51 protein-coding genes, 3 pseudogenes and 1 riboswitch (1 of these 55 only partly in view) are annotated in these 57,516 nt (G+C 70.2%); of the genes and pseudogenes, 41 read left to right on the top strand and 13 right to left on the bottom strand.

Features of this window, described 5'->3' with window-relative positions; genetic code table 11:
* Nucleotides 1–142 precede the first annotated feature (142 nt).
* Together ABZ642_RS18980 and ABZ642_RS18985 are read right to left on the bottom strand one after the other, a co-directional pair.
* Nucleotides 143–1,114, bottom strand: coding sequence for an LLM class flavin-dependent oxidoreductase (locus tag ABZ642_RS18980; RefSeq protein WP_360484844.1), 972 nt, complete (start codon nt 1,112–1,114; stop codon nt 143–145).
* Nucleotides 1,115–1,171: 57 nt separating this feature from the next.
* Nucleotides 1,172–2,644 carry a cytosine permease gene (locus ABZ642_RS18985; RefSeq protein WP_360484847.1) on the bottom strand — a complete coding sequence of 491 codons (1,473 nt, stop codon included), beginning with the start codon at nt 2,642–2,644 and terminating at the stop codon, nt 1,172–1,174.
* A 128-nt stretch (nt 2,645–2,772) separates the two neighbouring features.
* Between ABZ642_RS18985 and ftsY the strand changes: the two genes are divergently transcribed.
* On the top strand, nt 2,773–3,966 hold the full coding sequence (gene ftsY, locus ABZ642_RS18990) for a signal recognition particle-docking protein FtsY (RefSeq protein WP_360484850.1): 1,194 nt from the start codon (nt 2,773–2,775) through the stop codon (nt 3,964–3,966).
* Between the two features lie 194 nt (nt 3,967–4,160).
* Here the strand turns inward: ftsY and ABZ642_RS18995 are convergent, their stop codons facing one another.
* Complete coding sequence (locus ABZ642_RS18995; protein ID WP_360484853.1) at nt 4,161–4,817, bottom strand: bifunctional DNA primase/polymerase; 657 nt, start codon at nt 4,815–4,817, stop codon at nt 4,161–4,163.
* Between the two features lie 456 nt (nt 4,818–5,273).
* Between ABZ642_RS18995 and ABZ642_RS19000 the strand changes: the two genes are divergently transcribed.
* From ABZ642_RS19000 to ftsH, 6 genes are all read left to right on the top strand, one after another.
* On the top strand, nt 5,274–6,758 hold the full coding sequence (locus ABZ642_RS19000) for a hypothetical protein (RefSeq protein WP_360484856.1): 1,485 nt from the start codon (nt 5,274–5,276) through the stop codon (nt 6,756–6,758).
* Between the two features lie 332 nt (nt 6,759–7,090).
* On the top strand, nt 7,091–8,428 hold the full coding sequence (locus tag ABZ642_RS19005; protein WP_360484859.1) for an ammonium transporter: 1,338 nt from the start codon (nt 7,091–7,093) through the stop codon (nt 8,426–8,428).
* Complete coding sequence (locus ABZ642_RS19010; protein WP_329414046.1) at nt 8,425–8,763, top strand: P-II family nitrogen regulator; 339 nt, start codon at nt 8,425–8,427, stop codon at nt 8,761–8,763. The genes ABZ642_RS19005 and ABZ642_RS19010 overlap by 4 nt, the downstream gene beginning before the upstream one ends.
* A gap of 35 nt (nt 8,764–8,798) precedes the next feature.
* Nucleotides 8,799–11,255: a [protein-PII] uridylyltransferase gene (locus tag ABZ642_RS19015; RefSeq protein WP_360484863.1), complete on the top strand. Its 2,457-nt coding sequence runs from the start codon at nt 8,799–8,801 to the stop codon at nt 11,253–11,255.
* Between the two features lie 93 nt (nt 11,256–11,348).
* The gene (gene ffh, locus ABZ642_RS19020) at nt 11,349–12,899 is read left to right on the top strand and encodes a signal recognition particle protein (protein WP_360484866.1); all 1,551 of its coding nucleotides are present in this window, start codon (nt 11,349–11,351) and stop codon (nt 12,897–12,899) included.
* A 103-nt stretch (nt 12,900–13,002) separates the two neighbouring features.
* A complete protein-coding gene (gene ftsH, locus ABZ642_RS19025) occupies nt 13,003–14,946 on the top strand; it encodes an ATP-dependent zinc metalloprotease FtsH (RefSeq protein ID WP_360484869.1) in 1,944 nt (647 codons plus the stop codon).
* 119 nt (nt 14,947–15,065) lie between these two features.
* Here ftsH and ABZ642_RS19030 read toward each other — a convergent pair whose 3' ends face one another.
* The gene (locus tag ABZ642_RS19030) at nt 15,066–15,935 is read right to left on the bottom strand and encodes a methyltransferase domain-containing protein (protein ID WP_360484872.1); all 870 of its coding nucleotides are present in this window, start codon (nt 15,933–15,935) and stop codon (nt 15,066–15,068) included.
* 588 nt (nt 15,936–16,523) lie between these two features.
* Here ABZ642_RS19030 and ABZ642_RS19035 point away from each other — a divergent pair.
* The 23 genes and pseudogenes from ABZ642_RS19035 to ABZ642_RS19145 all read left to right on the top strand — a co-directional run bounded on the left by ABZ642_RS19035 (nt 16,524) and on the right by ABZ642_RS19145 (nt 37,076).
* The gene (locus tag ABZ642_RS19035; RefSeq protein WP_360484875.1) at nt 16,524–17,126 is read left to right on the top strand and encodes a hypothetical protein; all 603 of its coding nucleotides are present in this window, start codon (nt 16,524–16,526) and stop codon (nt 17,124–17,126) included.
* Nucleotides 17,127–17,441: 315 nt separating this feature from the next.
* Entirely contained in the window at nt 17,442–17,861 is a 420-nt protein-coding gene (gene rpsP, locus ABZ642_RS19040; protein ID WP_360484878.1) for a 30S ribosomal protein S16, read from the top strand.
* Nucleotides 17,862–17,866: 5 nt separating this feature from the next.
* Entirely contained in the window at nt 17,867–18,106 is a 240-nt protein-coding gene (locus ABZ642_RS19045) for an RNA-binding protein (protein WP_003973401.1), read from the top strand.
* A 104-nt stretch (nt 18,107–18,210) separates the two neighbouring features.
* Nucleotides 18,211–18,753: a ribosome maturation factor RimM gene (rimM, locus tag ABZ642_RS19050; protein ID WP_360484881.1), complete on the top strand. Its 543-nt coding sequence runs from the start codon at nt 18,211–18,213 to the stop codon at nt 18,751–18,753.
* A complete protein-coding gene (gene trmD / locus ABZ642_RS19055) occupies nt 18,753–19,586 on the top strand; it encodes a tRNA (guanosine(37)-N1)-methyltransferase TrmD (RefSeq protein ID WP_360484884.1) in 834 nt (277 codons plus the stop codon). Before rimM ends, trmD begins: the two co-directional genes overlap by 1 nt.
* 142 nt (nt 19,587–19,728) lie before the next feature.
* Entirely contained in the window at nt 19,729–20,079 is a 351-nt protein-coding gene (gene rplS, locus ABZ642_RS19060; protein ID WP_360484887.1) for a 50S ribosomal protein L19, read from the top strand.
* An 81-nt stretch (nt 20,080–20,160) separates the two neighbouring features.
* The gene (lepB, locus tag ABZ642_RS19065; RefSeq protein WP_360484890.1) at nt 20,161–20,856 is read left to right on the top strand and encodes a signal peptidase I; all 696 of its coding nucleotides are present in this window, start codon (nt 20,161–20,163) and stop codon (nt 20,854–20,856) included.
* Nucleotides 20,849–21,937 (top strand): signal peptidase I, encoded by a 1,089-nt coding sequence (gene lepB / locus ABZ642_RS19070; protein WP_360484893.1) that lies wholly within the window; start codon nt 20,849–20,851, stop codon nt 21,935–21,937. The genes lepB (ABZ642_RS19065) and lepB (ABZ642_RS19070) overlap by 8 nt, the downstream gene beginning before the upstream one ends.
* Nucleotides 21,828–22,856, top strand: a complete 1,029-nt coding sequence (gene lepB / locus ABZ642_RS19075) for a signal peptidase I (protein WP_360484896.1) — start codon at nt 21,828–21,830, stop codon at nt 22,854–22,856. Before lepB (ABZ642_RS19070) ends, lepB (ABZ642_RS19075) begins: the two co-directional genes overlap by 110 nt.
* A gap of 124 nt (nt 22,857–22,980) precedes the next feature.
* A complete protein-coding gene (gene lepB / locus ABZ642_RS19080) occupies nt 22,981–23,766 on the top strand; it encodes a signal peptidase I (RefSeq protein ID WP_360484899.1) in 786 nt (261 codons plus the stop codon).
* Nucleotides 23,756–24,280 carry an NUDIX hydrolase gene (locus tag ABZ642_RS19085; RefSeq protein ID WP_360484902.1) on the top strand — a complete coding sequence of 175 codons (525 nt, stop codon included), beginning with the start codon at nt 23,756–23,758 and terminating at the stop codon, nt 24,278–24,280. The genes lepB (ABZ642_RS19080) and ABZ642_RS19085 overlap by 11 nt, the downstream gene beginning before the upstream one ends.
* 56 nt (nt 24,281–24,336) lie before the next feature.
* Nucleotides 24,337–24,645 carry a DUF2469 domain-containing protein gene (locus ABZ642_RS19090; RefSeq protein ID WP_008745401.1) on the top strand — a complete coding sequence of 103 codons (309 nt, stop codon included), beginning with the start codon at nt 24,337–24,339 and terminating at the stop codon, nt 24,643–24,645.
* A 128-nt stretch (nt 24,646–24,773) separates the two neighbouring features.
* The gene (locus ABZ642_RS19095) at nt 24,774–25,145 is read left to right on the top strand and encodes a YraN family protein (protein WP_360484905.1); all 372 of its coding nucleotides are present in this window, start codon (nt 24,774–24,776) and stop codon (nt 25,143–25,145) included.
* A 1-nt stretch (nt 25,146) separates the two neighbouring features.
* Nucleotides 25,147–26,247 (top strand): annotated as a pseudogene (locus ABZ642_RS19100) (ATP-binding protein); the annotation flags it as partial.
* A 37-nt stretch (nt 26,248–26,284) separates the two neighbouring features.
* Complete coding sequence (locus ABZ642_RS19105) at nt 26,285–27,763, top strand: integrase (RefSeq protein WP_360484908.1); 1,479 nt, start codon at nt 26,285–26,287, stop codon at nt 27,761–27,763.
* Nucleotides 27,753–29,684, top strand: coding sequence for a hypothetical protein (locus ABZ642_RS19110; RefSeq protein WP_360484911.1), 1,932 nt, complete (start codon nt 27,753–27,755; stop codon nt 29,682–29,684). Before ABZ642_RS19105 ends, ABZ642_RS19110 begins: the two co-directional genes overlap by 11 nt.
* Complete coding sequence (locus ABZ642_RS19115; RefSeq protein WP_360484914.1) at nt 29,681–31,819, top strand: hypothetical protein; 2,139 nt, start codon at nt 29,681–29,683, stop codon at nt 31,817–31,819. Before ABZ642_RS19110 ends, ABZ642_RS19115 begins: the two co-directional genes overlap by 4 nt.
* Nucleotides 31,816–32,223 (top strand): hypothetical protein, encoded by a 408-nt coding sequence (locus ABZ642_RS19120; protein WP_360484917.1) that lies wholly within the window; start codon nt 31,816–31,818, stop codon nt 32,221–32,223. The genes ABZ642_RS19115 and ABZ642_RS19120 overlap by 4 nt, the downstream gene beginning before the upstream one ends.
* 46 nt (nt 32,224–32,269) lie before the next feature.
* Nucleotides 32,270–33,493, top strand: coding sequence for a hypothetical protein (locus ABZ642_RS19125; protein ID WP_360484920.1), 1,224 nt, complete (start codon nt 32,270–32,272; stop codon nt 33,491–33,493).
* Nucleotides 33,494–33,556: 63 nt separating this feature from the next.
* Nucleotides 33,557–34,072, top strand: a pseudogene (locus ABZ642_RS19130) (ATP-binding protein); the annotation flags it as partial.
* A pseudogene (gene dprA / locus ABZ642_RS19135) lies at nt 34,069–35,217 on the top strand (DNA-processing protein DprA). The pseudogenes ABZ642_RS19130 and dprA, both read left to right, overlap by 4 nt.
* A 321-nt stretch (nt 35,218–35,538) precedes the next feature.
* Nucleotides 35,539–36,381, top strand: coding sequence for an RNA polymerase sigma factor WhiG (gene whiG, locus ABZ642_RS19140; protein WP_089098491.1), 843 nt, complete (start codon nt 35,539–35,541; stop codon nt 36,379–36,381).
* Between the two features lie 137 nt (nt 36,382–36,518).
* On the top strand, nt 36,519–37,076 hold the full coding sequence (locus tag ABZ642_RS19145; RefSeq protein WP_360485186.1) for a helix-turn-helix domain-containing protein: 558 nt from the start codon (nt 36,519–36,521) through the stop codon (nt 37,074–37,076).
* 112 nt (nt 37,077–37,188) lie between these two features.
* Here the strand turns inward: ABZ642_RS19145 and ABZ642_RS19150 are convergent, their stop codons facing one another.
* A complete protein-coding gene (locus ABZ642_RS19150) occupies nt 37,189–37,791 on the bottom strand; it encodes a M23 family metallopeptidase (protein WP_360484924.1) in 603 nt (200 codons plus the stop codon).
* Nucleotides 37,792–38,072: 281 nt separating this feature from the next.
* Between ABZ642_RS19150 and rpsB the strand changes: the two genes are divergently transcribed.
* The 4 genes from rpsB to frr all read left to right on the top strand — a co-directional run bounded on the left by rpsB (nt 38,073) and on the right by frr (nt 41,693).
* Nucleotides 38,073–39,053, top strand: a complete 981-nt coding sequence (gene rpsB / locus ABZ642_RS19155; protein WP_360484927.1) for a 30S ribosomal protein S2 — start codon at nt 38,073–38,075, stop codon at nt 39,051–39,053.
* Between the two features lie 133 nt (nt 39,054–39,186).
* Nucleotides 39,187–40,023 carry a translation elongation factor Ts gene (gene tsf, locus ABZ642_RS19160; RefSeq protein ID WP_360484930.1) on the top strand — a complete coding sequence of 279 codons (837 nt, stop codon included), beginning with the start codon at nt 39,187–39,189 and terminating at the stop codon, nt 40,021–40,023.
* A 208-nt stretch (nt 40,024–40,231) separates the two neighbouring features.
* Complete coding sequence (pyrH, locus tag ABZ642_RS19165) at nt 40,232–40,990, top strand: UMP kinase (RefSeq protein WP_360484933.1); 759 nt, start codon at nt 40,232–40,234, stop codon at nt 40,988–40,990.
* A 145-nt stretch (nt 40,991–41,135) separates the two neighbouring features.
* The gene (frr, locus tag ABZ642_RS19170; protein ID WP_351712500.1) at nt 41,136–41,693 is read left to right on the top strand and encodes a ribosome recycling factor; all 558 of its coding nucleotides are present in this window, start codon (nt 41,136–41,138) and stop codon (nt 41,691–41,693) included.
* 59 nt (nt 41,694–41,752) lie between these two features.
* Here the strand turns inward: frr and ABZ642_RS19175 are convergent, their stop codons facing one another.
* On the bottom strand, nt 41,753–42,028 hold the full coding sequence (locus tag ABZ642_RS19175) for a hypothetical protein (protein ID WP_360484936.1): 276 nt from the start codon (nt 42,026–42,028) through the stop codon (nt 41,753–41,755).
* 21 nt (nt 42,029–42,049) lie between these two features.
* On the opposite strand from ABZ642_RS19175, the gene ABZ642_RS19180 reads away from it, so the two are divergent.
* The 6 genes from ABZ642_RS19180 to ABZ642_RS19205 all read left to right on the top strand — a co-directional run bounded on the left by ABZ642_RS19180 (nt 42,050) and on the right by ABZ642_RS19205 (nt 50,097).
* Nucleotides 42,050–43,099, top strand: coding sequence for a phosphatidate cytidylyltransferase (locus ABZ642_RS19180; protein ID WP_360484939.1), 1,050 nt, complete (start codon nt 42,050–42,052; stop codon nt 43,097–43,099).
* 260 nt (nt 43,100–43,359) lie between these two features.
* Nucleotides 43,360–44,601 carry a cytochrome P450 gene (locus ABZ642_RS19185; RefSeq protein WP_360484942.1) on the top strand — a complete coding sequence of 414 codons (1,242 nt, stop codon included), beginning with the start codon at nt 43,360–43,362 and terminating at the stop codon, nt 44,599–44,601.
* Between the two features lie 339 nt (nt 44,602–44,940).
* On the top strand, nt 44,941–46,047 hold the full coding sequence (rlmN, locus tag ABZ642_RS19190; protein ID WP_360484945.1) for a 23S rRNA (adenine(2503)-C(2))-methyltransferase RlmN: 1,107 nt from the start codon (nt 44,941–44,943) through the stop codon (nt 46,045–46,047).
* Between the two features lie 88 nt (nt 46,048–46,135).
* Nucleotides 46,136–46,243, top strand: a riboswitch (TPP riboswitch).
* Between the two features lie 76 nt (nt 46,244–46,319).
* Complete coding sequence (locus ABZ642_RS19195; RefSeq protein WP_360484948.1) at nt 46,320–47,426, top strand: thiamine ABC transporter substrate-binding protein; 1,107 nt, start codon at nt 46,320–46,322, stop codon at nt 47,424–47,426.
* Between the two features lie 50 nt (nt 47,427–47,476).
* Nucleotides 47,477–49,075, top strand: coding sequence for an iron ABC transporter permease (locus ABZ642_RS19200; protein ID WP_360485189.1), 1,599 nt, complete (start codon nt 47,477–47,479; stop codon nt 49,073–49,075).
* A complete protein-coding gene (locus ABZ642_RS19205; RefSeq protein WP_360484951.1) occupies nt 49,075–50,097 on the top strand; it encodes an ABC transporter ATP-binding protein in 1,023 nt (340 codons plus the stop codon). The genes ABZ642_RS19200 and ABZ642_RS19205 overlap by 1 nt, the downstream gene beginning before the upstream one ends.
* Before the next feature lie 77 nt (nt 50,098–50,174).
* On the opposite strand, the gene ABZ642_RS19210 is transcribed toward ABZ642_RS19205, so the two are convergent.
* The 7 genes from ABZ642_RS19210 to ABZ642_RS19240 all read right to left on the bottom strand — a co-directional run bounded on the left by ABZ642_RS19210 (nt 50,175) and on the right by ABZ642_RS19240 (nt 57,007).
* Nucleotides 50,175–50,906, bottom strand: a complete 732-nt coding sequence (locus ABZ642_RS19210) for an LAETG motif-containing sortase-dependent surface protein (protein WP_360484954.1) — start codon at nt 50,904–50,906, stop codon at nt 50,175–50,177.
* A gap of 138 nt (nt 50,907–51,044) precedes the next feature.
* Nucleotides 51,045–52,175, bottom strand: coding sequence for an LOG family protein (locus tag ABZ642_RS19215; RefSeq protein WP_360484957.1), 1,131 nt, complete (start codon nt 52,173–52,175; stop codon nt 51,045–51,047).
* 94 nt (nt 52,176–52,269) lie between these two features.
* The gene (locus ABZ642_RS19220) at nt 52,270–52,677 is read right to left on the bottom strand and encodes a VOC family protein (RefSeq protein ID WP_360484960.1); all 408 of its coding nucleotides are present in this window, start codon (nt 52,675–52,677) and stop codon (nt 52,270–52,272) included.
* Between the two features lie 107 nt (nt 52,678–52,784).
* Nucleotides 52,785–54,209: a hypothetical protein gene (locus ABZ642_RS19225; protein ID WP_360484963.1), complete on the bottom strand. Its 1,425-nt coding sequence runs from the start codon at nt 54,207–54,209 to the stop codon at nt 52,785–52,787.
* Nucleotides 54,191–54,931: an ATP-binding cassette domain-containing protein gene (locus tag ABZ642_RS19230; protein ID WP_360484966.1), complete on the bottom strand. Its 741-nt coding sequence runs from the start codon at nt 54,929–54,931 to the stop codon at nt 54,191–54,193. The genes ABZ642_RS19225 and ABZ642_RS19230 overlap by 19 nt, the downstream gene beginning before the upstream one ends.
* Before the next feature lie 190 nt (nt 54,932–55,121).
* Nucleotides 55,122–56,504, bottom strand: a complete 1,383-nt coding sequence (locus ABZ642_RS19235; protein WP_360484969.1) for an aspartate aminotransferase family protein — start codon at nt 56,502–56,504, stop codon at nt 55,122–55,124.
* On the bottom strand, nt 56,489–57,007 hold the full coding sequence (locus tag ABZ642_RS19240) for an Lrp/AsnC family transcriptional regulator (RefSeq protein WP_360485192.1): 519 nt from the start codon (nt 57,005–57,007) through the stop codon (nt 56,489–56,491). The genes ABZ642_RS19235 and ABZ642_RS19240 overlap by 16 nt, the downstream gene beginning before the upstream one ends.
* 165 nt (nt 57,008–57,172) lie before the next feature.
* Between ABZ642_RS19240 and ABZ642_RS19245 the strand changes: the two genes are divergently transcribed.
* Nucleotides 57,173–57,516: the 5' portion of a gamma-aminobutyraldehyde dehydrogenase gene (locus ABZ642_RS19245; RefSeq protein ID WP_360484972.1), read on the top strand. The gene runs 1,096 nt beyond the window's last position; the window shows 344 of its 1,440 coding nt (coding positions 1–344); it begins with the start codon at nt 57,173–57,175; the stop codon falls past the right edge of the window.

Below are 57,516 nucleotides of genomic sequence, written 5' to 3' on the forward strand. Positions count from 1 at the left end.
CATGCCGCCGGTGCCCTTCTCCTCGTACCCGCGGGCGCCCGGCCCGCTCTCGGCCGGGGGGGGGCGACGGCCCATACCCACCCTCACCAACCCACTCCTCACCCGCTCTCCGGCGGGCAGCAGTGCGCGCACCCTCACCCCACTACGCCGGCAGCGCCGGAAGCACGGCTTCCGCGAAGAGGCGTAGGCTGCGCCAGCCCTCCTCCACCGGCATGCCGCCCGCAAGGGGGTGCAGGACCAGGTTGTCCAGGCCGGCCGCCACGCACTCCTCCGGCGTGAGGATGCGGTAGACGCCCTCCGCGCGGAGTTCCTCCACCGTCGTGGCCGACGACCGCACGGCCGAGTGGATGTCCCCGGACTGCCAGGACGCGTAGGTCCGGGCCTCGTGCAGGAAGTGCTCCCCGTACCGCGCCCACGCCCGGTCCGGGTCCTCGGCGATGTGCAGCAGCGGCGTCTCCGCCGTGGGCATCATCGTCCAGCCCTCCGTGCCGTACTCGGTGAGCTTCTCCTTGTAGTACGCCTCCAGCTCCGGCAGATGCGCGCTGGGGAAGAACGGCAGGCCGAGCCGGGCGGCGCGGCGGGCGGCGGCCTGGGAGGAGCCGCCGACCAGCAGCAGCGGGTGCGGATCGGTGAAGGGGCGCGGTGTGACCCGTACCGTACGGCCCCGGTAGACGAACTCCTCCCCGGTCCACGCCTTGAGCACCGTCTCCAGCACCTCGTCCTGCAGCCGCCCCCGCCGCTTCCACTCCACGTCGAACAGGGCGTACTCCTCCGGCCGGTAGCCGATCCCGGCCACCGTCACCAGCCGCCCCCCGCTGAGCAGGTCGAGGACCGCGATGTCCTCCGCCAGCCGCAGCGGGTCGTGCAGCGGGCCGATCACCGCCGACACGGTCACCGCGATGTTCCGCGTCGCCCCGAACACCGCGCCCGCGAAGGCGAACGGCGACGGCAGCCAGTTGTTGTCGACCCCGTGGTGTTCCTCGGTCTGGACCGTGGTGACCCCGTGCTCGTCGGCGTACCCGGCCATCTCCACGGCGGCCCGGTATCGGGCGCCCAGGGAGGCGGAGTCGGCCCCGGGCTCTACGAGGTTGAAGCGAACGACCGAGACGGACATGGGAGTTCCCCTTCACCTTGGCCGGGCGGGTGTGCGGGGACACTAGCTGACGGTACGTCAGACAGCCAGAGGTGCGCGCTCCCCGGCCGCCGCCGGTACCACCGTCGGCTTCGGCAGCACCGCGTACAGCAGGCCCGAGACCACGATCGTCGCGATCCAGCCCAGCCCGTACCGGCCGACGGGGTTGTTCGCGGCGAACGGGCCGGTGAACCAGTCGGACCTGGTGAACAGGGACCCGGCCAGCAGGCCGAGCGCCCAGGCGGTGACGGCGGCGGGGGAGAAGCCCGCCCGGTACCAGTAGGCACTGCTGCGGCTGGTGTCGAGGAGCGCCGTGGCGTCGTACTCCCGCCGCCGGAGCATGTCGACCCCGAACACGCCCACCCACGCCGAGAACGCCACCGCCAGCAGGGACAGGAAGGCGATGAACGAGCCCATGAACGAGGTCGCCGCCAGCATCAGCACCCCGCCGAGGACCAGCGAGATCACCGCGTTGACCGAGACCGCCCAGTGGCGGGGGAGCCGGAAGCCGAGCGTCTGCGCGGTGAAGCCCGCCGAGTACATCGACATCGCGTTGATCAGGAGCATGCCGACCAGGGCGATGAGCAGGTAGGGGACCGCGAGCCACAGCGGGAGGATCTCGCCGAGGAAGGAGACCGGGTCGCTCGCCTTGGCCAGGTCCGGCACGCCGGACGCCACCACCGCACCCATCAGGACCATGGGGAGGACGACGATCAGGGCGCCGCCGACCGTGTTGCGTACGATCGCCGCCGAGGACGCCGTGCCCGGCAGGTACCGCGTGAAGTCCGGCGAGGCCGGCGCCCAGCTCATCCCGCCCGCCGCGATCAGCCCGACTCCGGTGATCATCGCCGCCGTGGGACCGGCGGGCTGCCCGAGCACCCTGCTCCAGTCCGTCACCGCGATCAGACGGCCGAGCACCAGCAGGGTGAAGGCGCCGAACAGCCAGGTCGCCCACCGGTTGCAGCGTCGCACCGCCCTGATGCCCATGCCCGAGATCACGAACGTGGTGATCACGAAGAACAGCAGGGTGACGATGATCAGGGCGGTGTTGCTCCTGATCCCGAAGAGGATGTCCAGGACCGTCAGCAGCGCATAGGCGCCGGTCACCGCATTGATCGTCTCCCAGCCCCAGCGCGCCACCCAGATCAGCGCGCCGGGCAGCAGATTGCCGCGCTGTCCGAAGACCGCGCGGGACAGGGCCATGCCCGGTGCGCCACCCCGTTTGCCGGCGATGCCGACCAGCCCGACCAGGCCGTACGACACGATCGGCGCGGCGGTGCCGACCCCCAGGGCCTGCCAGAAGTTCAGTCCGAACGAGACCGCCAGGCTCGCGCCCACGGTGAGCAGCAGGACGCTGATGTTGGCGGCGATCCAGGTGGGGAGCAGCCCGCGGGGTGTCGCGGTGCGCTCGGAGTCGGGGACCGGTTCGAGGCCCCGGGTTTCGAGGCCGTGATGCTCCAGCGACTCTTCCAGATGTTCGAGGGCGCCATCGTGGTGGGCGGTGGTGCTCATGAGCAGTCATCGTACTTTAGTCTGACGAATACCCCTAAAGAGGGCATGCCGATTCGGAGGATCGTCCAGAAACTCCCTCGCGAGGGAACAAAGTCGTGCCCGGGGGAGGGATGGATACTGGACGGGTTATGGAAACCGTCATCCTTGCTGTAGTCATCGCCGTGGTCGTGCTCGGCGCGCTCGGCGGGCTGGTCATCGGCAGCCGGCGCAAGAAGTCGCTGCCCCCGCCGCCCCCCTCCGCGCCCGACATCACCGCACCCCCGGCCGAGCCGCACGTCGGCGACGAGGCCGAGACGCCGCGCGACGAACCGCGCCGGACGATAGAGGAGGTCGACCTTCCCGACGGCTCGGCTCCCGTCGTCGTCGAAGAGCCCCCGGCTCCCGAGATCGAGATCCCCGAGCCCACGGCCGGCCGTCTGGTCCGGCTGCGCGCCCGGCTCTCCCGATCCCAGAACGCGCTCGGCAAGGGGCTGCTCACGCTGCTCTCGCGCGAGCACCTCGACGAGGACACCTGGGAGGAGGTCGAGGACATCCTGCTCACCGCCGACGTCGGTGTGCAGCCCACCACCGAGCTGGTCGAACAGCTGCGCGAGCGTGTCAAGGTGCTCGGCACCCGTACCCCCGACGAGCTGCGCGGGCTGCTGCGCGAGGAGCTGCTCAAGCTGGTCGGCACCGAGGCCGACCGCGAGGTGAAGACCGAGCCCGCCGACCGCAAGCCCGGCATCGTGATGGTCGTCGGCGTGAACGGCACCGGCAAGACCACCACCACCGGCAAGCTCGCGCGCGTGCTCGTCGCCGACGGCCGTACGGTCGTCCTCGGCGCCGCCGACACCTTCCGGGCCGCCGCCGCCGACCAGCTCCAGACCTGGGGCGAGCGGGTCGGCGCCTACACCGTGCGCGGGCCGGAGGGCGGCGACCCCGCCTCCGTCGCCTTCGACGCGGTGAAGGAGGGCAAGGAGATGGGGGTGGATGTCGTGCTGATCGACACCGCCGGGCGTCTTCATACCAAGACCGGGCTCATGGACGAGCTCGGCAAGGTCAAGCGGGTCGTCGAGAAGCACGCCCCGTTGGACGAGGTGCTGCTCGTCCTGGACGCCACCACCGGCCAGAACGGCCTGGTCCAGGCCCGGGTGTTCGCCGAGGTCGTCGACATCACCGGCATCGTGCTCACCAAGCTGGACGGCACCGCCAAGGGTGGCATCGTGATCGCGGTCCAGCGCGAACTGGGCGTGCCCGTCAAGCTCATCGGTCTCGGAGAGGGCGCGGACGACCTGGCGCCGTTCGAGCCGGAGGCGTTCGTTGACGCCCTTATCGGGGAGTAGCGGGCGGGTGGACTCACCTCCCGCCGATGCGAGCGGCGCCCGTCCCCACGATGCAGTCGGGGACGGGCGCCGCTGCTTTTGCGCTCCTGGACCGGCGCCGCTCTCGGGCGGTGCTGCGATGGCCGGGCGGGAAAGGGAAGAGCCCCTGCATGGTGCGGATGCGAGGGGGCTCTCCGCTGTCGCCGGCCGGGCGGCTACGCCCGCGACCGGTGCGCCACGTACGCCAGGGTCCCCAGCAGCAGCCTCGCCGCCGGTGGCTTGGTCGCCGAGTCCAGGGCCGGCGGCCGTAGCCAGCGCACCGGGCCCAGGCCGCCCCGGTCGGACGGCGGCGCGGTGATGTGCGTACCCGGGCCGAGGCCGCGCAGGTCCAGGGAGGTCGGGTCGTCCCAGCCCATGCGGTAGAGCGCTTCGGGGAGTTCGGCGGCGGCGCCGGGGGCGACGAAGAAGTGCGCGCGGCCCTCGGGGGTGACGCTGACCGGACCGAGCGGCAGCCCCATGCGCTCCAGGCGGACCAGGGCGCGGCGCCCGGCGGGTTCGGCGACCTCGATCACGTCGAACGCGCGGCCGACCGGCAGCATCACCGCCGCGCCCGGGAGCTCGCCCCAGGCCTTGGTGACTTCGTCGAGCGTGGCCCCGGCGAGCACCTGGGGCGCGAAGTCCAGCGGATGCGCTCCCGGCGCGGGGCAGTCGGTGTGCCCGCACGAGCACGCGCCGGCCGCGGCCCGGGCCCCCGGGACCACGTCCCAGCCCCACAGACCGGTGAACTCGGCGACGGCGGTGCAATCCGATGAACGACCGCGCCGGCGCGTGCCGGAGCGGATCTCGCGAATGCCGCCGATCGTGAAGCCCATGCCCCCTCCAACGGGTCCGGCGCGCCGGTGGTTACGACACGGAGCGAGACGGAAACGGAACGTGACGCTAGGGCTCCGCTTTCCCTCGCGTGCGCAAGGTCAAGGCGGCGCCTGGAAGTGCTGCCGGTGGTGCACCTGGGGCTGTGCGCCCCCGAATGCATCGCTCCGCCTACTCCCGGCCGTCCTATGTCAAGTGAATCGCGCCGAGGCCATCGTGAGTTCATTCGAAGGGGTGGCGAATGGTGGCGTTTCCGGGATCGCCATGGCTGGAGCAGTGATCGTAGGATTACTTTGAGTGCACGAGGCCTGGGGGCACATGCACTCGTGGGTATGCCGGAGGCAACTCGGTATCCCGTTCGAAGGGTGAGAACTGCGGGCGGTCGGCCGTATTTACCGGCATTCTGATAGGGCTTGGCGCATCCGGCAACAAGTGGTCTCAGGGATGGGGGCGTTCCAGTGGGCGGCAACGGCGGAAGCGGGACGACCGCGGCCAGTACGGACAAGCGCCCCAATGAGCTGCTCAACTCGTGGTTCGTGCGCAGTGGCTGGTCCAAGGGCGAGCTGGCGCGGCAAGTGAACCGCAGAGCACGCCAGTTGGGTGCCAACCACATCTCGACCGACACGTCGAGGGTGCGCCGCTGGCTCGACGGGGAGAACCCGCGCGAGCCGATCCCGAGGATCCTCTCCGAGCTGTTCTCCGAGCGCTTCGGCTGTGTCGTCTCGGTCGAGGACCTCGGTCTGCGGGCCGCCCGCCAGTCGCCCTCGGCGACCGGCGTCGACCTGCCCTGGACGGGCCCGCAGACGGTGGCCCTGCTCAGCGAGTTCTCGCGCAGTGACCTGATGCTGGCGCGGCGCGGCTTCCTCGGAACCTCGCTGATCCTGTCGGCGGGCCCGTCCCTCATCGAGCCCATGCAGCGCTGGCTCGTCCCCTCACCCACCGCCTTGCCGCGGGCCTCCGAGTCGGTGGCCGACTCCCGCCGCCCGGGCCGCCTTTCCAGGCCGGAGCTGGAGCTCCTGGAGTCCACCACGGTGATGTTCCGCCAGTGGGACGCCCAGTGCGGCGGCGGCCTGCGCCGCAAGGCGGTCGTCGGCCAGTTGCACGAGGTCACCGACCTGCTCCAGGAACCCCAGCCCGAGACCACCACCCGCAAGCTCTTCCAGGTCGCCGCCGAACTGGCCGAGCTGGCCGGGTGGATGTCGTACGACGTCGGGCTCCAGCCCACCGCCCAGAAGTACTTCGTGCTCGCCCTGCACGCGGCCAAGGAGGCCGGCGACAAGCCGCTGGGCTCGTACGTCCTCTCCAGCATGAGCCGCCAGATGATCCACCTCGGCCGGCCCGACGACGCACTGGAGCTGATCCACCTCGCCCAGTACGGCAGCCGGGACTGCGCGAGCCCGCGCACCCAGTCGATGCTGTATGCGATGGAGGCCCGCGCCTACGCCAACATGGGCCAGCCCGGGAAGTGCAAGCGCGCGGTCCGGATGGCCGAGGACACCTTCTCCGAGGCCGACGAGTGGGACGATCCGGACCCGGACTGGATCCGCTTCTTCTCCGAGGCCGAGCTCTACGGCGAGAACAGCCACTCCTTCCGCGACCTGGCCTACGTCGCCGGCCGCAGCCCCACCTACGCCTCCCTGGCCGAGCCCCTGATGCAGCGGGCCGTGGAGCTGTTCGCCAAGGACTCCGAGCACCAGCGGTCGTACGCACTGAACCTCATCGGCATGGCCACCGTGCACCTGCTGCGGGGCGAGCCCGAGCAGAGCACGGTTCTGGCCTCCGAGGCCATGGGCATCGCCAAGAAGGTGCGCTCGGAGCGCGTGAACACTCGTATTCGAAAGACGGTGGACGCGGCCGTCCGTGACCACGGCGATCTCGCCGCGGTCGTCGACCTCACCGAACAGCTCGCCGTCGACCTGCCGGAGACCGCCGAGGCGGTCTGAACCCGGCCCACCCCAGACCCCGGCCGCGGCCGGCCCTCCCGAACTGCCGACTCGGCTCCCCCACGCCAGGTCATCGGAAGGCCGCCGCGGCCGGTTCTCTCCGCCCGGGAGAAGGTTGCGCCACGATAACGATCCCGCAGCCCGGTATCCCGCGGTTCATCGACGCGTAACACGCAGGGCGTCTTCGTCACTCCGGCGAAACAACGAGGGGCAACGACCGAAACCGCGCTGCGCCAATCTCATGGCGCATAACCGGCCCACCCCCCGCTTGACCGGACCGCTCTCAGGCATCGCCCGCACCCTGGGCCGTACCAATCGACGAGGAGACGCCGATGGCACCAGCCATCATGCTTGCCGCGGAGGCACCGAAGCTGTCCTCCGCGAACACAGGCTTCATGCTCATCTGTTCCGCCCTGGTGCTGCTCATGACGCCGGGACTCGCCTTCTTCTACGGAGGCATGGTCCGCGTCAAGAGCACCCTGAACATGCTGATGATGAGCTTCGTCAGCATCGGGATCGTCACCATCCTGTGGGTCCTCTACGGCTTCTCCCTTGCCTTCGGCTCCAGCAACGGCTTCATCGGCTTCAACTCCGACTGGCTGGGGATGAGCAACGTCGGCCTGACGGAGCTCTGGGACGGCTACACGATCCCGATCTTCGTCTTCATGGTCTTCCAGATGATGTTCGCGGTCATCACGCCGGCCCTGATAAGCGGCGCCATCGCGGACCGCGTCAAGTTCTCGGCCTGGGCGCTCTTCGTCGCCCTGTGGCTCACGATCGTCTACGTCCCGGTCGCGCACTGGGTCTGGGGCGCCGACGGCTGGGCCTACAAGCTCGGTGTGATCGACTTCGCCGGTGGTACCGCGGTCCACATCAACGCCGGTGCCGGCGCCCTCGGCGTGATCCTGGTCATCGGCAAGCGGGTCGGCTTCAAGAAGGACCCGATGCGCCCGCACAGCCTCCCGCTGGTCATGCTCGGCGCCGGTCTGCTGTGGTTCGGCTGGTTCGGCTTCAACGCGGGCTCGTGGCTCGGCAACGACGACGGCGTGGGCGCGCTGATGTTCGTCAACACGCAGGTCGCCACCGCCGCCGCCATGCTGGCCTGGCTCGCCTACGAGAAGATCCGCCACGGCGCGTTCACCACGCTGGGCGCCGCCTCCGGCGCGGTCGCCGGTCTGGTCGCGATCACCCCGTCCGGTGGTGCGGTCTCCCCGCTCGGCGCGATCGCCGTCGGCGTCATCGCCGGTGTCGCCTGTGCCGCGGCCGTCGGACTGAAGTTCAGGTTCGGCTACGACGACTCCCTGGACGTCGTCGGCGTCCACATGGTCGGCGGCATCATCGGCTCCCTGCTCATCGGCTTCTTCGCCACCGGCAAGGGCCAGTCCGCCGCGACCGGCGTCTTCTACGGCGACCACTCCTTCACCCAGCTGTGGAAGCAGTTCGCCGGTGTCGGCGCGGTCCTCGCCTACTCCCTGATCGCCTCCGCCGTCCTCGCCTTCCTCCTCGACAAGACCATCGGTATGCGGGTCTCCGAGGACGACGAGGTCTCCGGCATCGACCAGGCCGAGCACGCCGAGACTGCATACGACTTCAGCGGGGCGGGCGGCGGTGTCCTCGGCACCGTCTCCGCCGCGGCTCTGGCCGGCACGAGCAAGAAGGTGGACGCATGAAGCTCATCACCGCCGTCGTGAAGCCCCACCGGCTCGACGAGATCAAGGAGGCCCTGCAGGCCTTCGGCGTCCACGGCCTCACGGTCACCGAGGCCAGCGGCTACGGTCGGCAGCGCGGCCACACCGAGGTCTACCGTGGTGCCGAGTACACGGTCGACCTGGTGCCCAAGATCCGTATCGAGGTGCTGGCCGAGGACGAGGACGCCGAGCAGCTGATCGACGTCGTCGTCAAGGCCGCCCGCACCGGCAAGATCGGTGACGGCAAGGTCTGGTCCCTCCCGGTCGAGACCGCCGTTCGGGTCCGTACGGGCGAGCGCGGACCGGACGCACTGTAGAACAGAACCATCTGAATACAGTCAGGAGTCGCTGGGTGACGGGCACGGAAGTTCGGAACGACGCAGAGAACACGGGACCCAGCGGCTACGCGGCGGCCCGGCTGCGCCTCCTCACCGAGGGGGCGCGGTCCGGGCCGCCGCGCCGTACCGCCCTCGCCGAACTCACGGACGGCTGGCTGACCGGCCTGTTCGCGGCGGCCACCGAGGGCATCAAGAACGGCGTCTCCCTGGTCGCCGTCGGTGGCTACGGCCGCGGCGAGCTCTCGCCACGCAGCGACCTGGACCTCCTGCTGCTGCACGACGGCGGCGACTCCGGCGCGGTGGCCGCCGTCGCCGACCGGCTCTGGTACCCCGTCTGGGACCTGGGCCTGGCCCTGGACCACTCCGTGCGCACGCCCGCCGAGGCCCGCAAGACCGCCGGTGAGGACCTCAAGGTCCAGCTGGGCCTGCTCGACGCCCGCCACATCGTCGGCGACCTGGGCCTGACCTCTGGACTGCGCACCGCGATCCTCGCCGACTGGCGCAACCAGGCGCCCAAACGCCTTCCCGAACTCCAGGAGCTCTGCCTCGAGCGCGCCGAACGCCACGGCGAGCTGCAGTACCTCCTGGAGCCGGACCTGAAGGAGGCCCGCGGCGGGCTGCGGGACGCCACCACGCTGCGCGCCGTCGCCGCCTCCTGGCTGGCCGACGCCCCGCGCGAGGGCCTCGCCGACGCCCGCCGGCGCCTGCTCGACGTCCGGGACGCCCTGCACCTCGCGACGGGGCGCGCCACCGACCGCCTCGCGCTGCAGGAGCAGGACCAGGTGGCGGCCGAACTGGACCTCCTCGACGCCGACACCCTGCTGCGCCAGGTCTACGAGTCCGCGCGGGTCATTTCGTACGCCAGTGATGTCACCTGGCGTGAAGTGGGGCGCGTGCTGCGTTCGCGCGCCGTGCGGCCGCGGCTGCGCGCCATGCTGGGCGGCGGCAAGCCGGTCGCCGAGCGCTCCCCGCTCGCCGAAGGGGTGGTGGAGCAGGACGGCGAGGTGGTGCTCGCCCGCGCCGCGCGCCCCGAACGCGACCCCGTGCTCCCGTTGCGCGCCGCGGCCGCCGCCGCGCAGGCCGGCCTCCCGCTCTCCCTGCACGCCGTACGGCGCATGGCCGCCACCGCGCGCCCCCTGCCCACGCCCTGGCCCGCCGAGGCGCGCGAGCAACTGGTCACGCTCCTCGGTTCCGGCCGCCCGACCGTCGACGTCTGGGAGGCGCTGGAGGCGGAGGGTCTGATCACCCGGCTGCTGCCCGACTGGGAGCGGGTCCGCTGCCGGCCGCAGCGCAACGCCGTGCACATCTGGACCGTCGACCGGCACCTCATCGAGACGGCCGTTCGCGCCTCCGAGTTCGCCCGCCGTGTCCACCGTCCCGACCTGCTCCTGGTCGCCGCGCTGCTGCACGACATCGGCAAGGGCTGGCCGGGGGACCACTCGGTGGCCGGCGAGATCATCGCCAAGGACGTGGCGGCCAGGATCGGCTTCGACCGCACGGACGTGGCGGTCCTGTCGACGCTCGTACGACACCACCTGCTGCTCATCGAGACCGCCACCCGGCGCGACCTGGAGGACCCGGCCACGGTCCGGCTGGTCGCCGAGGCGGTCGGCAGCCAGGGCACCCTGGAGCTGCTGCACGCCCTCACCGAGGCGGACGCCCTGGCCACCGGCCCGGCCGCCTGGTCGTCCTGGCGGGGCTCGCTCGTCGCCGACCTGGTCAAGCGGGTCTCGGCGGTCCTCGCCGGGGACAGCGCCGACGAGCCCGAGCCCGGCGCGCCCACGGCCGAACAGGAGCGACTGGCCATCGAGGCCTTCCGCACCGGCGGCCCGGTGCTGTCGCTGCGGGCCCAGACCGAACCCGCGGCGACGGAGGACGAGCCGTCCGGCGATCCCGAGCCGCTCGGTGTGGAACTGATCATCGCCGTACCGGACCAGCCGGGCGTCCTCCCGGCCGTCGCCGGCGTCCTGGCCATGCACCGCCTCGCCGTCCGCACCGCCGAGCTGCGCTCCCTCCAGCTGCCCGACGACGTCGACGACGGCACCGTCCTGCTCCTGGACTGGCGCGTCGCCGCCGAGTACGGCTCCCTGCCCCAGGCGGCCCGCCTCCGCGCCGACCTGGTCCGGGCCCTGGACGGCTCCCTGGACATCGCCGGACGCCTCGCGGAGCGGGACGCGGCCTACCCGAGGCGCCGGGGCTGGGTGGCCCCGCCGCCGCGCGTGACGGTTGCCTCGGCGGCGTCCCGGCACGCCACGGTGATCGAGGCACGGGTCCAGGACGCACCCGGGCTGCTGTACCGGATCGGGCGGGCGCTGGAGGACGCCGGGGTACGGGTGCGCAGCGCGCATGTCAGTACGCTCGGGTCGAACGTCGTCGACGCCTTCTACGTGACCGGCACCGACCACGCGCCGCTGCCCGCGGAGGAGGCGAGCTCGGTGGCGCGCAAGCTGGAGGAGACGCTGAGGGCCTGACCGCACGGTTGTGCAAGGCGGGGACCACTTCCTTGCGCGGCCGGATACCCTGGAAGACGCTCACCGCCCCCGACTCCGAGGACCGACGCCGCCGTGTTCGACACTCTCTCCGATCGCCTTTCAGCGACCTTCAAGAATCTGCGCGGCAAAGGGCGTCTGAGCGAAGCGGACATCGACGCCACGGCCCGCGAGATCCGCATCGCGCTCCTCGAAGCCGACGTGGCCCTCCCGGTCGTCCGCACGTTCATCAAGAACGTCAAGGAGCGGGCGCTCGGCTCCGAGGTCTCCAAGGCCCTGAACCCGGCCCAGCAGGTCCTGAAGATCGTCAACGACGAGCTGGTCACGATCCTCGGCGGCGAGACCCGGCGGCTGCGCTTCGCCAAGCAGCCGCCCACCGTCATCATGCTCGCCGGTCTCCAGGGTGCCGGTAAGACCACCCTCGCGGGCAAGCTCGGCCACTGGCTCAAGGGGCAGGGCCACTCCCCGCTCCTGGTCGCCGCCGACCTGCAGCGCCCCAACGCCGTCAACCAGCTCAGCGTCGTCGCCGAGCGCGCCGGGGTCGCCGTCTACGCGCCCGAGCCGGGCAACGGCGTCGGCGACCCGGTCAAGGTCGCCAAGGACTCCATCGAGTTCGCCAAGCAGAAGGTCCACGACATCGTGATCGTGGACACCGCCGGCCGCCTCGGCATCGACCAGGAACTGATGCGGCAGGCCGCCGACATCCGGGACGCGGTCAGCCCCGACGAGATCCTCTTCGTCGTCGACGCGATGATCGGCCAGGACGCCGTCACCACCGCCGAGGCCTTCCGCGACGGTGTCGGCTTCGACGGTGTCGTCCTGTCCAAGCTCGACGGTGACGCCCGCGGTGGTGCCGCGCTCTCCATCCGCCAGGTCACCGGCAAGCCGATCATGTTCGCCTCGAACGGCGAGAAGCTCGACGACTTCGACGCCTTCCACCCGGACCGGATGGCTTCCCGCATCCTCGACATGGGTGACCTGCTCACCCTGATCGAGCAGGCGGAGAAGACGTTCAGCCAGGAAGAGGCCGAGAAGATGGCCTCCAAGCTGGCGTCCAAGAAGGGCCAGGACTTCACCCTGGATGACTTCCTGGCCCAGATGGAGCAGGTCAGGAAGATGGGCAGCATCTCCAAGCTGCTCGGCATGCTGCCCGGCATGGGCCAGATCAAGGACCAGATCAACAACCTGGACGAGCGGGACGTCGACCGCACCGCCGCGATCATCAAGTCGATGACCCCGGGCGAGCGCCAGGACCCGAACATCATCAACGGCTCCCGTCGCGCCCGCATCGCCAAGGGTTCCGGTGTCGAGGTCAGCGCGGTGAAGGGGCTCGTCGAGCGGTTCTTCGAGGCCCGCAAGATGATGTCCCGCATGGCCCAGGGCGGCGGCATGCCGGGCATGCCCGGGATCCCGGGCATGGGCGGCGGCCCCGGCCGTACCAAGAAGCAGCCGAAGCAGGCCAAGGGCAAGCAGCGTTCCGGCAACCCGATGAAGCGCAAGCAGCAGGAGCTGGAGGAGGCCCAGCGCCGCGAGGCGGCCGCCCAGGGCGGCAACGCCTTCGGGGTGCCGCAGCAGGGCGCCCAGGACTTCGAGCTGCCGGACGAGTTCAAGAAGTTCATGGGCTGACGTTCCACGGGCCGACGTTCCATGGGCTGAAGTTCATGGGAGTTCAAGGGCCGAATTCACCTGTGCGCGTGCCAGGGGTTGGTCGGTGTCGTACCTTCCGCATATGACCAACCCCGCGCCGCCGCGCAAGTCGCCCGACCAGCCCTGGCGTACCGAGGGTGCCCCCGAGGAGCCGCCGAAGCCGCCGTCCGGCGGGCCGAGGATGCGCGGCGGCTGGTGGCGGTTGATCATGACCGCTCTGGTGGTCTACCTGCTTGCCAACCTGGTGCTGTCGTACTTCGACCAGGCCAACGAGCCGACGATCTCGTACACCGAGTTCAGCAAGCAGGTCAACGACGGCAACGTCGACAAGATCTACGCCAAGGGCGACTCGATCCAGGGGCAGCTCAAGAAGGAGCAGAAGAACCCCGAGGGCGGTGGGAACTACACCAAGTTCAACACCGAGCGGCCGTCCTTCGCCGACGACGCCCTGTGGGCGAACCTGACCAAGCACAACGTCACGGTCACGGCCGCACCGGTGGTCCAGCACCGCAGTTTCCTCGCCAACCTGCTGATCTCGCTGGCGCCGATCATCATCCTGGTCGCGGTGTGGGTCTTCATCGCGCGCCGGATGAGCGCGGGCCTCGGCGGCGCGGGCGGCATGCTGGGCCGTAAGGCGCCGCCCAAGCCGGTCGAACTGGAGCCCGGACAGCAGCGGACCACCTTCGAGGACGTGGCCGGCATCGACGAGGTCGAGGGCGAGCTCAACGACGTCGTCGACTTCCTGAAGAACCCCGACGCCTACCGCAGGATGGGCGCCAAGATGCCGCGCGGTGTGCTGCTGGCCGGCCCGCCCGGCACCGGCAAGACCCTGCTCGCGCGGGCCGTGGCCGGCGAGGCGGGGGTGCCGTTCTTCTCGGCCTCCGCCTCCGAGTTCATCGAGATGATCGTGGGCGTCGGCGCGTCACGCGTGCGCGAACTGTTCGCGGAGGCCCGCAAGGTCGCCCCGTCCATCATCTTCATCGACGAGATCGACACCATCGGCCGGGCCCGCGGCGGCGGTGCCTCCATGGGCGGACACGACGAGCGCGAGCAGACCCTCAACCAGATCCTCACCGAGATGGACGGCTTCTCCGGCTCCGAGGGCGTCATCGTCATCGCGGCCACCAACCGCGCCGACATCCTCGACCCCGCGCTCACCCGCCCCGGCCGCTTCGACCGGGTGGTCCAGGTCTCGCCCCCGGACCGCACCGGCCGCGAGGCCATCCTGGAGATCCACACCCGCGAGATCCCGCTCGCCCCGGACGTCGACCTCGCCCAGGTGGCCCGTACCACCCCGGGCATGACCGGCGCCGAACTGGCCAACCTCGCCAACGAGGCCGCTCTGCTCGCCGTCAAGCGCCAGCAGGACAGCGTGACCCAGTCCGACCTCTCGGAGGCCTTGGAAAAGGTCCAGCTCGGCGCCGAACGGCCGCTGGTGATGCCCGAGGAGGAGCGCAGGCGCACCGCCTACCACGAGAGCGGGCACGCCCTGCTCGGCATGCTGCAGCCCGGCGCCGACCCGGTCCGCAAGATCACCATCGTGCCGCGCGGCCGCGCCCTCGGCGTCACCCTGTCCACGCCGGACGCGGACAAGTACGCGTACACCGAGGAGTACCTGCGCGGCCGGATCATCGGCGCGCTCGGCGGAATGGCCGCCGAGCAGGTCGTCTACGACGTGATCACCACCGGCTCGGAGAGCGACCTGGAGCAGGTCACCAACATCGCGCGCGGGATGGTCTCCCGCTGGGGCATGAGCGAGGAGGTCGGCCGCCTCTCCGCGCTCCCGAACGACGCCCAGCAGGCCTACGGACTCGCCGCCGCGCCCCAGACCCTGGACGCGATCGACACCGAGATGCGCCGGATCGTCGACGAGTGCTACGAGGAGGCCCGCCGCAAACTCCGCGACCACCGCGACCAGCTGGACGCGCTGGCCCAGGCCCTGCTGGAACGCGAGACGCTGGAGGAGGCGGACGCCTACCGGATCGCCGGGATCCCCCGATTCACCAAGGACCTCGACGAGACCTGACCGCCCCGAATCCGACTGCCCCGAGTCCGAGCGTCCCGAAGGGGCGTGGGGAGCTGCGCGACCAGCCCCCACGGCGCCGCAGACGAAAGCCGACGGCCCTTCCGGCGGACAGCGGACAGTCAGCGCACGCGGGCGATCAGGTACCGGAAGACGTTCGGCATCCACACCGTGCCGTCCGGACGCTGGTGCGGGTGGAGCGCCTCGGTCAGCTCCTTGCCGACCTGCTCCAGGTCGGTCGCCGCGATCGCCGCGTCGAACAGCCCGGTCGACAGCAGCCCGCGTACGGCGCTGTCCGCGTCGGCGTAGCCGAACGGGCAGGAGACCCGACCGGAACCGTCCATCCGCAGCCCGGCCCGCTGGGCGACCTCCTCCAGGTCGTCGCGGCACGCCGGCCGCCAGCTTCCGGCGCTGCGCAAAGGATCGGCCAATTTCGCGGCCACCCGCAGGACGGACGAGGTGGCACAGCGCTCCGGGGGACCCCAGCCGACCAGCACCACGGCCGCCCCGCGCTCCGCCGCCGGCGTCGCCTCGGCGAGCAGTGCACCGAGCCCTTCGGCGTCGCCGGCCAGGCAGCCGATCGGGTCGAAGGCGGTGATCAGGTTGTATGCCGGCGCCTGCGTGTCCACCGTGTCCACCGTGTCCGCCGGGCCGCCCTCGACGACCCGGGCGGCACGGCCACGCGCGCGTGCCCCGCGGGCCGGCTCGGGCTGCAGGCGCTCACGGGCGAGGGCGAGGCGTTCGGGGGAGGAGTCGACACCGGTCACCACGGCCCCTCTGGCCGCCGCCATCAACAGGGCGAGACCGGAACCGCAGCGCAGGCCGAGCAGCCGGGTGGCGGGGCCCACTTCGAGTCGCTCGTGGACGGTCTCGTAGAGCGGTACCAGCATCCGCTCCTGGATCTCTGACCAGTCACGCGCGCGTGCGCCCAGGTTCACGCGGGGTGCGGAGTCCGCGTGAGACGGGTGATGCCGCACGAGCGTAGGTGTCATAGGTAAGCGCCCCAATCCGCCGAGAGTTACGCACCGACCGATTCCGTGGTCCCCGTGTCGTGCGCTCGCACTTCCCACGTATGCCAGGTAACTCCGGGCTCGCGGTGGCGTCCAGAGGTCGCGGGTACCGGCTTGTAGGTGGAATGTGACTGTGGCGAGATTTCACATCCCCGCAACTTGTGGCTCTACCATCGGACCCACGACACGGCGGTTCTGGCCATGGTCGGCCGGCACGGTGACCGTACGGCGCCCGGTCGCCGAACACGGGCCGGCACCGGGATGACGACGGGGTCCGAGTAACGTCGGAGCCGTCGCGGGCGCTGACTCAGATGGCGTCTCCCGCCACGAGAGCGACCGAAAGGCCTCTTGCGCATCCGCCGATCAGAGTCGCCCCGGTCCCTACGCCGGGGGTACGCGTCGGGTCGTACGTCAGACTACGCACCGGCTTGGTACGAGCTGTGAGGCTTCTCCGCAGATCAGCGCACCCGTACTCGTCTCCACGCATCAGTGCCAACTGACGGGTACGTGCAAATTATTTGGGATGCCCCGGAATAGGAACACAGCGGCACCCCCGCTCGTTCTCATTACGTGAGCACGACACAGACACCACCTGTTCTCGCCGCAGAGCTGGCAGAGGCGTGGGCCGACATTCAGCGGTACCACCCCGAACTGCCTGACCTTGCCGCGCCAGAGTCCCTGATCGGAGAGTCGTCGTCCGCGTGCGGACACGAGCTCTCCTTCGAACGGCTGCTCCATGAGGCAGTCCACGGCGTCGCAGCCGCCCGTGGAGTGCGCGACACCTCCCGGGCCGGCCGCTACCACAACCGCAGATTCCTCGCGATCGCCGAGGAGCTGGGCCTGGACCACCCCGACGAGCCGCACCCGAGCAGCGGCTTCTCGCTGGTCTCGCTCAACCCCGAGGCCAAGCGCCGCTACCGGCCGACCATCGAGAGACTGCAGCGCGCTCTCAAGGCCCACACGGTGGCGACCTCCGCCGACACCTCCCGTACCTTCCGCGGCCCGGCCGCGCGCCACGGCTCGTCCGGCGGCGGCGTCCGGGTCAAGGCGGTGTGCGACTGCGGCCGCAACGTCCGGGTGGTGCCGTCGGTCCTGGCCCAGGCGCCCATCGTGTGCGGCGGCTGCGGCAAGCCGTTCCGCATCCCGGAGGCCGTGGGAGCGGCGGCGAGCTGAGCAGACGGCTGCTCGTGGCAGCCGTAGCCATGGCTCAACGCCACACCCCGGTCTCCCCGCGGGCAGCGCACCCGACGCACCTCACCTCCGCGCCGGGTGCGGCTGCGGCATGCCCAGGGCCCGCACCTCGCGGCCGGCACCTCGCCGTCGGCCGAAGCGACCCGCAGGGTGTGGCACAATGGCTAGCTGTACTCGACAGCCGCACAGGACCCCTCTCTCCTCCGGCTGACGCGTCCATCGGGCACTCGGGTACCGCAACCCCACGCGGCAGACTCGCCGTGCCCAAACACGTCAAATCCAGGAGAACCCACTCCCGTGGCAGTCAAGATCAAGCTGAAGCGTCTGGGCAAGATCCGTTCGCCTCACTACCGCATCGTCGTCGCCGACTCCCGCACTCGCCGTGACGGCCGTGCGATCGAGGAGATCGGCAAGTACCACCCGACCTACAACCCGTCGGTCATGGAGGTCGACGCCGACCGCGTCGCCTACTGGCTCGGCGTCGGCGCCCAGCCGACCGAGCCCGTGCTCGCCATCCTGAAGAAGACCGGCGACTGGCAGAAGTTCAAGGGCGAGCCCGCCCCGGCACCGCTGCTCGTCGCCGCGCCGAAGGCCGCGCGTCCGACGTTCGAGGCGCTCGGCGGTGACGACGAGGGCAAGGGTGAGGCGATCACCCAGAAGAAGAAGGCTGAGAAGAAGGACGAGGCCGCGGCTGAGTCCGAGTCGACCGAGGCCTGAGCAGCATGCTCGAAGAGGCGCTTGAGCACCTCGTGAAGGGCATCGTCGACAACCCCGACGATGTGCAGGTCGCCTCGCGCAACCTGCGCCGCGGGCGCGTGCTGGAGGTCCGGGTGCACCCCGACGACCTCGGCAAGGTGATCGGCCGCAACGGCCGTACCGCTCGCGCTCTGCGCACCGTCGTGGGCGCCATCGGCGGTCGCGGAGTCCGCGTCGACCTCGTCGACGTGGACCACGTCCGCTGACGCTTCATCGCAACCGGCTCGGGCCGGGGAAGGCCCACTGGGCCGTCCCCGGCCCGTAGTCGTATGGCTGGTCGTATGAGTCCCATGACAGGAGAACAAGCACAGTGCAGCTGGTAGTCGCACGGATCGGCCGCGCCCACGGCATCAAGGGCGAGGTCACCGTCGAGGTACGCACCGACGAGCCGGAGCTCAGGCTCGCGCCCGGCGCCGTACTCGCCACCGATCCCGCCTCGACGGGACCGCTGACCATCGAGACGGGCCGGGTGCACAGCGGCCGTCTGCTTCTGCGCTTCGAGGGCGTCAAGGACCGCACGGGGGCCGAGGCCCTGCGCAACACCCTCCTGATCGCCGAGGTCGATCCGGAGGAGCTGCCCGAGGACGAGGACGAGTACTACGACCACCAGCTGATCGACCTGGACGTGGTCACCGCGGACGGCACCGAGGTCGGCCGGATCACCGAGATCTCGCACCTGCCCTCCCAGGACCTGTTCATCGTCGAGCGCCCCGACGGTAGCGAGGTGATGATCCCCTTCGTCGAGGAGATCGTCACCGAGATCGACCTGGAGGAGCAGAAGGCCGTCATCACGCCCCCACCGGGCCTGATCGACGACCGCGCGGAGATCGCCTCCTCCCGGGACGAGTCCTGATGCGCCTCGACGTCGTCACGATCTTCCCCGAGTACCTGGAACCGCTGAACGTCTCGCTCGTCGGCAAGGCACGCGCGCGTGGGCAGCTCGATGTGCGGGTGCACGACCTGCGGACCTGGACGTACGACCGGCACAACACGGTCGACGACACCCCGTACGGCGGCGGGCCCGGCATGGTCATGAAGACCGACCCCTGGGGCGACGCCCTCGACACGGTCCTCGCCGACGGCTACGAGACCGGCGCGCACGCCCCCGCGCTGATCGTGCCCACCCCCAGCGGCCGCCCCTTCACCCAGGAACTCGCGGTCGAACTCTCCGAGCGGCCCTGGCTGATCTTCACACCGGCCCGCTACGAGGGCATCGACCGGCGGGTCATCGACGAGTACGCCACCCGGATGCCGGTCCACGAGGTGTCCATCGGCGACTACGTGCTCGCCGGCGGCGAGGCGGCCGTACTCGTCGTCACCGAGGCCGTGGCCAGGCTGCTGCCCGGCGTCCTCGGCAACGCCGAGTCGCACCGGGACGACTCCTTCGCGCCCGGCGCCATGGCCAACCTCCTGGAAGGCCCCGTCTACACCAAGCCGCCCGAGTGGCGGGGGCGCGAGATCCCGGAGGTGCTGCTCAGCGGCCACCACGGGAAGATCGCCCGCTGGCGCCGCGACGAGGCCCTGAAGCGCACGACCGCGCACCGGCCCGACCTGATCGAGCGCTGCGACCCCAAGGCGTTCGACAAGAAGGACCGCGAGATGCTCTCCATCCTGGGCTGGGCACCGGACCCGGAGGGGGAGCCGCACGGCCGATTTTGGCGTCGGGCCCCCGGCGTGGAAGAATAAGCGGCTGTTGTGTTGTGAACCGTCCGGTGTGCGCCCCTGCCACAGGGGGAGACGACGCCCACCCCGACGGCACGGCCCACCTCCGAAGAACCTCTAGTTCCCGTTGATGACCTGTGGCATCAGCGAAGAAAGCAGACGAAAAATGTCTCACCTTCTCGACACCGTCGACTCCGCGTCGCTGCGCAGCGACGTCCCGGCCTTCCGCCCGGGTGACACCGTCAACGTCCACGTCCGCGTCATCGAGGGCAACCGCTCCCGTGTGCAGCAGTTCAAGGGCGTTGTGATCCGCCGCCAGGGCAGCGGTGTCCGCGAGACCTTCACGGTCCGCAAGGTCTCCTTCTCCGTCGGCGTCGAGCGCACCTTCCCGGTGCACACCCCGATCGTCGAGAAGATCGAGCTCGTCACCCGCGGTGACGTGCGTCGCGCCAAGCTGTACTTCCTGCGCGACCTGCGCGGCAAGGCCGCGAAGATCAAGGAGAAGCGCGACAACTGATCGCGCCACGACGCTCGTGAGCCGTAGGCGAGCGAGCCGATAAGCAGGTGCCTTACCGGAGCCGGATAACATCTGGCCCCGATGGACACCGAAGCACAGCCGACGGAGCGCGACCGCTCCTCCAGCCCCGAACCAGAGGCCGCGGAGGACCGGTCGCGTTTCGCGTTCCTGACGCGGCTCACCGACTGGCTGCCGGGCGGCTGGATCACCCTGACCGTCTTCGCCTGCCTGGCGTTTTTGCTCGTCCTCAACGCTTTCGTGGCGCAACCATTCCAGATTCCCAGCGGATCCATGGAACAGGGATTGAGGATCGGGGACCGAGTTCTCGTAAATAAGTTGGCGTACCGTTTCGGTGCCGAGCCGCGCCGGGGCGATGTCGTCGTGTTCGACGGCACCGGGTACTTCGGGGACGCCGACTACATCAAACGCGTTGTCGGTGTGGGAGGAGACCGTGTGGTCTGCTGCGACAAGGAGGGGAGGATCGAAGTGAACGGCCGGTCGGTCGACGAGACCGCGTTCCTCTATCCCGGTGACACCCCGTCCACCGTGCCCTTCTACGTCGAGGTCCCCGAGGGCACGCTCTTCGTCCTCGGCGACCACCGCAGCGACTCCAGCGACTCCCGCGACCATCTGGGCTCGCCCGGCGGCGGCATGATCCCCCTCAAGGACGTGATCGGCCGGGCCGACTGGATCGTCTGGCCGTACGCCCACTGGACCCACCTCACCCGTCCCGCCGCCTACGCGCGCGTGCCGGCGCCGGGAGGGGCCCATGGGTAACCGCGGCAAACCGCGCGGCGTGCCCACGGACGCCACCGCCAATCTGCTGCCCACCGGGGTCCGGCGCTCCTCCGCCCCGTCCGGCGGCCGGTCCCGCGCGGAGCGGCGCAAGCTGCAGCGCAAGGTCAAGCGCAAGCGTCGGCGCGGCGCGATGCGGGAGATACCGCTGCTGGTCGGTGTGGCCGTCCTGATAGCCCTGGTGCTGAAGACGTTCCTCGTCCAGGCCTTCGTGATCCCCTCGGGTTCGATGGAGCAGACGATCCGGATCGGCGACCGTGTCCTGGTCGACAAGTTCACCCCGTGGTTCGGTTCCAAGCCGCACCGCGGTGACGTCGTCGTCTTCCACGACCCGGGCGGCTGGCTGGACGACGAGCAGACCGCCAAGACGAACGACCCGATCGTCGTCAAACAGATCAAGGAAGGCCTCACCTTCATCGGTCTGCTGCCCTCCGCCAACGAGAAGGACCTCATCAAGCGGGTCATCGGTGTTGGCGGTGACCACGTCAAGTGCTGCGACGCGCAGGGCCGGGTCACCGTCAACGGGGTACCGCTGACCGAGGGTGACTACCTCTATCCGGGGAACGCCCCGTCCGCCACCGAGTTCGACATCACCGTCCCGCAGGGGCGGCTGTGGGTGATGGGCGACCATCGCGGCAACTCGGCCGACTCCCGGGCGCACCAGGACACCGACTACGGCGGCACCGTCCCGGTGAACCTGGTGGTGGGCCGGGCCAAGTGGATCGGCTGGCCGTTCGGGCACTGGACCTCGCTGAACGAACCTAAAACCTTCGCAAGCGTTTCGAACTCCGTGTCGGGGTCGACCGCGGCTCCCCGGCTGTCGCATAGGGTTGCCTCCGACGATCCAAACGGATACATCCAACTCCCGAGCCCTGCGGAACTCCCGCTCGTTATGGGAGTGGTGGGTCTGCGCCGGGGATGGCGCGGGCGGCGGCACGGAGTAAGGAGTTGGCGTGGGGGATGTGGCGGTTGGCGCACGGTCGGGACACGACGGCGAGGAGCACAGCGGGCGCCCCGTGGAGAATGTCCCCCCCGTCGACGGTGGTTCCACCTCCGGGAATGACGGTGGTCCGGCCGGGGACGGCGGTCCGGCGGACGGCCCGCACCCCGGCGGTGGCGGCGGGGACACGGACGGGGGTGCGGGCGACTCGGCGGCGCCCGCACCGAAGAAGCCCCGCTCCTTCTGGAAGGAGCTGCCGATCCTGATCGGTATCGCGCTGGTACTGGCGCTGCTGATCAAGACGTTCCTGGTGCAGGCGTTCTCGATCCCGTCGGACTCGATGCAGAACACCCTCCAGGTGGGTGACCGCGTCCTGGTCGACAAGCTCACCCCGTGGTTCGGCTCCGAGCCGGAGCGCGGTGACGTCGTCGTCTTCCACGACCCGGACGACTGGCTGAAGGGCGAGCCAACGGCCCAGCCGAACGCGATCCAGACCTTCCTCAGCTGGATCGGCCTGATGCCGTCCGCCGAGGAGAAGGACCTCATCAAGCGGGTCATCGGCGTCGGCGGCGACACCATCTCCTGCAAGAACAGCGGCCCGCTCATGGTCAACGGCCATGCGCTGAACGAGCCGTATGTGTACCCGGGCAACACCCCGTGCAGCGTCGACGACCAGGGCGGCCAGTTCACGGTGAAGGTGCCCAAGGGCTACATCTGGGTGATGGGCGACCACCGCCAGAACTCCCGCGACTCGCGCTACAACCAGTCCGACAGCCACCACGGCATGGTCCCGGTCAAGGACGTCGTCGGCCGCGCCATCGTCAAGGCCTGGCCGATCAACCGCTGGGGCACGCTGCCCGTTCCGGACACCTTCGACCAGAGCGGCATCAACACGCAGTCGTCCGCCGCGGCCTCCCTCTCGGTGGCCCCGGAGGGCGTGGCCGTCGCGGCCGTCCTGCCGATCGTGGTGTGGCGCCGCCGGCGGGGCGAGCGGATCGAGTCGAAGTTCGAGAAGCGGCCGGCGGCCGCGGGCAAGCGCTGACCGGGCGAGCCCGGCCGCTGCGGCCGGCGCTGACCGGCCCATGTGAAACCCTTGGGGAGCTTGTGACCAGGGGCGGAGAAGAAGGGCTGCCCCTGCCCGGTACCGCCGGGTAGGGTGCGGCCTCATGGGTGGCGAGAGCACGATACGTACGGCCCCGCGCAGCGGAGGCACCAGCACCGGCACGGCGCGGACCGGCGGCACGCTCGGAAATCGCTTGTCCGGGATCGCCGTCGCGCTGGGCATCGTGCTGTTTCTCGGCGGGTTCGCCTGGGGAGCGGTGGTCTACCGGCCGTACACCGTGCCCACCGGTTCGATGACCCCGACGATCGACGCCGGGGACCGGGTCCTCGGCCAGCGCATCGACGGCAGCGAGGTGCGCCGGGGCGACGTGGTGGTCTTCCACGACACGAGCTGGGTCTCCAACGCGGACGTCGTCAAGCGCGTGGTCGCGATCGGCGGTGACACCGTCGCCTGCTGCACGAACGGCAAGCTGACCGTCAACGGCAAGCAGATCGACGAGCCCTATCTGCCGGCGGGCAGCCTGGCCGAGCTCCAGGGCTTCCCGACCGTCACCGTCCCCAAGGGCCGGCTCTTCCTCCTCGGTGACGAGCGCCAGGGCTCCCTGGACTCCACCGCCCACCTCACCGACGCGGCGAAGGGCACGGTGGCCCGCAGCGCCGTGAGCGCCCGCGTGGACTCCGTCATCTGGCCCATGAAGGGCCTGCTCAAGCGTCCGACCGGCTTCGAGACGCTCGGCGCCCTCTCCCAGCCGGGCCCGCTGCGTATCATCGAGTTCATGATCGTGGGCGGTGCCGTGCTGGTCCTCGCCGGCGGCGCGTACGGCCCGATCGCCGGCCTGCTGGGCCGCTCCCGCAGCCGCGGGCGTACGGAGCCCGCCGGTGCCCGCTGAGGCGCTGCCGGAGGGCACCCCCGGCGCCCCGCGCAAGGTGGCCAGGGTGGTTCTCCTGGATCCCGACGACCGCATCCTGCTCCTGCACGGACATGAACCGGACGACCCGGCCGACGACTGGTGGTTCACTCCCGGCGGCGGACTGGAGGGCGACGAGACCCGTGAACAGGCCGCGCTACGGGAACTCGCCGAGGAGACCGGCATCACGGACGTCGAACTCGGCCCGCTGCTGTGGCGGCGGATGTGCTCCTTCCCGTTCGCCGGCCGCCGCTGGGACCAGGATGAGTGGTACTACCTGGCCCGGACGGCGCATACGTTTGAGGTGCTGCCCGAGGCCGGAGCCCTGACCGAGCTGGAGCGGCGCAGTGTCGTGGGAGCACGTTGGTGGACGTGCCGGGAACTGACCCGGGCACATGAGACGGTGTATCCGACCAGACTCGCCGAGCTGTTCCGTAGGCTGCTCGACGAAGGTCCCCCCGTCAGGCCCGTCACCCTTGACACGGAAATCGTCTAGAGGCGCTCGGGACTGGCGCACAATGGTGGGATCGCACGGCTGAAGGGGAACATGCCATGAGCGCCGAGGACCTCGAAAAGTACGAGACCGAGATGGAGCTGAAGCTCTACCGGGAGTACCGCGATGTCGTCGGTCTGTTCAAATATGTGATCGAGACCGAGCGGCGCTTCTACCTCACCAACGACTACGAGATGCAGGTGCACTCGGTCCAGGGTGAGGTGTTCTTCGAGGTGTCCATGGCGGACGCCTGGGTCTGGGACATGTACCGGCCCGCCCGCTTCGTGAAACAGGTCCGCGTGCTCACGTTCAAGGACGTGAATATCGAGGAGCTGAACAAGACCGATCTGGAGCTTCCGGGCGGCTGACCCGGGCTTCGGGGTGACGTGGCGTCACTCGTGTGAGTGACGGGGTTGTCCACAATCGCTGAGGAACCCACCAAGATCCACTTCCGGGTGGGAGATGCGTGACGGTTGGCGCCGGAGGTGGTGCCGACATGAACACGAATCGGGCACGCAGTGCACTCGGCAGGTACGGCGAGACGCTGGCCGCGCGGCGGCTGGCGGAAGCCGGTCTCACGATCCTGGAGCGCAACTGGCGCTGCGGCAGGTCGGGCGAGATCGACATCGTGGCGCGGGACGGGGACGTCCTGGTGGTCTGCGAGGTCAAGACCCGGCGGGCGGGGCTCTTCGAACACCCCATGGCCGGGGTGACCCCCGAGAAGGCGGAGCGCCTGCGGGGCCTCGCCGAACACTGGATCCACGCCCACGGAGGAGCGCCGCCGGGCGGCGTCCGCATCGACGTGGTCGGCGTACTCCTGCCGCAGCGCGGGGCGCCCGTGGTCGAGCACGCGCGGGGGGTGGCGTGAGATGGGGTTCGCGCGGACGTGCTCGGTGGCGCTGGTGGGCGTCGAGGGCGTGGTGGTCGAGGTCCAGGCCGACCTGGAACCCGGCGTGGCGGCGTTCACGCTGGTGGGACTGCCGGACAAGAGCCTGACGGAGAGCAAGGACCGGGTACGGGCGGCGGTGGTGAACTCGGGGGCGGCCTGGCCCTCGAAGAAACTCACGATCGGGCTGAGCCCGGCGTCGGTGCCGAAGAGCGGCAGCGGCTTCGACCTGGCGGTCGCCGCGGCGGTGCTCGGCGCGGCCGAACGTATCGATCCCCGGGTGCTCGCCGAGATCGTGATGATCGGCGAGCTGGGCCTGGACGGGCGGGTGCGGCCGGTCCGGGGCATCCTGCCGGCCGTGCTGGCCGCCGCCGACGCCGGATACGAGCAGGTGGTCGTACCCGAGAGCGCGGCGCCGGAGGCCTCGCTGGTGCCGGGCGTGTCGGTGCTGGGGGTGCGGAGTCTGCGCCAGCTGATCGCGGTCCTCACCGACGAACCGGTGCCCGACGAGGAGCCCGTCCCCGGCGGGATCCGCTCCGACCCCTTCCTCGCGGGGCTGGCCCTCCCCGGCACGGGGCTCGGCACCGGCATGACGACCGGCGGCCACGCACCCGACCTGGCCGATGTCGCCGGGCAGCCGGTGGCCAGGGCCGCCCTGGAGGTGGCGGCGGCCGGACGCCATCACGTCTTCTTCAAGGGCCCGCCCGGCGCCGGCAAGACCATGCTGGCCGAGCGGCTGCCGGGGCTGCTGCCCGAGCTGAACCGCCAGGAGTCCCTGGAGGTCACCGCCGTCCACTCGGTCGCCGGGATGCTGCCGCCGGGCCATCCACTCGTCGACCGGGCGCCCTACTGCGCTCCGCACCACTCGGCCACCATGGCCTCGCTGGTCGGCGGCGGAACCGGCCTGCCACGCCCCGGAGCGGTGTCCCTGGCCCACCACGGCGTGCTCTTCCTGGACGAGGCCGCCGAGTTCCACAGCAGCGTCCTGGACGCCCTGCGCCAGCCGCTGGAGTCCGGGCACGTCGTGGTCGCCCGGGCCGCCGGGATGCTGCGGATGCCGGCGAAGTTCCTCATGGTCTTGTCTTATGCGGGTTCGGACATGTCCTTGTTAGCGTCCAGCCGTGCGAACGAGAGATACGGGCGTGCTGGGGTGGCGGGTGTTCTTCACGCGTCGTGAGCTGCCTCAGCCGCGGGCCGGTGCGGAGATGCTGGCCGGACTTGATGACCTTGGTGACTGGCTGGACGCGCGGGGGGTCGAGGACGGATCGCCGTACCTGATTGACCCGCTCGGCCGGTACGACGTCGACCTGAACGACTACTTCCTGACCGAGCTGGCGAACGAGCCGACGACCACGCAGGAGGCCGTTGCCTACGACCTGAAGCGCTTCCTGAAGTTCTTGTGGGACAACCGCGGTGGCCGCAGCTGGAAGGTCGCCACGGCAGATGACCGAGCGGCGTTCAAATACTGGCGGATCAGCGACATCGCCGGCCCACGGGTGGAACTGACAACGTGGGACCGAGAGGTTGCCACGGTCCACCAGTTCTACATTTGGGCGCTGCGTGAGGGACACGCCGCGCGCAATCCGTTTCGGCAGCGGAAGTCTCGGAGCCACGATCCGCGCAAGCGGACCACAGAGGAGACTCCGGCGGAGGCTTCGCACGAGGGCCGCTCCAACGACGTCGAGTGGCTGCCGCCGGTCCTCTACCGGCTGTGGAGGGATGCGGGACTGCGGGGATTCACCCCGGAGGGGCTCCCGGACCGCTCGTTCCGGGGCCGGTTCGCCTCGCGGAACGCGGCCTACAGCGACTCGATGATCCGGACCGGACTGCGGCTGTCCGAGCAGACCAGTCTCAGCCTGTTCGAACTGCCCGAGCTGGTTCCGGGCCTGCTGAATATGAGGTCGTGGCTGCCGAAGGCCATCGCCAAGGGCGGCTCGGCCCGCCGGATCTACTTCGCGGCATCCCCGCTCAAGGACGTGTGGGACTACGTCGAGACCGACCGGGCCGAGGCCGTCGAGGACGCCCGGGACAGCGGTGCCTACGAGCGCATCCGCAACCCTCTGATCATCACCAACCCGCGCAAGCCGGTCGTGATGCTCGACGGCGAGCGCGTGAACATCGCCAAGCTCAAGCACCACGAGCGCCGCCGGGTGCTGATGGACACACCGCAGGGGCTGGAGCCGGCGGCCTTGTGGTTGAACCAGTACGGCATGCCGAGCAAGCCGTCGGCCTGGCAGGAGGTCTTCAAGACCGCCAACGGCCGGTGCGAACGGCTGGGGTTGAAGGTCAGCTGCCACCCCCACGTTCTGCGGCACAGCTTCGCGGTGATCACCCTCGAACAGCTCATGCGCGGGCACATCCAGGAGATGGCGGAGATGACGCCGGGCCAGCGCTTCACCTTCCAACGGATCTTCGGCGATCCGCTGAACTGGGTCAGGATGCGACTGGGGCACTCGTCGATCGAGGTCACGCAGCTTTACCTGCACACCCTGGAAGAGTTGGCGATGGAGACCCGGATGGCGCTGGTCCCCGACGGCTGGGAGCCGACCGGGGTCCACCCGGAGGACCTGGAGGAGAAGGCGGTGGACGATGCCGCCTGAGATCCCGAGCCAGCGGCGCCGGACCGGGCGGGGCCGTGTCTCGCCCCAGCCGGAGGGCTTCTACGAGCCGGAAATCGTGCGTGAGGAGGCCGGCCCGGTCGTCGAGTTCTTCGGAGAGGACGGCCGACGGGCCACCTACTCGTTCGCGGAACTGCCATGTCCCGGGCTCCACGCCGATCTCGCTGCGGCCTGGGCCCGCAGGACCGGCCCGACAGACGACGGCCTGCGGACCCGCGCGGCCGCCACCTACGCCTGGGCCGTGGTCGGACGGCTGATGAGATGGCTGGGCGAACTCGCCCGCCCGCCAAGGACGTTGCGCGGACTGACCCTCTCTCACCTGCGGCGTTTCGACCAGCACCGGCGCATGACGATCCAGGCACCCAACGCCGTGCTGGAAATGGCCCAGGTCAGATCACTCCTGAGGGAGGTCGAGCCGACCGGTCTGCTGCGAGAGGAAGTACGGGAGTATCTGGACCGGCCCGGACAGCTCTATGGCCGCTGGAGGGAAGTGCACTCCAAGGAGCCGCCGCCCGGCTACTCGGACCGCGAGTTCGCGGCGATCATGGCCGCCGCCCGCAAGGACGTGGTCGCGATCCGCCAGCGGCTGCGGGCCTCCCGGACGCTGATCGAGCGCTTCGAGACAGCCCCGCACACCCTCAGCGAGGACGAGCGGTCACGGGCCGAGGAACTCGCGCGAATGCTGCGGACCGGCGAGGTTCCACCGCCGACGAAGGCCAAAGGCAACGGCGGACATCTTCCCGATCTGTCCGCGCAGAGGGACTGCGCGGGACAGGTGTTCCTCACTACCCAGGACCTGCCCGCGCTCATGGTGATGGGGGTGGGTCTCTCCGGCCGGAACGGCGAGACGATCAAGGAACTCGCCGCCGACTTCCGGCTCCTCGACGGGCGGGCGGTCGCGGTCAACCTGCTCAAACGGCGCCGGAACAAGGCCCGCACCCGCCAGACGATCCACTGGGAGGTCGGGAGCGAGAGCTCCCAACTGCACAACCCCGGCGGCTGGTTCCTGCTCCTCAACGAGCTGGCCGGACCCAGCCGCGTGTTCAGCAGGTCGGAGCGGGTGTGGTCGATCTGGACCGGCGACACCGCCGGCGGGCCGGAGGACTTCAAGGCCGCCCGCAGCGCTGCCAAGGGCCACATCGACCCGTTCGGCCTGAAGCTCGGACGGCAGTTCGAGTGGAACAACTGGGTCGCCCGGCACGGGCTGACTGCCGATGCCACCGACGAGGAGGCGGAGCCCGAGACGCTGGCGCTGACGATGAACCGGCTGAAGAAGACGGCCGAAGTCCGCACCACACGGGCGGTCGGCGGGCACCTGCCGTCCGCGTCGCGGACCAACACGCCGGACGTGTCGTTCCTGCACTACCTGCGCAACGACCCGACCATCCGGGACTGGGCCGAGCAGATCCTCACCGAGGCCCTTGAGGACACCGAGGCGTCAGCCCGCGCCTTCCGGGGACGGATCTTGGACGAGCAGATGGCCAAGGAGGCTGAGCACGATCCCGCGGCCGCGGCCGAGAAGCTGGACACCACCGCGGACAAGCTCACCGCCGCTATGGGCGGCGAGCTGGACACGCTGGTGGCCTCCTGCCTCGACTTCGAGCACAGCCCCCAGAACGACGGCGGGCTCTGCAACGTGTCGTTCCTGACCTGCCTGCGCTGCCCGAACGCGCTGGTGGCGGAACGTCACCTACCAAAGCTGTTCGCGCTGCTGCGATGGCTCCAGGGCGAACTCGACGCACGCGGCGTCGACGACTGGATCGCCCGCCACGGCATCACCTGGCTGATCATCACGCGCCTGATCCTGCCCAAGTTCACCGAGGCCCAGCAGGAGCAGGCCCGCGCGAACGCCTCCGAGGACCTGCCCACCGAACTGCTCGACGGACTCAAGGAGCCCACGTGACCGACCTGACCGTCGGTGAAGTACAGCCGAACGTGCTCAACCGCGGACGAGTGCGCATTCCTGCCGATGCCTTCGTCCTGGCAGGGCGCCCTCTGCGCCCCGGAGTGAGGCTGAGTGAGACCTCCCGGTTCAGTGACGACATCTGGTTTCTCAAGCACGCTCAGACGCAGAACCACCAGAGCGAGTTGGTGCTGAACTTCCGCCGCATCCCCGCGGCCTTCCGCCCAGTGGCGAAGGAGATCTGCTTCACGCTCCTGCGCGGCGACCTGCCGCCTGGCTGCGAGGCGATCCGCAAGATCGACTCGATCCGCAGCTATCTGACCGAGCTGAATATGGTCTTCAAGTGGCTGGAGAGCCGCGACATCACCGAAGTCGCCGCGATCATCCCGGCGGACGTCGAGGCGTTCGCCCGCTACATCGCCGGTCAGCGGCTCAGCCAGGACACCAAGGACAGCCGCCACCGGGGCATGAGGCTGCTGTGGTTGTGCCGGTCGAAGACCAACGACCCCATGACCTTCGACCCGGCCGCCGTGGTCGCCGCGATGCGGATGCCCCAGTCGCGCTCGGCGACCTCCCGGCGCCGGGAGAACGTCACCGACCGCATCCCGGAGCAGGTTCACGCCCCCTACCTGGTCTGGGCTCTCCGTTTCGTCGACGACTTCGCCGACGACATCGTGACCGCCCACGGGGAATGGCGGCAGCTGAACCGATGGTCCATGCCAGCCCGCCGGCGCCGCGGTCAGAAACCCGCCGGACGCCATCAGGTCGCCAAGGCCACCACCCGGGTCCTGGCCCGCTACCGGGCCGAGCGGCGCCCGCTGCCGGGCTGGAAGGGCGAACCCAACCGCTGCCACATCGCCCGCGAGGCCCGGGTGGAGCGCACGAGTCTGGGGGACAAGTTCGCGGCGGGGAAGTTGATCCGGGAGGCCGCCGCCGAGCTGGGTGTCGCGGACGGCTCCTATCTGCGGGCGCCGGTCGCCGGACTGCTGGACGGGCAGCCCTGGCGCGGACCGATCGACTACGACGACGTCGAGCTGCTGACCCGCATGTTGCAGACCGCCTGCTACATCGTTATCGCGTTCCTTTCTGGCATGCGCGACAGCGAGGTCAAGCACATCAAGCGCGGATGCGTGAAGGTCTGGCGGGATGAGGACGGCCGTGTGGTTCGCCGCCGACTGACGAGCCTGGCCTTCAAGGGAGAGGAGGACGACACCGGGGTCGAGGCGACCTGGGTGATCAGCGGTCCCGCACAGCGGGCCGTCGAGGTCCTGAAGCGGCTTCAGCCGGCCCGGCAGAAGTTCTTGTTCGCACTGCTGCCGCCCTCGCGCGGCTACATCGCCCAAGGCGGTCGGAACGAAGCGAAGACAACGGCAGCGACGAACAAGGACATCATCGCCTTCGGGCAGTGGATCAACGACTACTGCCGCCGCACCGGACGGGACGACAGCGTTCCGCTGGTCAACAAGCAGGAGTGGAAGATCACCACCAGCCAGTTCCGCCGCACTCTGGCCTGGTTCATCGCCCGTCGTCCCGGCGGCGTCATCGCCGGCGCCCTGCAATACCGGCATCTGAGGGTCCAGATGTTTGAGGGCTACGCCGGCACCTCGGAGTCGGGGTTCCGCGATGAGGTCGAGGCCGAGGACGCCATCGCCCGCGGGGAGAAGCTCGGCGACCTGATCACCAGCCACGAGTTCCACCGCCTGACCGGACCGGCCGCGGCCGAGGCGGAGAGCCGGCTGGCGACCTTCGAGCGGCACGTCCAGTTCGACGGCAAGGTCATCAACGACCGCAAGCGGCTCCAGCGGCACATGAACCGCCATGACCCGCACATCTATCCGGGTGAGTACGTCACCTGCGTCCACAACCGCGACCGGGCACTCTGCCATCGGTCGGACGGGATGGAAGGCCCGTCGCTGCCCGACTGCCAGCCCCTGAGCTGCCGCAATGTTGCGCTGACCAGCGAGAACCTCGCCCACATGCGGGACGCTCTGACCGCATACGACCGTGAGCTCGCCTGCGGCGAGTTGCTCGCCCCACTCGTCCGTCACCGCCTGCAAGCCCGTCGACAAGAGATCGTCGACTTTCTCGCCGAAACCATCGATCCGGCCCAGGACGTCACCCCGGAGGCATCTTGAACCGCCCGCTGCCCACCGAGGAGCAGGTCCGCAGCGCCATGACGGCCGAACTCGCCGAGAGCGAGGCCAGCGGCCGACGCGCCGCCGTCATCAACGTCGAGAAGCAGCTCGGCATCACGCACGCGACGTTCTACCGGAACTACCCCGACCTGATCGAGTGGTTCAAGGCTCAACTCGTCGCCCGACGCCAGGAGGCGGTGACCGAGAAGGACACCAACAAGCGCGAGGACGACTTGGCCCGGCTCCGGCGCGAGAACACAGACCTCCGCAAGCAGGTCAGGATCTATGCGGAGGCCATCCGCCAGCTGACCCTGGACAAGGCTGAACTTGAGGACCGGGTCCAGGCTCTTGAAGGGGTTACCAGCCTCGATCAACACCGTCGTCAGCGCGCTGAGCATCAATGAATGCGCTCGACACCCCAGTGTCAGTGCCACCCGCCACACTGGAGGGATGAGCTCAAGCAACAAATTGTTCGGGCGCGGGGAACTCAGATCCTTCCTGAACCATGAGATGGAGAACATCACCCGCGTTGTCGCCAGGTGGGACGAGGACTCCCTGCTGACCACTCCTGAGAGTGACATCTGCGAGGAGTTGGAGCAGAAGTTCCTCATCGAACCCCTCGTTCTTGACCGGGACGGCACCACTGCCGACCCGGTCAAGGAGGGCTACCGCACCGTCCGAGACTTCGACGAAGACGTGCGGATCCGGCAGACCATCGTGACCATCTCCATCCCCTTCACCGGCAATCCGGACCTGCTCTATCTCCGACCGAGCCAGTTCACCTTGAGTGCTCCAGTTGCCAAAGTTGTGGGGAACGAGCTGAAGCTCCAGTGGATGGGTCCGCTGAACCACGACCCGCAACAAGTTCGCGGAAACCTGGACCATCAGGTCGAGGAGATCCAGAAGTGGGTCGGCTGGAGCACCGAACAGATCAAGGCGCACAACGCACTGGCTGCTCAGAAGATCGCTGCGGAGGTTCAGGCGCGCAAGGGCCGAGTGCTGGACAACCGCAACCTTCAGGCATCGCTCGGGTTCCCCATGCGAGAGCGCCCCGACGCCCAGACCTACAGCGTCCCGATCACGCGGAAGAAGATCGTTCCCCGCCGAGTCACTGCCACGTCCGAGCCCTTCCGGCCAGAGCCTGCCCTGGAGGATGGCCAATACGAGGCAGCGCTTGAGGTGCTGCGGAACCAGCGCAACGCGTTGGAGAGGTCTCCCGGCACGAGCGCCAAGATGGGGGAGGAGGAGATCCGGAACCTCCTACTCATGGGCCTGAACAGCCACTTTGAGGGACAAGCTGCGGGCGAGGTCTTCAACAACACCGGGAAGACGGACATCCTCATCCGAGTGGAAGACCGCCATATCTTCATCGGTGAGTGCAAGATCTGGAAGGGTCCCAAGACCATCACGGAGACTCTCGACCAGCTGCTGGGCTACTTGACCTGGCGCGACACCAAGGCAGCATTGTTGCTGTTCATCCGCTCCGGAGCCCCGGGCGACGTCATCAGCAAGGCGACCATCAAGTTCCGAGAACATTCGAACTACAAGCACGACGGCAAGCACGCAACCGACGAGCGGCACGACTTCGTATTCCATGCAAAGGGCGATACGAGTCGTGAGATCAAGATCGCTTTCCTTCCCTTCCACCTCCCGAAGGACCCCGGCACCGACTAGCCATGGGCGGGATCACGAAGGTGAGTCTGCGGACAACGGACAGACTTAAAAGGCCCTCATAACCTGGCCGCCAACCCGTGCCCCTGCGGCCGGCACGGCACCGCCGGTGACACCTGCGAGTGCCGGCCCTCCTCGATCAGGCGGTACCGGTCCCGGCTCTCCGGCCCCCTGCTGGACCGCGTGGACCTCAGGGTGACCGTCGAGCCGGTCGCCCGGGAGGAGCTGCTGCGGCTCCATACCGGCGCCGAACCCTCCGCGGCCGTTGCCGACCGGGTGCGCGCGGCCCGGGAGCGAGCCGCCCGCCGCTACGAGGGGCTGCCCTGGCACACCAACAGCGAGGTGCCCGGCCATGAGCTGCGCACCCGCTGGCACGTACAGCCCGGCGCGCTCGCCAACGCCGAACTGGATCTCGACCGGGGCCTGCTCACCGCCCGTGGCCTGGACCGGGTGCTGCGCGTGGCCTGGACCCTCGCCGACCTCGCGGGCCACGACCGGCCTTCGGGGAACGACGTCAACCTGGCCCTGGAGCTGCGCACCGGCGTCCGGCGCGGTGCGGTCCTGGAACGGACGGCACCATGAGCGACGGCGGACCGCTCGCCCGGATCCTCCTCACCCGGGTCATCGAACCCGGCGACGAGACCGGCGGGCGATGGCTGCGGGAGTACGGGGTCCAGGAGGTGGCCCGGCGGCTGCGTGCGAGCGGGGCGACCGCGCTGCCCGGGGTGAGCGAGACACGCTGGGCGGGCCTGCGCGCCAGGGCCGGGCACGCCGACCCGGAGCGGGACCTCGTGATGGCACGGCAGGCCGGCGTGCGTTTCGTCGCCCCCGGCGACACCGAGTGGCCCACCCAGCTCGACGACCTCGGGGACGCCCGTCCCCTCGGGCTGTGGGTGCGGGGGCGGCCCAGTCTGCGGATGTGGGCGCTCCGGGCCGTCGCCGTCGTCGGGGCGCGGGCCTGTACCGAGTACGGGGCGCACATGGCGGCCACCCTCGCCGCGGGGCTCGCCGAGCGCGGCTGGGTGGTGGTGTCCGGCGGCGCCTACGGCGTGGACGGCGCCGCCCACCGCGGTGCCCTCGGCGCCGGTGGTGCCACCGTCGCGGTGCTGGCCTGCGGGGTCGACCGGCCCTACCCGCGCGGGCACACCGAGTTGATCGGCAGGATCGCGGAACAGGGTCTGGTGGTGGGGGAGTTGCCGCCCGGTGAGCATCCGACGCAGAGCAGGTTCGTGCTCCGCAACCGGGTGATCGCGGCGCTGACCAGGGGAACCGTCGTCGTGGAGGCCGCCCACCGCAGCGGCTCGCTGGTCACCGCGCGGGCGGCATAGCGGCTCGGCCGGTTCACCATGGGCGTGCCCGGCCCCGCCACCAGCGGCCTCTCGGCCGGGGTGCACGAACTGCTGAGAGGCGAGGCCGCCCTCGTCACCGACGCCGCGGAAGTCGTCGAACTCGTGGGCGACATGGGCGAGCTGGCACCGGCCAGACGCGGGCCCGTCCTCCCACGTGACCTGCTGGAACCCGGCGCCCGGCGGGTCCTGGCCGCCCTGCCCGGGAACCGGCCGGCGTCACCCGAAGAGGTGGCACGGGGCGCTCAGACGTCCGAGGACGAGGCCGTCGCGAGGCTGTACGAACTCCGAGCACTTGGTTACGTCGAACGACACGGCGACGGCTGGAAGTTGACACGCCAGGCGGTGATCTCGGTCCGAGAGGGTCGGAGTCGGCGCTGACCGAGCGTGTTCGGCCGTCCGGGGGAACCCCCGACGCCCTTGGGAATTCCCGGAGTTGACACCTCCGGCCGATCACGCAGAGCGACGCACCGAACGCGGCCGGACGCGCCGTGCAGGGGGTTCGCGCAGGGGTGGAGCCTCGGTGTTCGCGCACCGCGACTCCTCAGTCACGCTACGCTCACGAAAGCCCTGACGCAGACCGCGCCAAACGGCACCGGACCGACACCCCGCCCAACCCGCACCCTTCACCCCCGCTCACCCCCTTCACGGCACATCACAGCACTTCCTGGCACTTCACGGCAGAACGGCACAAGGCGACGAATGCCCCAGCACACCTCCGGGTCCGACCGGGCGGCGATCCCCCCAGCCGCCCGCGACGGTGGCAGCGTGCGGCCGCCCGCTCCCTCGACGCTCGACGAGCTGTGGCGGTCGTACAAGGCGACGGGGGACGACCGGCTGCGGGAACAGCTGATCCTGCACTACTCACCGCTGGTGAAGTACGTGGCGGGACGGGTGAGCGTCGGTCTGCCGCCCAATGTGGAACAGGCCGACTTCGTGTCGTCCGGGGTGTTCGGGCTCATCGACGCGATCGAGAAGTTCGACGTCGACCGGGAGATCAAGTTCGAGACGTACGCGATCACCCGGATCCGGGGCGCGATGATCGACGAGCTGCGGGCGCTGGACTGGATCCCCCGGTCCGTACGGCAGAAGGCGCGCAACGTCGAGCGGGCGTACGCCACGCTGGAGGCCCGGCTGCGCAGGACGCCCTCGGAGGGCGAGGTGGCCGCCGAGCTGGGCATCGAGGTCGACGAACTCCATGCCGTCTTCAGTCAGTTGTCGCTGGCCAACGTGGTGGCGCTGGAGGAGTTGCTGCACGTCGGGGGGGAGGGTGGCGACGGGCTGAGCGTCATGGACACGCTGGAGGACACCGCCGCGGACAACCCCGTGGAGGTGGCCGAGGACCGGGAACTGCGGCGGTTCCTGGCGCGGGCCATCAACACGTTGCCGGAACGGGAGAAGACCGTGGTGACCCTCTACTACTACGAGGGGCTCACACTCGCCGAGATCGGCAACGTGCTCGGGGTCACCGAGAGCCGGGTCAGCCAGATCCACACCAAGTCGGTGCTGCAGCTGCGGGCGAAGCTGGCGAGTTTCGGTCGCTGACCGGCGGCTCTCGGCCGCTGAGCTGGAGATTTCGGGGCGTGGCTGCCGGGAGTGACCGGTGTTCCGGTCGCGCTGTCTCCCGTCCGGCGCGGCGCGTCCGTAGAGTGGTTGACGTGCCAAGGATTCGAGCGGCCTCCGTGGCCGAGCACCGGTCGATGCAGCGAGCCGCCCTGCTGGACGCGGCGCGGTCCCTCCTGTCGGAGGGCGGGACGGAGGCGCTGACGTTCCCCGCGCTCGCCGAGCGGACGAGACTCGCGCGCTCGTCCGTGTACGAGTACTTCCGTTCCCGGGCCGCGGTGGTCGAGGAGCTGTGCGAGGTCGACTTCCCGGTGTGGGCGGCGGAGGTCGAGGCGGCGATGGAGCGGGCGGCCTCCGGCGAGGGCAAGGTCGAGGCCTATGTGCGGCAGCAGCTGGCGCTGGTCGGGAACCGGCGGCACCGGGCGGTGGTCGCGATCTCGGCGAGCGAGCTGGACGCCGGGGCTCGGGAGAAGATCCGGGCCGCGCACGGCGGGCTGGTCGCGATGATCGTGGAGGCGCTGGGGGAGCTCGGGCACGAGCAGCCCCGGCTGGCGGCGATGCTGGTGCAGGGCGTTGTGGACGCGGCGGTACGGCGCATCGAGCTGGGCGCGGCGGAGGATCCGACGGTCATCACGGAAGCGGCTGTGGCCATGGCCCTGCGGGGTGTGCAGGGCTGAGACGGGGGCTTCCCGGGTAGCCGGCGCGAGTGCAGCGCCCCTTCAGGGGCGCGGGGACTGCGTGACCAGCCCCCACCCGTCCGCGCCCGCACAATCGCCCACCGCCGCCGGATCACCCCTTCGGCAGCGGCACCCCCAGCACCGGCAGCAGTCTCGACGGACCCCCGTTCAGCAACCACGGCGGCAACAGCAGCAACGGGTTCACATACACATCCCCCCTGAGCAGGCCCCAGTGCACGCACGCACGTGCACCACAGTGCGCACCCACCGGCTCCACCGTCCCCACCACCTGCCCCGCCGCCACCTCCGCCCCCTTCTCGACCCGCGCCGTCACCGGTTCGTACGTCGTGCGGAGGTCCGTCCCGGCGAGTCGCACCGACAGCACGCCCCGCCCGGCCACCCGCCCCGCGAAAGAGACCCGGCCCGCCGCCACCGCCCGGACCTCCGCGCCGGGCGCGGCGCCCAGATCGACCCCGCGGTGCCCGGGGCCGTACACCGTCGCCGGCGGCTCCCAGCCCCGCAGGACCGGCGGCCGTGGCCCCACCGGCCAGGCGCGGCCGATCGCCGGTACCGTCGCCGGAGGAGGCGGGAAATCCTCCGCCCGGGCCAGAGCCCAGGCCCGGCCCCAGGCCCCGGTCACCGTCAGGGTCCCGGTCACCGCCAGGAGCAACGGCAGCACCGCCGCCGCGCCCACCCACCGCATCGTTCGTCGCATCGTCCACATGACCGAACCGTCCCGTAAACCGCCGATCATGGCCGGTACCTGTGGATTACTCACCCGTTGTGGACAGCGGCGTCACCCGGTGCCCCCCGGGTCCCGTACACTTCCTTTGGCGATCCGGGTCACCGGGTCGACTTCGCACGCCCCGACACCAGATCGGTACAACGATCTGAGTCAGCGCTTCTCGGTCCTTCGTGGCACAGCGCAAACGGGCGTCAGGCGCGGGAGCCGTCCGGTCCCCGCGGCACAACCGAGAAATTCAAGGAGATACGGCCATGGCCGTCGTCACGATGCGGGAGCTGCTGGAGAGCGGCGTCCACTTCGGTCACCAGACCCGTCGCTGGAACCCGAAGATGAAGCGCTTCATCTTCACCGAGCGCAACGGCATCTACATCATCGACCTGCTCCAGTCGCTGTCGTACATCGACCGCGCCTACGAGTTCGTCAAGGAGACCGTCGCCCACGGCGGCACGGTCATGTTCGTCGGCACGAAGAAGCAGGCGCAGGAGGCCATCGCGGAGCAGGCCACCCGCGTCGGCATGCCCTACGTCAACCAGCGCTGGCTGGGCGGCATGCTCACCAACTTCTCGACCGTCTACAAGCGTCTGCAGCGCCTCAAGGAGCTCGAGCAGATCGACTTCGAGGACGTCGCCGCGTCCGGTCTCACCAAGAAGGAGCTTCTCGTGCTGTCGCGCGAGAAGGCCAAGCTGGAGAAGACCCTCGGTGGTATCCGCGAGATGTCCAAGGTTCCCAGCGCCGTCTGGATCGTGGACACCAAGAAGGAGCACATCGCGGTCGGTGAGGCCCGGAAGCTCAACATCCCGGTCGTCGCCATCCTCGACACGAACTGCGACCCCGACGAGGTCGACTACAAGATCCCGGGCAACGACGACGCGATCCGCTCCGTCACCCTGCTCACCCGCGTGATCGCCGACGCCGTGGCCGAGGGCCTCATCTCCCGCTCCGGTGTCGCCACCGAGGGCAAGGGCGACAAGGCCGCGGGCGAGCCGCTGGCGGCCTGGGAGCGCGACCTGCTCGAGGGCGAGAAGAAGGCCGACGAGCCCGAGGTCCAGACCTCCGCCGAGACCGAGAAGGTCGCCGACGCCGAGCAGGCCGAGGCTCCGGCTGCCGCCGAGGCCGCTGTCGAGGCCCCGGCTGCCGAGGCCCCGGCTGCCGAGGAGGCCCCCGCGGCCGAGGCCCCCGCGGCCGAGGCCCCTGCGGCCGAGGCGCCCGCCGCGGACGCCGAGCAGGCCTGACCCGTCAGCGTTGACGGCGGGGGCGGCGACATCCCGAACGCCCCCGCCGTTCACCCATAGATTCGCGCTCTACATCTACGTGTGGATCGTGGATCGGGCAGATCTCCCGACTTCGAGAAAGACTTAACGACTCATGGCGAACTACACCGCCGCTGACGTCAAGAAGCTCCGTGAGCTCACCGGCGCCGGCATGATGGACTGCAAGAAGGCCCTGGACGAGGCCGAGGGCGACGTCGACAAGGCTGTCGAGGCGCTCCGCATCAAGGGCCAGAAGGGCGTCGCCAAGCGCGAGGGCCGCTCCGCCGAGAACGGCGCCGTGGTCTCGATCATCGCCGACGACAACTCCTCCGGCGTCCTCGTCGAGCTGAAGTGCGAGACGGACTTCGTCGCCAAGGGCGAGAAGTTCCAGGCCGCCGCCAACGCCATCGCCGAGCACGTCACCAAGTCCACCTACGCGGACCTGGACGCCCTGCTCGCCTCCGAGATCGAGCCCGGCAAGACCGTCCAGGCATTCGTGGACGAGGCCAACGCCAACCTCGGCGAGAAGATCGTCCTGGAGCGCTTCGCGCAGTACGCCGACGGTTTCGTGCTCGCGTACATGCACCGCACGATGCCCGACCTGCCCCCGCAGATCGGTGTCCTCGTCGAGCTCGACAAGCCGAACGCCGAGATCGCCAAGGGCGTCGCCCAGCACATCGCCGCCTTCGCGCCGAAGTACCTCTCCAAGGAGGACGTGCCGGCCGACGTCGTCGAGTCCGAGCGTCGCATCGCCGAGGAGACCACCCGCGCCGAGGGCAAGCCCGAGGCCGCCCTGCCGAAGATCGTCGAGGGTCGTCTGAACGGCTTCTTCAAGGACGCCACGCTGCTCGGCCAGCCGTACGCGCTCGACAACAAGAAGTCGGTCCAGAAGGTTCTGGACGAGGCCGGTGTCACCCTGAAGCGCTTCACGCGCATCAAGGTCGGCATCTGAGTCCGTACCGCGATCGACGCGCGACCCGTGGGGAAATCCCGATAGGGTCGGTCGACAGCAGTCGTCCGGGTACCCGGCCAGACCCAGGGTCGTGACGGACGGCAGCAGATCTGACGAGGAGGCCATTGCCGCGCATGGGCAGCGAAAAGCGACCCCACCGGCAATGGCCTTCTTCGTATGTGCACCACGTGAAAGAGGCGGGATCTCCATGACCACCAAGGCTCAGAAGAGCGACGACGGCAAAGTAGGCGGCCGGTTTCTGCTGAAGCTGTCCGGAGAGGCGTTCGCCGGTGGCGGCGGCCTGGGCGTGGACCCCGACGTGGTGCACAAGATCGCCCGTGAGATCGCGGCCGTCGTCCGCGACGGCGCCGAGGTCGCCGTCGTCATCGGCGGCGGCAACTTCTTCCGCGGCGCCGAGCTCCAGCAGCGCGGCATGGACCGGGCCCGCTCGGACTACATGGGCATGCTCGGCACGGTGATGAACTGCCTGGCCCTCCAGGACTTCCTGGAGAAGGAGGGCATCGACAGCCGGGTGCAGACCGCGATCACCATGGGACAGGTCGCCGAGCCGTACATCCCGCTGCGCGCCGTGCGCCACCTGGAGAAGGGCCGCGTGGTCATCTTCGGCGCCGGAATGGGCATGCCGTACTTCTCCACCGACACCACCGCCGCCCAGCGCGCCCTGGAGATCGACGCCGAGGCGCTGCTCATGGGCAAGAACGGCGTGGACGGGGTCTACGACTCCGATCCGAAGAAGAACCCGGACGCCGTCAAGTTCGACTCCCTCGGCTACGGCGAGGTCATCACCCGCGAACTCAAGGTCGCCGACGCCACGGCGATCACGCTCTGCCGCGACAACAAGCTGCCGATCCTGGTGTTCGAGCTGCTCGTGGAGGGCAATATCGCACGGGCCGTCAAGGGTGAGAAGATCGGCACGCTGGTGGGTGACCAGGGCAGCCGGGCCTGACCGGTACCGCCTGACGCACCCTGACCGGGGGATGGACAATGTCCTGCCGGTCGGGAACCGTGCAGGAAAGAAGACGCGACGCAGCCGGCCGCCGCCCGTACAGGAACCGCAGCCGGGCCTTACTCAAGACACGCAGGAGCAAGTGGTGATCGAAGAGACCCTCCTCGAGGCCGAGGAGAAGATGGAGAAGGCCGTCGTGGTCGCCAAGGAGGACTTCGCCGCGATCCGCACCGGTCGTGCGCACCCGGCGATGTTCAACAAGATCGTGGCCGACTACTACGGCGCGCCGACGCCGATCAACCAGCTGGCCTCGTTCTCCGTGCCGGAACCGCGCATGGCGGTCGTGACCCCGTTCGACAAGAGCGCGCTGCGCAACATCGAGCAGGCGATCCGCGACTCGGACCTGGGCGTCAACCCGAGCAACGACGGCAACATCATCCGGGTGGTGTTCCCGGAGCTGACCGAGGAGCGCCGCCGCGACTACATCAAGGTCGCCAAGAGCAAGGCGGAGGACTCCCGGGTGTCCATCCGTTCCGTCCGTCGTAAGGCCAAGGACGCCATCGACAAGCTGATCAAGGACGGCGAGGTCGGCGAGGACGAGGGCCGTCGCGCCGAGAAGGAGCTCGACGACACCACCGCGAAGTACGTCGCACAGGTGGACGAGCTCCTCAAGCACAAGGAAGCGGAGCTTCTCGAAGTCTGATGAACGACTCATCCTGGGGAGCGCCGCCACACGCCGGTCCGCAGGCCGGGCAGGCCGGATCACCGGCCGGGTACTGGGGGCCGACCGATCAGGGCGCCGGCCAGGGGTACGACCAGGGTCCTGCCGAGGGCCGGGGGTACGACGACCAGGGTCCCGTCCAAGGCCAGGGGTACGACCAGGTTCCTGTCCAGGGCCATGGTCACGCCAACGGTTCCGGCCACGGTCAGGGGTACCAACAGGCTCCCGGCCAGGGGTACGACCAGGGCTATGCCCATGGCTATGGCCAGGGGCATGTCCAGGGAGCCGCCCCGGCGGGTCCCGCGTACGATGCGCATGACGCGCAGCAGACTCGCCCCATGCCGATCGTGCCCGACGACGTACCCGCGTACGGCGGAGACCAGGACGACGACCGGGGGGCCTCTCGGCTGAGCGGCCCCCTGTTCCGAGACGAGACGTTCCAGGACGGTACGTCTCGCGACGGGACGTACCGCAACGACACCCCGTCGGCGCAGCCTCTGCCCCATGCGGCGGCGCCGCAGAATCCGGAGCCCATGCCCGACGCCCCGCAGCCGGCGCCCGCGCCGCAGAAGAAGAGCGCGGGTCGGGATCTGGGCGCGGCGATAGGGGTCGGCGTCGGACTGGGCGTCGTGATCGTGGCGTCCCTGTTCGTCGTCAAGGCCGTCTTCGTCGGCGTGGTCGCGGTCGCGGTCGTGGTGGGCCTGTGGGAGCTGACCAGCCGGCTGCAGGAGCGCAAGGGCATCAAGGCGCCCCTGGTCCCGCTGGCACTGGGCGGCGCGGCGATGGTGGTCGCCGGCTACGCCCGCGGTGCCGAGGGTGCCTGGGTCGCCCTGGCGCTCACCGGGCTGGCCGTTCTGGTCTGGCGGATGACGGAACCGCCGGAGGGCTATCTCAGGGACGTCACGGCGGGTCTCTTCGCGGCGTTCTACGTGCCTTTCCTGGCGACCTTCGTCTCGATGATGCTCGCCGCCGACGACGGCCCCCGCCGGGTGATCACCTTCCTGCTCCTCACGGTGGTCAGCGACACCGGTGCCTACGCGGTCGGCTGGCGTTTCGGCACCCACAAGCTCGCCCCGCGCATCAGCCCCGGCAAGACCCGCGAGGGCCTGGTCGGCGCGGTGCTGTTCGCCATGGCGGCGGGCGCCCTGTGCATGCAGTTCCTGATCGACGACGGCACCTGGTGGCAGGGCCTGCTGCTGGGCCTCGCGGTAGCGGCCAGCGCCACCCTCGGCGACCTCGGCGAGTCCATGATCAAGCGGGACCTGGGCATCAAGGACATGGGCACCCTGCTCCCGGGCCACGGCGGCATCATGGACCGGCTGGACTCCCTGCTTCCTACGGCTCCGGTGGTGTGGTTGCTGATGGTGCTGTTCGTCGGGAGTGGCTGACGTCGGGCCACGGCGCCGGGCCGCGGTAGCGGCGAGTCGACACGGCATGGACCGGCTGGACTCCCCGCTGCCGACGCTCATGGTGCTCTTCGTCGGCAGCGGCTGACGTACACCTGTCGTAGTCGAGCCCCCGCCCTTCGCAGGGCGGGGGCTCGACGGCTTGTCGGCCCCGGATGACGCAGCAGAAATCGCATGGTCAGTCCGGTGGGAGGCAGACTCCCTGTGAGGACGCTGTGTCTCCGACGCGCAGGAGTGTGCCCATGCCCCTCGACCCGGCCTCGGCCTCCGCCCCGCCCCAGACCCCGCCTCCTGCGGTGCGGGTCTGGCCCGTCGACGATCTGCCCGCCCTCGACCCCGACCCGTTCCTCGACGAGATGCTGCGCGACGAGCCGGTCACCCGGATCAAACTCGCGCACGGCGAGGGGCACGCCTGGCTGATCACCCGGTACGAGGACTGTCGCTTCGTCACCTCCGACCCCCGCTTCTCCCGGGAACAGGTCGTCGGCCGTGACGTCACCAGCATGCGCCCGGAGCCCGTGGCCTCGCAGACGGCGGGCCTGCAGTACATCGACCCGCCCCGGCACAACCGGCTGCGCCGGGTCGTGGCCCGCGCGTTCACCGGGCAGGCCATGCAGCGGCTGCGGCCGATGGCCGAGCGCCGGGCCGCCGAACTGCTCGACGCGATGGCGGCCGCCGGGCCGCCCGCCGACCTCATGGAGCATCTCCACGGCCCCTTCCCGATCGCCGTGATCCGTGACTTCCTCGGCGTCGACGAGAAGGACTGGCACCGCTGGGCGGCGACCGGCGAGGCCCTGCTGTCCGCCGGGCCCGACTCCGAGGAGCGCGGCAAGGAGGCCGCCCGGGCCACCCGGGCCCGGATCGCCGAGCTGCTCCAGCACCGCCGCGAGGAGCCCCGCGAGGACCTCGCCGGGGTGCTGGCACTGGCCACCGAGTCCGGGGAGATCACCGCCGACGAGGCGATCTCCCTGGCCACCGCCATCCAGGTCAGCGGCGGCCACGCGGTCCGCAACAACAGCGGCTCGATGATGTACGCGCTGCTCACCCACCCCCGCCATCTGGAGCGGCTGCGCCGCGAGCCGGAGCTGCTCCCCAAGGCCGTGGACGAACTCTTCCGCTACGTCCCGCACCGCAACGGCGTCGGCATCCCACGGGTCGCCGTCGAGGACGTCGAGGTCGGCGGCCAGCTGATCCGGGCCGGTGAGGTCGTCTACAACGCGTACGTCGCCGCCAACCGTGACCCCGCGGTCTTCACCGACCCCGACGAGCTGGACTTCGACCGCGCCGACGGCCCCCACCTGGCCTTCGGGCACGGTCCGCACCACTGCATGGCCGCCATCATGGCCCGTATGGAGGCCGAGATCATGATCGGCTCGGTCCTCACCCGCTTCCCCGGCATCCGGCTGGCCGTGCCTCCCGAGGAGGTCGAGTTCCAGCGCCAGGGGCTGATCCGCGGACCGCGCACCCTGCCCGTGACCTGGTGACAAGCGCGTGGCACTGGATTCTGTGCGCGGTGGCGGTCTACTTGATGTACGAACTCGGGCACGCTGCGATCATCGAGGGCAACAAGACCGCGCAAGTGGCCGGAGTCCTTACGCTCGTCTTCTGTGCCTACGTCGTCGGGCACGCGGTGGGCACACGCTCGAGCAAGCGGTTGCAGCCAGAGGTGGCGGACCCGCCGCCCCACAGTGTCTAGCGTCCGAAGGCCGGGGGCCGTCCGTCTTGCTTCGGGGACCGGCGACGACAGATGACGACCGTCAGCGACAGGCCCCCAGATCGTCGGTCGCGGGTCACCCGATTGGATCTGCGACACTGGTTGGGCCATGCCTAAGCCCGGAGAACTTACTTTTGTCGCGCCGCGCGGAGCCAAGAAGCCGCCGCGGCATCTCGCCGACCTCACGCCTGCCGAGCGCAAGGACGCGGTGGCCGAGATCGGTGAGAAGCCGTTCCGTGCCAAGCAGCTCTCGCAGCACTACTTCGCGCGGTACGCGCACGACCCCGAGCAGTGGACGGACATCCCCGCAGGCTCCCGGGACCGGCTGCGGGACGCGCTGTTCCCCGAGCTGATGACCGTCGTCCGGCATCTGTCGACGGACGAGGGCACCACCCGCAAGACGCTGTGGCGGCTCTTCGACGGCACGCTCGTCGAGTCCGTGCTGATGCGCTACCCGGACCGGGTGACCATGTGCATCAGCTCACAGGCGGGGTGCGGGATGAACTGCCCGTTCTGCGCGACCGGGCAGGCGGGTCTGGACCGGAATCTGTCCACCGCGGAGATCGTCCACCAGATCGTGGACGGGATGCGGGCACTCAGGGACGGGGAGGTGCCCGGCGGTCCGGCGCGGCTCTCCAACATCGTCTTCATGGGCATGGGCGAGCCCCTCGCCAACTACAAGCGGGTCGTCACCGCCATCCGCGCGCTCACCGATCCGGCCCCGGACGGGCTGGGTCTGTCGCAGCGCGGGATCACCGTGTCGACGGTCGGGCTCGTGCCGGCCATCCACCGGCTCGCCGACGAGGGCCTCAAGTGCCGGCTCGCGATCTCCCTGCACGCCCCCGACGACGAGCTGCGCGACACCCTCGTCCCCGTGAACACGCGGTGGAAGGTGCGCGAGGTCCTCGACGCCGGGTTCGAGTACGTGGAGAAGAGCGGGCGTCGGCTGTCGATCGAGTACGCCCTCATTCGCGACATCAACGACCAGGCGTGGCGGGGCGACCGGCTGGGCCGCCTGCTCAAGGGCAAGCCCGTGCACGTCAACCTCATCCCGCTGAACCCGACACCGGGCTCGAAGTGGACCGCCTCGCGGCCCGAGGACGAGAAGGCGTTCGTCGAGGCGATCGCCGCGCATGGGGTGCCCGTCACCGTCCGGGACACCCGCGGGCAGGAGATCGACGGAGCGTGCGGTCAGCTCGCGGCCACCGAGCGGTAATCTGAGGGCCGTACAGCCATATCGTCGTACGTCGACACCTTCGTACACTGGCATCTTCGTACACTGACATCTTCATATCGACATCTTCATATTCCGACAGGGGAGCGCCACAGCGCTGAGAGTGCGGCAATCGGGCCGCAGACCCTCTGAACCTCGCCCAGGTCATTCTGGGTAGGAAGTTCGGTCATCACTCAAGCTGTTGTGCCCTGCCCGGGTGGTTCCACCGGGTGGGGCCGCGTCTCTTCCTGGTCCACCCCAGGAGGAAAACACCAGTGCACACCAAGACCTTCTTGGCCGCGGCCGTCGGGCTCGGTCTCGTCACGCTGTCCGCGTGCGGGTCGTCCGGCGGCTCCGCAGCGGACTCCAAGACCGTCACCCTGGTCAGCCACGACTCATGGGCCGTCTCCAAGAGCGTGCTCCAGGACTTCGAGAAGCAGTCCGGCTACCACGTGAAGGTCCTCAAGGACGGCGACGCCGGCCAGGCCGTCAACAAGGCGATCCTGACCAAGGACAACCCGCAGGGCGACGTCTTCTTCGGCGTCGACAACACACTGCTCTCCCGCGCCCTCGACAACGGCCTCTTCCAGCCGTACGTGGCCAAGGGCCTCGACCAGGTCGGCACGGACTACCAACTCGACGCGGGCAAGCACCGGGTCACGCCCATCGACTACGGCGACATCTGCGTCAACTACGACAAGGCCTACTTCAGCAAGCACAAGCTGACCCCGCCCACGTCCTACGCCGATCTCGTCAAGCCGCAGTACAAGAACCTCCTCGTCACCGAGAACGCGGCGACCTCCTCGCCGGGGCTGGGATTCCTGCTCGGGAGCGCCGCCCAGTACGGCGACGGTGGCACCTCCGGTTCGAGCGAAGCCGAGAGCGGGGGAAGCTGGCAGGGCTACTGGAAGAAGCTCAAGGAGAACGGCGTCAAGGTCGTCGACGGCTGGGAGCAGGCCTACAACGAGGAGTTCTCCGGCTCGGCCGGCGGCCGGAAGGCGAAGGGCGACCGGCCGCTCGTCGTGTCGTACGCCTCCTCCCCGCCCGCCGAGGTCATCTACGCCGACCCGAAGCCCAGCACCGCGCCCACCGGCGTCGCGACCGGCACCTGCTTCCGGCAGATCGAGTTCGCCGGGCTGCTGAGCAACGCCGGGAACACCCGGGGCGGCAAGGCGCTCATCGACTTCCTGGTCTCCAAGGAGTTCCAGGAGGACATGCCGTTGAACATGTTCGTGTATCCGGTGGTCGAGGGAGCCGGCGTGCCCGCCGAGTTCACGAAGTACGGTCCCGCCGCGAAGGACCCCGAGACCATGGCGCCCGACAAGATCGCCGCCAACCGTGACCAGTGGGTCAAGACGTGGACCTCGCTCGTACTCAAGTAGCCGGTACTCAAGCAGCCGGCAGGCGCGGGAGCGTGGCGCGGCTCGGCCTGATGGCCGTGCCCGTCGCGTTCTTCGCCGTCTTCTTCGCCTGGCCGGTCACGGCGATCGTCACGCGCGGGCTGAAGGCCGACGGGGTGTGGCGGTTCGGACGGATCGCCGACGTCGTCGGCCAGTCCGACATCCGGCACGTCCTGTGGTTCACCACCTGGCAGGCGCTCGCCTCCACCGCGCTCACCCTGCTGGCCGCGCTGCCGGCCGCCTATGTCTTCGCCCGCCTGGACTTCCCGGGCAAGCAGGTGCTGCGAGCGGTGGTCACCGTGCCGTTCGTACTGCCGACGGTGGTGGTCGGTACGGCGTTCCTGGCGCTGGTCGGCCGCGGCGGACTGCTGGACGAGCTGTGGGGCGTACGGCTGGACACCACCGTCTGGGCCATCCTGCTCGCGCATGTCTTCTTCAACTACGCCGTCGTCGTACGGACCGTGGGCGGGCTCTGGGCCCAACTGGACCCGCGGCAGGAGGAGGCCGCGCGGATGCTCGGCGTCTCACCGCTGGGTGCCTGGCGGAAGGTCACCCTGCCCGCGCTGGTGCCCGCCGTGGCCGCCGCGGCGCTGATGGTCTTCCTGTTCACCTTCACCTCCTTCGGTGTGGTGCAGATCCTCGGCGGCCCCACCTTCTCCACCCTCGAAGTGGAGATCTACCGGCAGACCTCCGAGATCTTCGACCTCTCCACGGCCGCCGTTCTCACGATCGTGCAGTTCGTCGCGGTCGGCGCGATCCTCGCCGTGCACGCGTGGACGGTACGGCGGCGGGAGAGCGCGCTGCGGCTGGTGGACCCGTCGGTGACGGCACGCCGGCCGCGCGGCGCCGGGCAGTGGGCGCTGCTCGGCGCGGTCCTCGCCACCATCGCCGTGCTCCTCGTGCTGCCGCTGGCCGTGCTGGTACGCCGGTCGTTCGACGGGGGGTTCGGCTACTACCGGGCGCTGGGTGACGCCGACGGGGGCACCTTCCTGGTCGCGCCCATCCAGTCGGTGGTCAGTTCGCTCGAATACGCCGTCGCCGCGACCGCCATCGCCGTGCTGATCGGCGGGCTGGCCGCCGCCGCACTGGCCCGGCGGGACGCGGGGCGGCTGGTACGGGGCTTCGACGCACTGCTGATGCTGCCGCTCGGGGTGTCCGCGGTGACCGTCGGCTTCGGGTTCCTGATCGCGCTCGACAAGCCGCCGCTGGATCTGCGGCAGTCCTGGATCCTGGTGCCGCTCGCGCAGGCGCTGGTCGGGGTGCCGTTCGTCGTACGGACCATGCTGCCCGTGCTGCGTGCCGTGGACGGACGGCTGCGGGAGGCGGCGGCCGTGCTCGGGGCCTCGCCGTGGCGGGTGTGGCGGGAGGTCGATCTGCCGATGGTGCGACGGGCGTTGCTGGTCGCGGCGGGCTTCGCCTTCGCGGTGTCGCTGGGGGAGTTCGGCGCCACGGTGTTCATCGCCCGACCGGACAACCCGACGCTGCCGGTGGCCGTGGCGCGGTTGCTGTCCCGCCCCGGAGATCTCAACTACGGCCAGGCGATGGCCCTTTCCACGATTCTGATGGTGGTGTGCGCGGTGGCGCTGCTGGTACTGGAGCGACTGCGGACCGACCGGACGGGGGAGTTCTGATGCCGCTTCTCGAACTGGAGCAGGCCACCGTGCGGTTCGGCGGGCGGCCCGTGCTCGACGCCGTGGACCTCCAGGTCGCCGAGCACGAGGTGGTGTGCGTGCTCGGGCCGAGCGGAAGCGGCAAGTCGACGCTGCTGCGGGTGGTTGCGGGGCTGCAACCACCGGACGCTGGGCGGGTGTTGCTCGACGGGCAGGACCAGGTGCGGGTGCCGGCCCATCAGCGCGGGGTCGGGCTGATGTTCCAGGATCATCAGCTGTTCCCGCAGCGGGACGTGGGCGGGAACGTGGCCTTCGGGCTCCGGATGCGTGGCGCCGGTAAGGCGCAACAGGCCGACCGGGTTGCCGAGTTGCTGGAGCTGGTCGGGCTGCCGGGGGCCGCGCGGCGGGCGGTTGCCGGGCTCTCCGGTGGCGAGCAGCAGCGGGTCGCGCTCGCGCGGGCGCTGGCGCCCCGGCCCCGGCTGCTGATGCTCGACGAGCCGCTGGGGCAGCTCGACCGCTCGCTGCGGGAGCGGCTGGTGGTCGAACTGCGGGAACTGTTCGGGCGGTTGGGTACGACCGTGCTCGCGGTCACCCACGACCAGGGCGAGGCCTTCGCGCTGGCCGACCGGGTGGTGGTGATGCGGGACGGCCGGATCGCCCAGTCCGGCACTCCCCTCGATGTCTGGCAGCGGCCGGCCGACGAGTTCGTGGCGCGCTTCCTCGGCTTCGGCAACGTGGTCCGGGCGAGCGTCGAGGGCTCGGCCGCGGTGACGCCCTGGGGGAAGCTGCCGGTGCCCGAGGGATCGGGCCGGGGTGCGCGGACGCTGCTGGTGCGACCCGCGGGCGTACGACTTGTCGCCGCCGACGCGGGGCTGCCCTGCACGGTGACCGCCCGTACCTTCCAGGGCACCCATGTCACCGTCCATCTCCAGCCCCAGGACGGCCCGCGCCTGGAGGCGGCCTGCGCGCTGCGGGAGGCGCCGGCGGCCGGGGACACGGTGGGCGTCGAGTTCGACGCGGCGGAGACCGTCGTACTGGACTGAAGGGCGGCAGGACACGGTCGAGGCCCGTCCCCCGGGGATACGGGGACGGGCCTCGACGGTGTACTGCGGCGGGTGCGTCAGCTTCCGCTGTTCGCCCCACGACGGCGCATGCCGAACCACACGGCGCCGCCGCCGACCACGACGAGCGCGCCCGCGACGCCGGCGATCAGACCGGTGTTGGAGTTGGCACCGGTCTCGGCGAGGTTCGAGTCACCGACCGCCGGGGACGGGGCGTTGTCCGACGCGCCCGCCGGGGCGGTGCTGCTGCTCTCCGAGGCCGACGGGGTCGCGGAGTCGGACTCGGCCGGAGTGGACGCGGACTCCGACGGCGCCGGGGTGGCCGACTCCGACGGGGACGGGCTGGAGCTCTCCTCGCCCTTGCAGGCGGTGGACGAGGTGGTCAGGTTGGGCGTGATGTCCTTGTCGATCTGGATCCTGCCACTGTCGACCTTGACGTGGACGCGGTACACCGCGTTCGGCTGCCAGTCCTCGGAGAAGGTGACCGGCGTGCCCGCCTTGGAGCCCTTGACGGTCTGGGCGGTGCCGACCTGCTTCGCGTCGCCGCCGTTGCTCTCGAGGAAGACGGTGATCGTTGCCGAGGTACCGGAGGCGTCGGTGTCGGTGACCGTAATGACACCATTGGCGCCGTCGCAGGTGGCTTCGGCGGAGAAATCAGAGATGTTGCACGCGAGGGCGGAACCGGAGACGCCGAGCGTCAGCGCGGCCGACGCAGCGGCAACTCCCAGGATGCGCACGGAACGACGTGCACTGCGGCGGGATATGGACACGTTTGTCCTTACTGAGTGCATAACTGCGGGGGGGGTGTGGGGGAGTTGACGCAACGCGAAGGGAGGCATCAGCAACCCCAGGAGGCTCACAGGTCTATAAGTTTGCCGTAAGTAGTGTCAATGCATATGCGGTCCACGTGCGTTGACTTTACCTGCTTGTTAGCTGCCGAGACGTTTCAGCGCCGCGGAAGCCTGCTCGATCCGGTCAACCAGGGCGATACGGGACGCCATCGACCGCTCCCGGGCAAGCGAGGTCAGCAGCTGCCAAGCCGGCAGCCGCTCGCTCCAGTGCGCCTCGTTCACGAGCACCATCGGGGTCGGCTCGCCCCGCGACTCGTAGTAGTTGGGTGTCGCGTTGTCGAAGATCTCCTGTACGGTCCCGGCGGCGCCCGGCAGGAACACCACACCGGCGTTGGAGCGGGCCAGCAGGCCGTCCTCGCGGGTGGCGTTGGCGAAGTACTTGGCGATGTGCGCGGCGAAGGCGTTCGGCGGCTCGTGGCCGTAGAACCAGGTGGGGATGCCGACCGAGGGACCGCCGTCCGGCCAGCGCTCGCGGACCTCGAAGGCGGCCCGCGCCCAGTCGGTGACCGACGGCCGGAACGACGGCGCCTCGGCGAGGAGCCCCAGCGCCTCCTCCAGCATCCCGTCGTCGAAGGGCGCCGCGTACGCGCCCAGGTTCGCCGCCTCCATCGCGCCTGGGCCGCCCCCGGTCGCCACCGTGAGGCCGGCGCGGGCCAGTTCCCGGCCGAGCCGCGCGGCACCGGCGTACTCCGCCGTGCCGCGTGCCATCGCGTGCCCGCCCATGACGCCCACCACCCGGGCGCCGGCGAGGAGTTCGTCGAGCGCGTCGGAGACCGCGTCGTCATGGATGGAGCGGAGCATCGAGGCGAATATGTCGCCGTCCGCCTTGGTCTGCTGGAACCAGGCGTACGAACGGGCGTCCGGGGTCGCCTCGTAGCCCTCGCCGAGCGCGTCGAACAGTTCGTCGGGCGTGTACACGAAGGCGCGGTAGGGGTCGAAGGGGAGGTCGGGGACGGGCGGGAACACCAGGGCGCCCGAGGCGCGGACCCGGGCGGCGGCCTCGGCCGACATCGGGCAGCCGAGGAAGACGGCGCCGGTGGTGTCGGTGGTGAGCAGGGCGTCCGTACGGTCCGTCAGGTCGACGGCCTGGACGCGGTACTGGGTGAGCGTGCCGTGCGCGGCGACGACCTCGTCGAACTCGGCGAGGGACTCGATCTCGCGGTCGCGGGCGGCACGGTTGGGCTGCGGCTGGGCGGGTGTCGGATGCACCCGCCCATGCTGGCACAGCTGTTCGTGGCGATTCGTTGGGGTTCTCAGGGGTTCGTAGAGGTTCGTACGGAAGGAGCGGGCGGGGCCGGGCCGGTCAGCCCTGCACCGCCGCCGGGTCCATCCACACGACCTCCCAGCTGTGGCCGTCGAGGTCCTCGAAGGAACGGCCGTACATGAAGCCCTGGTCCTGGACGTCCTCGTTCGCCGTGCCGCCGGCCGCGACCGCCTTCTCCACCAGCTCGTCGACCTTCTCGCGGCTCTCCGCGCTCAGACAGATCAGGACCTCGCTGGTCTTCGTCGAGTCGGCGATCTCCTTCTTCGTGAAGTCGGCGTAGCGCTGCTTGCTCAGCAGCATCGCGATGATCGTGTCGCTGATCACGACACAGGAGCAGTCGTCGGTGCTGAACTGCGGGTTGATCGAGTAGCCGAGCTCCGTGAAGAACTTCCGCGACGCGGCGACGTCGTTGGTGGCCAGGTTCACGAAGATCATCTGCTGGTACATGGGGACCTCTCCCTCGGGTGTCGTGCCGTTCGGGGGGTCAGACCGAAGGGAGGTGCGAAAGTCATCGGTGGGTTCGGAATCTTCCGCCGCGATGTCCCTGCGGCGTCTCAGCGGGCCAGCGGCAGCGCGGCCAGGTCGGCGACGAGCAGGGTGAGGGGGGTGAAGAGGGCCAGCAGGGCGCCGCTGCGCAGGGCCGCGGCGCTGCGCAGCACGGTGGCCGGCGCGCCCAGGCGGAGCAGGGCCTCGGTGGTGTCGGCACGGGACTGGCGGGCCTCCACGGCCGCGGTCAGGAGAGTGGCCAGCGCGCAGCCGGCGACCACGACACCGCCGAGGGTGGTGAGCGGGCCGGGGACGAGGGCGTCTCCGTCGTCGTAGAGCGTGCGGGCCGCGAAGGCCGCGGACGCCACCGCGCAGACGACACCGAGGGGGCGGCCGATACGGGTGGCCTCGGCCATCAGGCCACGGCCGGCCAGGAGCCGGAGGGCGCCGGGGCGGAGGGTCTGCAGGAGGCGGCCGCAGAGATGGGTGAGGCCGGGGGCGGCGAGGATCAGGCCGAGGGCGGTGAGGGCCCACCCGGCGAGGACGCCGACGGGGCCCACGGCCAGGCCGCCCGGGAGGCTGGTCCGGGGGGTGGCTTCGGTGGCGCCGGCGTAGGACTCCACGGCGAGACCCGCCGCGAACACGGCGATGCCCCAGGGGAGGCCGGTGGGAGCGGTGCCGAGGGCCGGGAGGCCGGGTACGTGGTCCGGGGCTTCCGGCGCGCCGTCACCCGCGGCCGGGGTGGGCGGGGCCTCGCTTCCCGGCACCTGCGGGGAGCCTTCCCCGGAGGGGGTGTCGCCGGCGGCACGACCGCCCGCGGACTGAAGCGGTCGGGTGCCGGTCGTCGGCCGGGGGCCGCCAGCGGGAGCGCGGAAGAACCGGGCTCCGAAGCGGCCGTAGGTGCCGAAGGTCTCGCGCTTCGCCGATCTCCCGAAGGCCCCGAAGCGGCCGTACACCCGTCCCCGGCCCGCCGGGCCCGGCAGGTCCCTCGGCCGGAGGGTCACCGCCACCGCCATGGACGCGAGCACCGGGAGCACGGCCAGGAGCGTCAGGGCCGCCGGTACGGGCAGGGACCTGTTCGCCGCCAGGAAGTCCTTCGCCGCGCCGTCGAAAGGCATGCCGGTGAGGTCGCCGCGCAGGTGGAGGAAGACCAGCAGGGCGAGCAGCGAGCCCAGGGTGCAGGCCAGGGCCGTGTTCAGGGCGGCGATGGCCATCAGCCGGCCCGGGCCCAGGCCCAGGGCGGACAGTCCCGGGCGCGGCTTGGTGCCGGGGTCGGTGCGGGCCACCGCGATCGCCAGGTACACCGTGGCTGCCAGCGGGATCGCGCACCACGACAGGCGCAGCAGCGCGGCCGTCGAGTGGGTCGGGTGGACCATCGCGTAGCCGAGGGCGGACAGCAGCAGGAAGCCCGTGCCGGCGGCCGCCGTGGCCACCAGGAGGCGACGAAGGTGGACGGCCGGGCGGGCGGCGCGGGTCAGACGGAGAGCGAGCACTCGGCCCGGCCCTCCGCTTCGGGGACCGGCGGCAGGTGGACCGTGTTCACCCGGCGCCCGTCCAGGAGCGACACCCTGCGGTCGGCGAGGGCCGCCGTCTCCGCGTCGTGCGTGGCGAGGACGACCGTGATGCCGTGCGAGCGGGCCGCCGTGGTGAGGGTGCGCAGCACATGGGCGCGGTCGGCGCGGTGCAGCGGTGCCGTCGGCTCGTCCGCGAAGAGGACCGTGGGCGAGGGCGCGAGGGCGCGGGCGATGCAGACGCGCTGGCGTTCGGCCTGCTGGAGCTCCGCCGGATGGCTGCGGGCCCGGTCGCCGACGTCGAGGCGCTCCAGCCACTCCAGCGCGGCCACCTTGGCCCGGCGGCGGCCGGTGCCGCGCAGCATCAGGGGCAGCGCGGTGTTCTCCCAGACGTTCAGCTCGGGGACCAGCGCCGGGGCCGGGTCGATCCAGCCGAAGCGGTCGCGCCGGAGCCGTTCGCGGGTGAGCGGGCCCATCCGGTGTACGGCCGTGCTGTTGAACCAGACCTCGCCGTGCTGCGCCGGGACCAGACCGGACAGGCACCTCAGCAGCGTGGTCTTGCCGCTGCCGCGCGGCCCGCTGACGGCGAGGATCTCGCCCTCCCGCACGCCGAGCGAGACACCGGTGACCCCGGGCGAGCCGTCCTGGTGGCGGAAGTGCAGAGAGCGTGCCCACAGCACGTCGTTGTCCGGCGGGGCCTCCATGGGCGTACACCTCGGTTCTGATCCGTTTTCCCGCGTCCGATCCCCCATCTGGGGGAACGAAGGCTGGGCCGATCGGTCACGTGCACGCTAGGCAGGTATGGGGGCCGAGCCCGGACAGCACACGGCCCCGGGCCGTCGTTCTCACTCGAACGGACGGCGCCGGGGCCGGATCGGGCTGCTGATCCGATGATCAGAGCTTCGTCCACGCCTCCGTCAGCGTGGCGCGCAGGATCTGCTCGATCTCGTCGAAGGTCTCCTGGTTGGAGATCAGCGGCGGGGCGAGCTGGACGACCGGGTCGCCACGGTCGTCGGCACGGCAGTACAGGCCGTTGTCGAACAGGGCCTTGGAGAGGAAGCCGTACAGGACGCGCTCGGTCTCCTCGTCGTTGAAGGACTCCTTCGTGGCCTTGTCCTTGACCAGCTCGATGCCGTAGAAGAAGCCGTTGCCGCGGACGTCGCCGACGATCGGCAGGTCGTGCAGCTTCTGCAGGGTGGACAGGAACGCGCCCTCGTTGTCGAGCACGTGCTGGTTGATGCCCTCGCGCTCGAACAGGTCGAGGTTGGCGAGGCCCACCGCCGCCGACACCGGGTGGCCGCCGAAGGTGTAGCCGTGCAGGAAGGTGTTGTCGCCCTTGTAGAACGGCTCGGCGAGCTTGTCGGAGATGATGCAGGCGCCGATCGGGGAGTAGCCCGAGGTCATGCCCTTGGCGCAGGTGATCATGTCCGGGACGTAGCCGAACTTGTCACAGGCGAACATCGTGCCGAGGCGGCCGAAGGCGCAGATGACCTCGTCGGAGACGAGCAGCACGTCGTACTGGTCGCAGATCTCGCGGACCCGCTGGAAGTAGCCGGGCGGGGGCGGGAAGCAGCCGCCCGCGTTCTGGACCGGCTCCAGGAAGACCGCGGCGACGGTGTCGGGGCCCTCGAAGAGGATCTGCTGCTCGATCTGGTCGGCGGCCCAGCGGCCGAAGGCCTCCGGGTCGTCGCCGAAGAGCGGGGCGCGGTAGATGTTGGTGTTCGGCACCTTGTGCGCGCCCGGGACGAGGGGCTCGAACGGCGCCTTCAGGGCCGGCAGACCGGTGATGGACAGGGCGCCCTGCGGGGTGCCGTGGTAGGCGACCGCGCGGGAGATGACCTTGTACTTGGTCGGCTTGCCCTTGAGCTTGAAGTACTGCTTGGCGAGCTTCCAGGCGGTCTCCACGGCCTCGCCGCCGCCGGTGGTGAAGAAGACCTTGTTCAGGTCGCCGGGGGCGTAGTCGGCCAGGCGCTCCGCCAGCTCGACGGCCTTCGGGTGGGCGTAGGACCACACCGGGAAGAACGCCAGCTCCTGGGCCTGCTTGAAGGCGGCCTCGGCGAGCTCGACGCGGCCGTGACCGGCCTGGACCACGAACAGGCCCGCGAGACCGTCGAGGTAGCGCTTGCCCTTGTCGTCGTAGATGTAGGTGCCCTCGCCCCGGACGATGGTCGGGACGGGCGAGTTCTCGTACGAGGACATGCGGGTGAAGTGCATCCACAGGTGGTCGTACGCGGTCTTGCTGAGGTCCTTCTGGCTCACGGTTATCGGGTTCCCCACATGTAGGTCTGCTTCTTCAGCTTCAGGTAGACGAAGCTTTCGGTGGAGCGCACGCCGGGCAGTGCCCGGATGCGTTTGTTGATGACGTCCAGCAGGTGGTCGTCGTCCTCGCAGACGATCTCCGCGAGGATGTCGAACGAGCCCGCGGTCATCACCACGTACTCGACTTCCGACATGGCGGTCAGCGCGTCCGCGATCGACTCGACATCGCCCTCGGCGTTGACGCCGACCATCGCCTGCCGGCGGAATCCCACGGTGAGCGGGTCCGTGACGGCGACGATCTGCATGACGCCCTGGTCCAGCAGCTTCTGGACGCGCTGGCGCACGGCCGCCTCCGACAGGCCGACGGCCTTGCCGATCGCGGCGTACGGCCGGCGGCCGTCCTCCTGGAGCTGCTGGATGATGGCGAGGGAGACGGCGTCCAACTGGGGGGTGCCGTTCCTGGACTCGCGGGACGAGTCCCTCTGGTCTGCGCTTCGACTGGCCACGACCTCACTGTGCACGACGTCTCGGCGGTTCCGCAAGGCCGTATCGATGAAATTCGTTGTTTGCGGTGCCTCGTATTGCGGATTTCGCAGACGCGGCGGCCATGGGGGTGTTGAAAACGTGGGATCTCGGATTACTGTGGGTGTCTCAGTCAATGGACACCCGAACTTGGAGGGCCGGCAGTGAGCACCGAGCTGCGTCGTCTGCGCAATTACATCGACGGTGAGTTCCGGGACGCCGCCGACGGACGGACCACGGAGGTGGTCAACCCGGCGACGGGCGAGGCGTACGCGACGGCGCCGCTGTCCGGGGCGGCGGACGTCGACGCGGCCATGGCGGCGGCCGCCGCCGCCTTCCCGGCGTGGCGGGACACCACGCCCGCCGAGCGCCAGAAGTTCCTCCTGAAGATCGCCGACGCGTTCGAGGAGCGCGCCGAGGACCTCATCGCGGCCGAGGTGGAGAACACGGGCAAGCCCATCGGGCTCACCCGTTCCGAGGAGATCCCGCCGATGGTCGACCAGATCCG

Origin of the sequence: Streptomyces sp. NPDC007157 (assembly GCF_040634235.1) — a bacterium.
Taxonomy (GTDB): domain Bacteria; phylum Actinomycetota; class Actinomycetes; order Streptomycetales; family Streptomycetaceae; genus Streptomyces.

Bases quoted from the DNA above. Each gene is read 5' to 3' on its own strand.
- ABZ642_RS18980 (WP_360484844.1), bottom strand. From the start codon at position 1,114: ATGTCCGTCTCGGTCGTTCGCTTCAACCTCGTAGAGCCCGGGGCCGAC.
- ABZ642_RS18985 (WP_360484847.1), bottom strand. From the start codon at position 2,644: ATGAGCACCACCGCCCACCACGATGGCGCCCTCGAACATCTGGAAGAG.
- ftsY (WP_360484850.1), top strand. From the start codon at position 2,773: ATGGAAACCGTCATCCTTGCTGTAGTCATCGCCGTGGTCGTGCTCGGC.
- ABZ642_RS18995 (WP_360484853.1), bottom strand. From the start codon at position 4,817: ATGGGCTTCACGATCGGCGGCATTCGCGAGATCCGCTCCGGCACGCGC.
- ABZ642_RS19005 (WP_360484859.1), top strand. From the start codon at position 7,091: ATGGCACCAGCCATCATGCTTGCCGCGGAGGCACCGAAGCTGTCCTCC.
- ABZ642_RS19010 (WP_329414046.1), top strand. From the start codon at position 8,425: ATGAAGCTCATCACCGCCGTCGTGAAGCCCCACCGGCTCGACGAGATC.
- ftsH (WP_360484869.1), top strand. From the start codon at position 13,003: ATGACCAACCCCGCGCCGCCGCGCAAGTCGCCCGACCAGCCCTGGCGT.
- ABZ642_RS19030 (WP_360484872.1), bottom strand. From the start codon at position 15,935: ATGACACCTACGCTCGTGCGGCATCACCCGTCTCACGCGGACTCCGCA.
- ABZ642_RS19045 (WP_003973401.1), top strand. From the start codon at position 17,867: ATGCTCGAAGAGGCGCTTGAGCACCTCGTGAAGGGCATCGTCGACAAC.
- trmD (WP_360484884.1), top strand. From the start codon at position 18,753: ATGCGCCTCGACGTCGTCACGATCTTCCCCGAGTACCTGGAACCGCTG.
- rplS (WP_360484887.1), top strand. From the start codon at position 19,729: ATGTCTCACCTTCTCGACACCGTCGACTCCGCGTCGCTGCGCAGCGAC.
- lepB (WP_360484890.1), top strand. From the start codon at position 20,161: ATGGACACCGAAGCACAGCCGACGGAGCGCGACCGCTCCTCCAGCCCC.
- lepB (WP_360484893.1), top strand. From the start codon at position 20,849: ATGGGTAACCGCGGCAAACCGCGCGGCGTGCCCACGGACGCCACCGCC.
- lepB (WP_360484899.1), top strand. From the start codon at position 22,981: ATGGGTGGCGAGAGCACGATACGTACGGCCCCGCGCAGCGGAGGCACC.
- ABZ642_RS19090 (WP_008745401.1), top strand. From the start codon at position 24,337: ATGAGCGCCGAGGACCTCGAAAAGTACGAGACCGAGATGGAGCTGAAG.
- ABZ642_RS19095 (WP_360484905.1), top strand. From the start codon at position 24,774: ATGAACACGAATCGGGCACGCAGTGCACTCGGCAGGTACGGCGAGACG.
- ABZ642_RS19110 (WP_360484911.1), top strand. From the start codon at position 27,753: ATGCCGCCTGAGATCCCGAGCCAGCGGCGCCGGACCGGGCGGGGCCGT.
- ABZ642_RS19125 (WP_360484920.1), top strand. From the start codon at position 32,270: ATGAGCTCAAGCAACAAATTGTTCGGGCGCGGGGAACTCAGATCCTTC.
- whiG (WP_089098491.1), top strand. From the start codon at position 35,539: ATGCCCCAGCACACCTCCGGGTCCGACCGGGCGGCGATCCCCCCAGCC.
- ABZ642_RS19150 (WP_360484924.1), bottom strand. From the start codon at position 37,791: ATGCGACGAACGATGCGGTGGGTGGGCGCGGCGGCGGTGCTGCCGTTG.
- rpsB (WP_360484927.1), top strand. From the start codon at position 38,073: ATGGCCGTCGTCACGATGCGGGAGCTGCTGGAGAGCGGCGTCCACTTC.
- tsf (WP_360484930.1), top strand. From the start codon at position 39,187: ATGGCGAACTACACCGCCGCTGACGTCAAGAAGCTCCGTGAGCTCACC.
- pyrH (WP_360484933.1), top strand. From the start codon at position 40,232: ATGACCACCAAGGCTCAGAAGAGCGACGACGGCAAAGTAGGCGGCCGG.
- ABZ642_RS19175 (WP_360484936.1), bottom strand. From the start codon at position 42,028: ATGCGCATCGTACGCGGGACCCGCCGGGGCGGCTCCCTGGACATGCCC.
- ABZ642_RS19180 (WP_360484939.1), top strand. From the start codon at position 42,050: ATGCCGATCGTGCCCGACGACGTACCCGCGTACGGCGGAGACCAGGAC.
- ABZ642_RS19185 (WP_360484942.1), top strand. From the start codon at position 43,360: ATGCCCCTCGACCCGGCCTCGGCCTCCGCCCCGCCCCAGACCCCGCCT.
- rlmN (WP_360484945.1), top strand. From the start codon at position 44,941: ATGCCTAAGCCCGGAGAACTTACTTTTGTCGCGCCGCGCGGAGCCAAG.
- ABZ642_RS19200 (WP_360485189.1), top strand. From the start codon at position 47,477: ATGGCCGTGCCCGTCGCGTTCTTCGCCGTCTTCTTCGCCTGGCCGGTC.
- ABZ642_RS19205 (WP_360484951.1), top strand. From the start codon at position 49,075: ATGCCGCTTCTCGAACTGGAGCAGGCCACCGTGCGGTTCGGCGGGCGG.
- ABZ642_RS19210 (WP_360484954.1), bottom strand. From the start codon at position 50,906: ATGCACTCAGTAAGGACAAACGTGTCCATATCCCGCCGCAGTGCACGT.
- ABZ642_RS19220 (WP_360484960.1), bottom strand. From the start codon at position 52,677: ATGTACCAGCAGATGATCTTCGTGAACCTGGCCACCAACGACGTCGCC.
- ABZ642_RS19230 (WP_360484966.1), bottom strand. From the start codon at position 54,931: ATGGAGGCCCCGCCGGACAACGACGTGCTGTGGGCACGCTCTCTGCAC.